A 57,671-nucleotide genomic window follows, 5' to 3' on the forward strand; every position below is an offset into this window, starting at 1 on the left:
CCGCTAGCACCGGTTTGCGGTGGCTGCCGACCTTGCCCGGCGCCACCGACCTCGTCGCCCAGTAGCGCAGCGACCACTTCACCACCGTGGACGCCGCAACACCAAACCGCGCCGCCACGGACCGGCAGCTCTCGCCACCATCAACCGCTGTTACCACACGCTCCCGCAGGTCATTCGAAAGATGGCGCATCGACACTGGCCTCCTATCCAGCCAGAATCTTGAATCACATTCTCCACCTCTCGGGAATGCCAGTTGATTCCTTCAAGGCATGGACCGCTCTAGCTGCGGATCTGGTAGAAGCAGACGAGATCGCCGAGCGGCACCATCGTCCAGCCGTCGATCGAATAGTCGACGAACGACCGGAGTATCGCGTCGGCCTTGCCGCTGGACAGCAGCCGCTTCTGGAGGAAGACGTAGAGGCGATCGACGCGGCCCCGATAGACTTGGGACCTCAGGGTCTCGAGCGAATCGAAGTCGGCGTGGTTGGACCAACTCCGGGCGTTGCGGACTTCCAGCGCGATCTCGGGCGACGGCAGGAAGATCAGGGTCTTCTTCGCATCCGGACCAGCGAGGTCGATGGTGCGGATGAAGGCAACCGCCTCCGCCGAGGCATTGATCTGCCGGAAGCCACGGTCGCCCATCGGATAGTGGGAATTTGCTACAGTCCGCGTCGCGAAGGACGTGATGCCATAGATGCACGCCAGCCCCGCCACGGCGACGAAGGAAATCCGCATCAGCCAGGACCGGCTGGCGGTGAAAGCCTGCACGACACCGACGAAAAGCAGAAGCGACGGGATCCGGAAGTGGCGTTCCTCGAAGCTGATCGATGCGCCCGTCAGCCACATGAGCAGGAAGAAAACGAGGATTGCGGCCGAGATCGAATAGATGAAGCGCAGATATTCGCCATAGCCGAGACGCAGCCGCATCCAGGTGATCGCGTAGGTTGTCACGGCGAGCGGGAAGAAGGCATAGGCCACCGCGTCGCCCGACTGCAGTATCTGCCGGCCTGGATTGAGGAACAGGTAGTTGGAGAGGTCGAACAGCGAGAGAGCAGAACTCCACAGGCTGCCAACGCCGAAAGATATGTAGAAAAGCAGCCCGTCACGATGGACTTCCGCCGGAATGGAGGCCGCGGTGGCGCCCCGCGTGTACCACGTGAAGTAGAAGATCGCGCCCATCAGGGCGATGGTGACGCCAGCCACGACCAGCTTCCGGACCGTGTCCCATCTGCGCCACGCTTCGTCACCGCAGATCGCCGCGCCGCCCACGACGGCGGCGCCGACGATGAGGCCGGTCAGCTTGGCAAACACCAGCACCGCCGTGCCCGCGACCAGCGGCGGTACGGCGGACCACCTGAGCTCGCGCAACCGCCACGCCATTAGGATGAACCAGGGCGCCACACCGAACAGCAGCACTTCTCCACCGGAATAGTTCGTGAAGGACAGGTTGAAGAACCTGGTGCTGGCGACGATCGCCAGTGCAACCGACGTCGTCTGCACGGAAAAGCCGAATGCCCGGTAGAGGGCGAACCAGCCGACCAGACCGAGCACGCTAAAGACGGCTACGACGACGATGATCGCCAGGCCGAGGCTCATGCCGAGATCCTCGACCAGGCCGGGCAGCATGTGCTGTCCCGGCGTCCAGGTACTCATGAAGGATTCGACTTCACGCGAGATATCGGAGTGGTCGGGCCCGAGCGAATGGTTGAAGGACGAGGCGCGGTCGTGCGTGTACCAGCCGACGAACCCCCAGCCGCTGTCGGAATACATGTTGGGCCGGACGATCGCACCGGCGATCGTGTAACCAACTGTCAGGACGACGACGAAAGCAATACAGAGCCTCGGCAGCAACGCCATGAGACGGTCGCCCCCGTCCGCCCCCCTGATCGATCGCCCCATCCAATACCACCGGCCGCAGCAGAACCTGACGGGAGTCTAGGGGCCCAGGCCCGGCAGACAAGACCGATCTGTCTCGCAAATCGCGTTAGGAGTGGGCCTGTCGCCGCAATATACTGACGGCGGATGCAATCATTCTCTCCGACGGTTTCGGTCGTCGTTCCGACGTTCAACGAATCGCAGAACCTGCCGCACCTCGTGGGCCTGCTCGACAAGGCGCTGGGCGAGATCCCGTGGGAGGTCGTGTTCGTCGACGACGACAGCCCGGACGGCACCTGGAAGGTCGCCAAGCAACTGGCCAAGGACGATGGCCGGGTACGTTGCATCCGGCGCGTCGGACGGCGCGGCCTGGCCGGCGCCTGCATCGAGGGAGCCCTCAGCTCGGCCGCTCCTTACGTCGCGATCATGGATGCGGACCTCCAGCATGACGAGACCATCCTTCCCGCCATGCTGGCGAAGCTGCAAAACGACGACGCCGACATCGTGATCGGCAGCCGCTTCGCGGGCGACGGCAGCAGCGAAGGCGGGTTCTCGGCCCGGCGGGCCTTTGCGAGCCGCGTCGCCACCCGCCTCGCCGCGTTCATCATCCGCCGGCAGGTCTCCGATCCGATGAGCGGCTTCTTCGCTCTGAAGCGGGAGGTATTCGAGGCCGTTGCCCCCAGCCTGGTTCCTTCAGGCTTCAAGATCCTGCTCGATATCCTGGCCAGCACTCGCGGCCAGATGCGTGTCGCCGAAGTCGGTTATCGATTCCGCTCCCGCCAGGAAGGCCTTTCCAAGTTCGACATGCGCGCCATCCTGGACTTTTTCGGGCTTCTGCTGCATCGCACGACAGGCGGCACCGTCTCGGTCCGCTTCCTGTTCTTCATGATCGTCGGCGCCATCGGCCTCGCGATCCACCTCATCGTCCTCCGGATCGGCCTGCTGGCCGGCTTCGGTTTCGAGGCTGCGCAGTCGGTGGCGACCGTCGTCGCCATGACCTCGAATTTCCTGGTGAACAATCTCCTCACCTACAGTGACATGAAGCTGCGCGGCACCGCCGCACTGGTCGGACTGGTGAAGTTCTATGCCGTCTGTGGCGTTGGCGCCCTGGCCAATATCGGCGTAGCGTCGTGGCTATTCGTCTCGAACGAGAGCTGGTGGATCGCCGGCATCGCAGGAGTCATCGTGGGTGCGACGTTCAACTACACGATGAGCTCGATCTTCGTCTGGCGGCAGCAGCAGAACTGAGGCAGCGCGGTAGGCGCCGCCCCGTCTTCCCGTTCAGCGGGCGTTCTCCTTCTCGAAGTCCGGCACCGCGGCCGAAGCGGCCGCGAAGCGCGGTGCCTTGGTGACCTTGAGGGCTTCCGCGCCGCCCTCGGTCTGCATGATCTTCGCCATGATCGCCTGCTGCGCCCGCTCGAAGACACCACGGTTCTCGATCAGGAACTTCTGCGACTCGCGCAGCTTGGTGACGTAGCTGTTGATCTCCGGAACGACGTAGCGCGCCACCATGTCCCAGCTGCGGCGTGTGTTCTCCGGATTGGCCCAGTCGTGTATGAAACCGACGACCGTGCCGAATCCACCGCTCTTCGCATAGACGTCCTTGATGACTTTCACGAGGTCGTCGGGCGTGCCGATCGTCGCCGCCGAACCCGGCGTGAAGGCCGTCTTGTCCACAGCCTCGTCCGGATCGGCGAAGGCCGTCGCACCGGGCCGCTGCAGAGTGCCGACAATATATTCGTTGTGCCAGCGGTGCAGGCCCACTCGCGCTTCCTCACGGGCCTTTTCGCGCGTCTCCGCGACATGCCAGCTCAGTAGCACGCGCCAGTTCCGGCGATCGACCGTCTGGCCGTGCTTCTTCGCAGCGTCCTCGGCAAACTTCCACTGCGTCGGCAGCGCCAGGAGCCCCTCGTTCGACATCGAGCCGATCGAGATGATGCCAATCCCGTGCTTGCCCGCCAGGGTCATGCCCGAGGGACTCACCTGCGAGGCGACGACGAACGGCATGTCCTCCTGCAGCGGCAGGAGCTGCAGGGCGGCGTCCTGCATGGTGTACCAGTCGGTCCTGTCGGTCACCCTCTCGCCCCTGAAGAGGCGGCGGATGATGCCGATCGCGTGGTCCTGACGGTCGCGCTGGACCATAGGGTCGATACCGAGCGTGTGCGCGTCGGATGCCAGCGCGCCGGGACCGGAGCCGAAGATCGCGCGGCCGCCGGTCATGTGATCGAGCTGCACCATGCGCTGGGCGACATTGTAGGGATGATGGTAGGGTAGCGAGATGACGCCCGTGCCCAGTTTGATGCGCTTGCTGCGCTCGCCGGCGGCCGCCAGGAACATCTCAGGCGAGGCGATCATCTCCCAGCCACTCGAATGGTGCTCGCCGCACCAGAACTCGTCATAGCCAAGTCCATCCAGCTGCTCGACCAGGTCGAGATCCCGCCGGAACTGCAGCATCGGATTCTCGCCGATTGGATGGTGGGGCGCGAGGAAGGCGCCGAACTTGAGCCGCTGCATGGTCGCCCCCCCGATTTCTATGATGTCCTGATATCGAGTCTTATCATGCCGCGTTCCGCTCCCTGCAGGAAGGCCCTCGACGGGCTGATTTCGGACAGCGGACAAAGGTATGTCCACTTGCGCGCGCGGAAATCGACTGACGCCACGCTGGATAACATCGGAATATCCAATTATTTCCAAGTTTTAGACCATCTCCCGTGAGCCCTGACCCGCCGCAATCCTCGCCGCCCCCGCGGCTCATCCTCGACATTTTGAGGCCGCTCTATGCCGCGACGTCGCAGACGCCCAAGGGCATTCCACAGGTCGAACTCGCCTATGCCGAGCACTTCAGGGCGAACAAACTGACCGGCTGCATTTCGCGGTGCTCGATGCCTTCGGTCGATCCCGGATCGTAGGCGACCGACCAGCCGCGGCGGTCCCTTGAACAATCGCCCACCATTGGGACGGCGACTCTGGCTCGACTACTGCGTATTGGCGGGTCGGCCTGCGCGCCTTCTGGATCCACTTCGTGCTGATGATGAGGCTGTGGGGCAGTCTCGAGTAGTTCGTCGCGACGCCCGCGGGACGCTTCCACTACATCATTCCATCCCAGCTTCATCGAGCGTTTCTCGCTCATCGAAAGGCTGAAGAATGCCGGCGACCTGAAGCTCGTCGTCTTCGTCCATGACATCCACTCAAGCCTCCTTCCGGACTATTTCACCGAAGAAGACACCGAGCTCTATCATCGACAGATTGAGAATGTGCCGCATCTGGCCGACGCCATCATCGTGAACTCGTAGGCGACGTCGAACTCCTTCAGGCCCAGCTTCGGTGACGAGTTGGAGTCGCGTTCGCCAATTCTCGCACCGCTCGGCGTAGCACTGCCGTGCCGAGCCTGCAGCAGCCGTACTTCCACAGCAACCCTACTTCGTCATGCTAGGTACGATCGAGCCGCGCAAAAACCACAAGCTGATCTTCAAGATGTGGCTCGACCTGCATCGTGAACTGGGACCTTTAACGCCCCGCCTCCTCGTCTGCGGCGAGCGCGGCTGGAGCCTAGCGATCTGCTTGAGCGCAGGGACGCTCTGCACGGCTTCGTGGAGGAGTGCGGCCGGCTGCCGAATGCCCCCTCGTCGCCGCCTTGCTGAAGAACGCCTGCGCCTTGCTGCCTCCATCCTTCGCGGAGGTTTATGGCCTCCCGCTCGCCGAAGCTCTCACGCAGGGGGCTCTCGTCCTCTACAGCGACATCCCCGTCCTCCGGGAGGTCGGCGGCGATATCCCGGATTATCTCGATCCGACAGAAGGTCCGGCCTGGCATGCCGCGGTGATCGAGTATGCCCGGTCACGGTCGCGAAAGCGCGAAGCGCAGAACCACAGGCTCGCCTCCTGGCCCCCACCAACCTGGGAGGAGCATTTCACCGTGATCAACTCCGTGCTGCGCAAGCTTTGAGCAAAGAAAAAAGCGGCCCGTGAGGGCCGCCTCTTCCTTGTCTCGGGTGTTCCGGTGAGCCGGCAGCTTACTGGATGACGATTTCGACGCGGCGGTTCTGCGGCTCGCGGACGTTCGGGCCGGTCTGCACCAGCAGGCCCTGCTCGCCACGGCCCACCACCGCGATCGCGGTCGCCGGCACGCCTTCGCGCACCAGCGCGTCCTTGACGGCGTTCGCACGACGCAGCGACAGCGCCATGTTGTAGGCCGGCGCGCCCGACGTGTCGGTGTGACCGGTCGCCGTGATGCGGGCGTTACCCTTCGACTTGTAGGCGCCGGCAGCCTGCTTGATCGTGTTCAGAGCCTGAGCCGACAGGTTCGAGCGATCCCAGTCGAAGAACACCATGAACGACGGCGGCGCAACCATCGGCGGAGCCGGCGGCGGCGGCGGCGGCGGCGCGTTGAACTTGTAGGTCACGCCAGCCAGCGCCAGGATGTTGTTGTTCTGGAAGCTCACATTGCCGAACGGCGTGTTGACGCTGGGGTTGGTCGTGCCGACGTAACGGCCTTCGACCATGAACCGCAGCTGCTCGCTCACGTTGTAAGCGACGCCGATCATGCCTTGGTAGGCGAACTGCGTGCTGCCCAGCGAGGCGTTGCTGTCGACGAACGCGATACCCGCACCGGCGCCGATGTACGGCGTGATCACCGATGTCGGCATGAAGTCGTACAGCAGGTTCGCCATCACGTTGAGCTGGCCGACCTTGCCATTGATTGCTGTACCGGGAATGTTGGCCGAGGTTGGGATCTGACCGTAGCCGACCTCGAGTTCGAGGCGCGGGCCGACGAAGTCGTAACCGGCCTTGCCGCCGACGGACCAGCCTGTCCAGGTGCTGGCGTTCGAATTCGACCCGATGAACCACGCGGCACCGCCGCCTGCACCGATGTAGAAACCCTCTTGGGCATTGATCGCCTGGGCACCAGCAACATTCGGCAGCAGCAGCCCCAGACCCAGCAGAGCCAAACCAGCTTTCTTCATAATTCTCCCCACGCTCAAGTTAAAATCAGCGGGCTATCCATAAAAGTATAGCACAAGCGCGACGCCCAGCTCACGGAACACTTTTGTTATCACACAAGCATTGTATCACTGTGTCCTCCAGGCAACACCCTGAAAGTCGGATGCCGCATTTCTCCACAACGAGGCAAAACCTGCCCGAGCACAGTCCGCGACCTCTCCTCTGCCTCCACACGGCATTCCATGAAGCCGAGATCGTTCACCAAGGCGGCCAGGCTGTCCAACGTTGTTGCCGGGCAGCAATGCGGCAGATTGGGAAATGCGCCGAGGCCCTTGGGTACCAGACGACACTGCCCGGCGTAGGAGGGAAGATCCGGAACGACCACAACTTCGAGGACGTCGCCTTCATCGACAGGGCTGGCGCCGGCGCGGCCCAATCCTTCGAGATTCAGTCTCGTGCGAGGCGGATCGGCGCAGATTCTCGCAACTTCGAGCGCCCTCCTCGCGGGCTCAAGCGGATCGTCATGGATGAATCGCCCCACCGCGGCAGCATAGCCGGGGTGGAGCGTCGCGAGCGTGGCTTACGCCGCCTCCACGAGCGCGTCCCGCTCCTCTCCGAATGAAGTGCCGCCACGATGCCAGACGAAGAGGCTGGTCGCCGCCACATTCAGCCAGCCCGCCGCCGCTGCCCGGAGGCAGAAATCATTCTCCTCGCCGTAGCCACGACCGAACCGCTCCTGGTCGAAGGCCCCGACCTGGTCGAGGCAGGCGCGCCTCACAGCCATGCAAAAGCCAACGCCCGTCGGGATTTCCACAGGCGGACAGTCGGTCGCCGCACACAGTCGGTCCCATTGCGCAATGTCCAGGTCCCCCGGCAGGCGATTCTCGCAGAGCGTGGCCGGATAGCTCAGCATCTTCGCCGCATTGGAGAGAGGCGTTGCCGTCGCCGTCCGCAACGCCGCCAGCAGCCGATCGAGCCAGTCGCCAAACACCCGGACATCGGAATTCAACAGGACGACATCGCGCCCCGGATGAAGCGCAACGCCGCGATTGACGGCCCCCACGAAGCCGACATTGCGCTCGTTCTCCATCAAGGTGATCAAGCCGGCTTCGGCCAATGCCTGCAATTCACTGCACAGCAGCGGATCCGGCGAGGCGTCGTCCACGACCACTAACTCGAAGGCCTGCCTCGTCGCTGCACCGAGGACGCTGTCGATCGCCTGGAGCGCCATCGCCCGGCCGCCATAGACGGGCATAACGACGTCGACGGTGGCATACGCCACGCCGCGACGCCGGTGGCCCAGCAGACGCGGGATGTCGAGGGGCGGAGGATCTGCCGGGGCAGCCGCGTCCCGCCCTTCTTCGCGGCCAAATCTCAGCCAGTGAGCAAAACGGCTCGTACCCCGCCCAGACGACATCCGGATTGTGGCGGCAATAGTCGGCGGGCGAGAAGCCTCCCCGGGGTGACCAGCCGCGCCCCGATCCAACCGCCAGGCAGTGGAATGCCACGGCATCCGCCGACATCCCCCTCGCAGCACATGGCCGCGACCGAGCCAGCGCAGGCGTGCCGCCGGCGCGCCGATGTTGAACACGATCACAGGCAGCCCCTGCTTCAGTGCAGCCGTCAGCACGAACGACCAGGTTTCCTGCCAGATGGCCAGCAGGAGGACCGCATGAGCGGCCGATTCGCGCAGCAGACTTTCCAAGTCATCCGGCAAAAAGGAGCCGCTGACCGTTACACTCAGAGGTAGCGCTTCCGACGCCGGGCCCAGGACCGACAGCAGCAAAGGCGAGCCGGCCTGCCCTGCCGAATCGGCGAGCGCCTGCACGCCACGGAGCCCCATGCTTACATTCAAGGAGCCCAATGTGACGATGCGCAAGGGCTCTGTCGCAAGAACCCGTGGCGTTTGCTCTGGTAGCAAATCCACGTCGCTTTCCGGCTGCCATGCCGTGATCGCCTTTTCCAGCGAGCGCCCCATCCGGGCGGCGAGCTCCTCGCTCGGCACTTTCAAGGAAGGCCAGGTGGTCGTGCCGCCAGGAGAGCGGATCGAATTCCTGCATCTCGGCACCGTAATCCGCGATGCAGCGGATGCGAGATTCGGCTGGCGCCATATCGCAGAACGCACCTGCTCTGGTAATCAGGTCGATCAGCGGAGACAGCATGAAGTAGTCATGCAGGACGACGTCATAGGGGACGCCCAGTCGCGCGCTGAGATCGTGCACCCGCGTCATCATCTCCAGCAGACGATCGATGAGGTGGTTTGCCACGAGCCGCGTCACCCGGCGCTGGCGGACAGAATCGATCAGCAAGTCGCGGCCGGACGAGAGATCGAACGTTCGATCGTCGATGACCGCGAGCGTCGGCGCTTTCAGGATCGTTCTGGCACGGATGACATTACGCCCCGTGCTCTCGATATCCCGCTCCTGGAGATCGAGGAAATGGCTACTACCGCCGCCGCGACCCTGATGGAATTCCAGCACGGACACGGCGCCCTCTCGCCACGGCGGAAGGTCGGCCCGGGCCTCCACTTCGTTGCGTGGAGATTTTTGCGCGTGCGACTTCTCCAGATGATGGAACAGAGGATCCATTCCAGGCGGCCGCGGCAGGTTCTGCCGCCGGTAGAACGCATGTTGAATCCGGGTGCCACGCGCGACGCGTCCGCCAGCCAACAAGCCCATAGTGCAGCAAGGGAGCCCGCGCGACGCGCCGCCACTGCGCCTCGTCATCGAACTAACGGAGGTAGAACTCCCGGTCGCCCCCTAACCCCCGCGTTCGAGCACGGCTAGCCGCGGCGCCATGACATGAACCACGACAAGCCTGAGCGCCCCCCCCCGAGAACGCGCCCGACCACCATGCCCTCTACGCACAGCGTGGCGAGACCCGCGAAAACCGATTCGATGGCGACACCAGCCACGAGTCGAATCCGTCCGTTCCTCCGTGGGTACGGCTTGTTTCGCGAGGGCGTGCGGACGCGCATCGCGCTAGTGATCGAGGCTAGTCCGCCGCGCCGTGAGCGACAGCGCCGGATGGAAGCAGCGATCGTCGAGGGCGGCACCCTTCCAGTTCGCGGGAAAGTGCCGTCTCTGCCTCGCATAGCGCTTCACTATATTCGATCTGCCTCGTGTCGCGGATTCGTGATGCGTCAATACCGCGTAGGGCGTGAAGACCGTCTTCCATCCGGACTGCCTCAACCGCAGACAAAGATCGACGTCGCCGAGCTCGATCGGATATCTCTTCGCGTCGAAGCCGCCGATCGCATCGAATTTGCTCTTCTTGACAGCCAAGCTGGCACCCGTAACGGTCGAGACCTCATGCGGGACCGTGAAACGGTCAAGATCCCACGGTGCTCCGACCGTGCGCCGCTGCAGTTATGAGCGGCATAGCCACCGAGGCCAAGCACCCGCCCGGCATGCTGCAGGCGCCCGGCGGCGAAAATAGACGGCGCGGCCTACATAAGACCGTGCCTTGTGGAAAATTGGACTCCAGTCAGGCTTGAGTTCAGGCGCGACGGGCACTCGTCCGGCATCGATCGAGTCCTCGTTGGCATAGAACATCGAGCAGTCGAAGCGCCCTGACGCAAACTCGACGAGCGCCGCCATCGCGTAGCCCGCAACTACGTCGCCGGCACGACCGGATAAACGATGTCGGATACCTCAAGCCCTTCCCGCAGAAACCCGGCCATCGTGCTACTTCCAATGCGGAGGACCTGTCGATCCCCGCGATATGTCATCTCCGTATCGACGAGCGCTAGCGATCAATTCGGGTAGTTCTGCCGCTGGAGCGAGGCGAAGGTCGCGTCAAGCGCTTTGGCAGCTTCCTCGTCGATGGGGTGGACGATCACGCGAATGTGAGGTCTCTGATGAGAGCTGTCTCGCCGCGCATCCAGCCCCATCAGGTTCAGATTCCGACCGTTGAACGCACACCATTCGTGATAGCGCTCGAGGGTGTAGCACCGAGCATGTCTTCCAGGATCGCGTTCGCCTCGCCGCAAAGACCCACAGCACTCAACCCTGCCGCGAGCAAGGCCTTGCCTGCGCTCCTTTCCTACGAGAAGTCGATGACCTCCGGGAGCGATGCGAAGTTGAAGTCGGTTGCCGCATAGCCGCCCGACAATACGGTATGAATTCGGCGAGTTCCCTCAGGGCTCAATCCGACCCATTCTCCGGCGCCGAACAACGCGGCTGGCGTTGCGGCTTACACCTCTACCCGTGAGCATCGAAGCGAATTGCGAGGCGGCTGGCCGAGTAGTGGAGCGAGGTCTGATATCGCAGGCATATGCATTGGCTAGCCGGTACATTGCCAGTCAAAGACATGCTCGAAATGCACATTAGCCGCAATTGATGATTCGCGAGAATCGCTGCTCTTTAAGGAGATGCTGCATTCAGCCATGAACCAGGGGCGACCAAACCCCTAAATTAACGGCAGTTTCACCATTTCATCACTTCATAGCATACATATTGCGTCGCACAATTTCACTGTTTTGTTTATCATATAATTATTGTGCCCTCTCCGGAATGGAGATAGCCGTCTGTCGACAGGTTCGACGCAGGAACAACACAATTTCGAGTTTTGTTTTGGTCAGTAGTTTAGTGTTACTTGCGTTCGGCGCTGGGGGTATCGAGCTGGGGAGAAGGAATTTGATGATGTTGTGTGCAGGGTCGAAGACGACGTGTTGCTGCGTCGGCGAACGAGCCTTCTAATGAAGCGTCGGGACGAAGTAGCGATTGTCGGTTATGCCTGCCGTCTTCCCGGCGCGCGGGACAGTGACGGCTTTTGGAAACTCCTGCGCCACAATGTTTGCAGTGTCACCCAGATCACGCCCGACCGCTTCCCGCCCCAGACATTCTATCACCCTTCTCCCGACCAGATCGGGCGCAGCTATTCTTTCGCCGCCGGCGTAATCGACGATGTGTGGGGCTTCGACGCCACTGCATTCGGTATGAGCCCGCGAGAGGCCGAGCAGGTCGACCCTCAGCATCGCCATCTCCTCGAAGTGACCCATGACGCGCTGGCGCACGCGGGCATCCGCCCATCGCTTCTGGCAGGCAGTCCCGTCGGCGTCTATGTGGGCGCATCCTCGGTCGACCACGCAGCGCGCTTCTTCGCCGATCCCTCCGCCGCCGGAATGCACATGATGACGGGCAACTCGCTCAGCATCATGGCCAATCGCATTTCCTACACGTTTGACCTGAAAGGTCCGAGCCTGGCGGTCGATACTGCCTGCTCGTCCTCTCTCGTCGCGCTCAATCTCGCGGCGGAAGCCATCCGCAGCGGCGCCATCGAGACGGCGATCGTCGGCGGGGTGAACTTGCTCCTGTCGCCGTTCTCCTACATCGGCTTTTCCCGCGCTTCCATGTTGTCACCGACCGGGCTCTGCCGACCGTTCGACGCGTCCGCGGATGGCTATGTCCGCGCCGAAGGCGCGATCGTCGTGGTGCTGCGCTCGATGTCCTCGGCCCTCAAATCCCGCAGCCACATCCATGCGGTGATCGTCGGCTCCGGCGTCAACCAGGATGGTCGCACGACCGGGATGTCCCTACCTTCCGCCGAATCACAGCGGCAGCTTCTGGAGCAGGTCTACGGAGATTTCCGTGTGGACCCTGCCGACCTAGGGTTCGTCGAGGCGCACGGCACCGGCACGCGAGTCGGCGATCCCATCGAGGCCGACGCGCTCGGCAAGGGCCTCGCGCAGAAGCGTACGCAGCCCCTGCCGATTGGCTCGGTGAAATCGAATGTGGGCCACCTCGAGCCGGTGTCAGGGCTGGCCGGTCTGCTGAAATCGATCATGGCGCTCGATCGCAGTCTCGTCCCAGCGACCCTGCATCAGCGCGCGCCGAATCCCGACATTCCGTTCGACGAACTCAATCTCGAGGTGATCGCCCAAAACCGCCGATTGGCAGATCGACGGGGCCCGGAACTAGTCGGCGTCAATTCCTTCGGATTTGGCGGCACCAACTCGCACGTCATCCTGCGCAGCGAGAAAGCCGTCGCACATCTGGTTCAGGTCGGCAATGCCGCAACGCCTCCACCGCTGCTGTTGACGGCCCACAATGGCGACGCCCTGACCGCCCTTGCAAGCCGCTACGTAGAGGCTTGGCCCGCTACGACACGCGAAGCCACGGCCTTGATCTCGGCCTCAGCCTATCTGCGCGATGCGCTACCGCACCGCCTCGTCGCGAGGGGCGAGACGGCGGACGAAATCCAGCATCATCTGACTTCTTTCGTGAATGGCGAGGAGACCACCGCGGTCCTCATCGGCCAGGCGCTGGGCATTGATCAGCCTCTCACCTTCCTCTTCTCCGGCAACGGTTCGCAATGGGCAGGCATGGGGCGCGACGCGTGGCAGAGCAATCCGGTCTTCCGCGAGGCGCTCAGGGACGTAGACGGTCATTTCGCCAAGGCCCAGAAATGGTCGATCGTCGATACTCTGTTCGCCGATGATCTCGCGCCACGCCTGCGGCGGGCAACCTACTCGCAACCCCTGCTCCTCGCACTGCAAGTCGCCACTGTACGTGCGCTCGAAGAGCGAGGCATCGTGGCGAGCGCCACCCTGGGCCACAGCGTCGGCGAGATCGCCGCGGCTTGGTGTGCCGGCGCACTCAGCCTCGATCAGGCAATCGACGTCGTGGTCGCCCGCAGCCGCAATCAGGAAAGCGTACGGGGCAGCGGGGGCATGGCGGCGCTGATGCTGAGCGATCGCGAGGCCCGGCGCTTTCTCAAGACAGCCGGTGCGCACAGTGTCGAGATTGCGGCCATCAACAGCTGGCGCAGCGTCACCGTCTCGGGGACCTTTGCAGACATCGATCGCGTGCTTCAGGCCGCGGCCGACATGCGGATCAGTGCGCGGCGGCTCGACCTGGACTATCCATTCCACTGCGCCTTGATCGATCCTGTTCGTAGTCCGCTGCTGCACGAGCTGCACGGGCTGCGCCCACTGCCTCCCCACAAGAAGTTCCTATCGTCCGTCACCGGCGGCGCAGTTGCTCCAGAAATGCTCGGTGCAGAACACTGGTGGCGTAACGTCCGTGAGCCCGTCCAGTTCGAGCCGGCGCTGAACAGCCTGTTGAACGACGGCATCCGCGTATTTCTCGAAATTGGTCCGAGACCCATTCTGGCCAGCTACGTGCGCGACGTGCTCCGCGAAGCCGGAGCGCGAGGCGTCGTCATCGAAACGCTGAGCGAGAGCGATGGGCAGTCGCCGCTCGATCCGATCGAGCGGGCGGCGTCGAAGGTTGCGCTGGCCGGCGGCAAGATCGAGATGCAGCGTTTCTTCGGCCCTGCTCCGGCTTCCGCGATCGTCCTGCCGCTCTATCCATGGCAGCATACCCAATTCAAGGTGTCGACGACCGACGAAGCCAGTACCACGTTGCTGCCTCATGCCCATCCATTGCTCGGCGCCGGTCTCCGCAAGGACAGTGCCGAATGGTATTCCACGGTCGATCCCGCGCTCTACCCCTGGATTGCCGACCACAGGGTCGGCGATGTCCCGGTGCTTCCGGCGACGGCCTATGTCGAGATCATGCTGGATGCAGCGCGTGAAACCCATCCGGAAGGAGCCCTGGAGCTCCGCGACCTGGATATCCTTCGGCCGCTCGTCTTCGAGGGCAAGATCACGTTCGAGATTTGCGTCCGGCTGGCGCACGGGACGGGAATCGTCGAATTGCTGTCGCGGCAGCGCGGCGGAAGCGCCGGCGCCGACTGGACTCTCAACGCCAGGGGCAGCATCGGCCTCTCGCCGATCGCCGGCAAGGCAACCCTCCCGCCGGCGACGCCGGCACATGCTATCATCGTCCCCCAGAGCAGCGTCTATGCTTGGGCGCGCGATCTAGGCTTCGACTATGGACCGACGTTCCAGCGCGTCCGGCAGGTCGCCTTCCCCGAGCCAAAGTTCGCGGTCGCCAATCTCCATCGGCCGGAAGCACTGGTGAGCGGGACGAGCATCATTGACCTCACGGCGCTAGATGCCGCGTTCCACGCCCTGTTCGCCACAGAAGAGGCGGGCGTGGCAGACATGCCGATGAAGCGCATGCTGCCTGTCCGTTTCGGCTGCGTTCGCGTGTTCAAGCCCGGCACAATCGCTACGTGCGTCACCGCACGCACCCTCAGACAGTCGCTGAGCTCGATTGTCGTCGATATCAACCTCTGGGACGAGAGCGGAACAATCGTCGCAACCGCCCAAAACGTCCGACTCGTCGAAGCTCCCGCCGAGTTGGCCACCGATCCCAAGTCGCTCAGCTATCGCACCGCCGCCTGGTATCTGGAGCGCGCCGGCAAGCCCACGCACCTCGCCTTGCGGCATGTGGCCGCGGAGCGGCCCGCAGGCAGCGCCGCCGCCCTCTCGGAAGCTTTGCTTCTGCTGGAGGCCGGAACGCTACGCGCTACTTGGTCTGCACTCCGAAACCGGCCGTCAGGCGAATCGCAGGATCACCAGGAGCCAGCGGATGTTGGTGATGGCGCATCGTGGGCCTCGTTCCTCCGAACTGCACTGCTCTGGCAACTCGAGGCCAAGAACCTTGCCGTGGATCTCGATGGCGCTCGCGTGCTGGTTCCTTCCTGTGATCTTCCCGAGATCGACTCCATCGTCAGCACGCTGTTGCTTCGCCACCCGACGATGGGTGCGGAAGCCGCCAGCGTCTCGCGTCTCGAGAACATCATCGGTCGCCTGAGCGACGGGGATCCGACTGCCGTGAGCGAGCTCGGCTCGCCGCACTGGCGCAATCTGGGCGTGGCCTCCAATCAGATTGGATGGCTGCGCGCTGCCGTCATGCGCGACGTGGCAGCCGTGCTGGCGCATCACGACAACAAGCGTCTGTTGCGGCTGTTGATGATCGGCGCCGATCATTTTGCCACGGCCGTCGACCTCGGTACGCGCTTCGCGAACGTCGAGATCACCTTGACCGATCTGGACGATGATCGCCTCGAACAGGCCCGCGCCGCCATCGGCGATGGCGCCCCACTGGTTCGTTGCCTGGCTTGGTCACAACTGGAGACATTGCGTCCTGCTTCGCTTGACCTCGCATTCGCCGTCGATGCCCTGAGCGAGGCCGCTGCCGGCGGCGACGACGGGATCGCGATCATTACTAGGCTGCTGCGTCCCGATGGCCCCCTCATCGCGGGCGAGTTGGCGCCCAGTGCGTTCTGGGACATCGTTCGTGGCAGCCGGCGGCGCTGGTGGGCGCGCTCGGCAAATGCCGAATTCCCGGTCGGTGCCCTGCTGACCGACCAGGAATGGATCGACGAACTCGAAGCGGCGGGCTTCGGACCAATTTCGGTATCTCCCGCTCTCGGCGAGGCTCGCATCGGCGTAATCATTCATGGCCGGGCCGGCAGCGGTATCGATCGCAACGTTCCAGTAGCGTCCGAACCATCCGTTTTTTACTGGCAGGGCTCTGCGGCAGCCGACCTCCGGGCCCTCATCGGCCATCGCGGCTCCGAGGCCACGCGACTCGACGAGGCGGTGACGACCGATCTCGTGCTGTCGATCTCGGCGAACGACGACTCTGGAGACCCCGTCGAGGCCCTGACCGATCATCTCGACGCGATTGCCGACCAATGTCGACGGCTGGCGGATACGTCAGCACGCCTCTGGATAGTCGTTGATTTCGGCCATGCGGATGGACTCGTACCTCTCGAGCAGCCTCTCTGGTGTGCGCTGATGGCCGCGACGCGTGTTGCGCGCAACGAGTATCCGGGCCTGTACATTCGCTGCCTCGGCCTGGCGGGTCAGCCGCGGCTGCACGTGATCAGACGGGCTGCCGACGAGATGCTGGGTCCGGATGAGGAACGCGAGATATTCATCCTGGGCGACAACCGCACGGTCTTTCGTGTCGAGCGGTCGATCGCCGCTCCATGCCCGCTACAGCCTCCGACCAGAGACATGGCATTGCGCCTCGTGACGCGGCAGGGCTCGGGCCGGGGCGCGCTTGGCTGGGTTCCGGAGCCGCGCCGGGTGCCGGGGGCCGATGAGGTTGAAATCGAGGTCGCGACCACCGGGCTCAACTTCCGCGACGTGATGTGGAACCTGCGCCTTCTGCCGGAAGAGGCCTTGGAAGACGGCTACGCCGGTCCCGGCCTTGGAATGGAGTGCGCAGGCACGGTCGTGGCTACAGGGCCTGATGTCGAAGGTTTGGTGGTCGGTGATCGTGTCCTTGCCTTCGCGCCCGGCGCCTTCGCCACCCACCTCGTTGCGAAGACTTTCGCGGTTAGCAAGTTGCCGAGCCAGCTGTCGTTCGAGGACGCCACGACGCTGCCCGTCGCATTCCTCACAGCCTACTACTCGCTCGTCCATCTCGCGCGCCTCGAAGCCGGCGAAACCGTCCTGATCCATGGCGGCGCAGGCGCCGTGGGACTGGCCGCCATGCAGATTGCCAAACAGCGGGGCGCAATCGTCATCGCGACGGCCGGCAGCGGTGAGAAACGCGCCCTGCTGCGCAGCCTCGGTGCCGACTTCGTCTGCAACTCGCGCACCCTCGCCTTCGCCGAAGATGTGATGGGTTTCACGCACGGCAAGGGTGTCGACGTCGTCCTCAATTCGCTGGCCGGCGAGGCGATGATTCGTTCGATGGATTGCCTCAGGCCGTTCGGTCGCTTCATCGAGCTGGGCAAGCGCGACTTCTACGCCAATACCCACCTCGGACTGCGGCCATTGCGCCGTAATCTGAGCTACTTCGGTGTCGACATCGACCAGCTCATCGGCGCTCACGGGGCATTGTCCCGGCAGCTTTTCAGGGACGTGATCGGCTTCTTCGCCGAGGGCCAGTTCTCACCCCTTCCCCATCGTGTCTTCGACGGCGCCCATATCGCCGAGGCATTCCGGCTTATGCAGCGCGCCGGCCATATCGGAAAGATCGTCGTGACGCCGGCCCGGCAGGCCACCGTCTTCGAGTCGCCCGCCAATACTTTCCCGGTCGACGCCGAGGGTTGGCACGTCGTGATCGGCGGTACCAGCGGCTTTGGTTTCGCGGCCGCCGAATGGCTAGCAGACCGCAACGCCCGTCGCATCGCTCTGATCAGCCGTTCGGGCCACCTGTCCGACTCCGTCGCCAGCCGTGTCGACACGTTGCGCGAGAAGGGCGTGACCGTGGAAATGGCGGCCATCGACGTGACGGACGCCAGCGCCCTCGACCGCTTCGTCGATCAACTTGGCAGCGACCTCCCGATAAGGGGAATCATACATGCCGCGATGGTTCTCGATGACAGATTGATCCAGGGGATCGACCGCGAGTCGATCGAAACGGTCCTGCAGCCCAAGGCCCGAGGCGCCCTGAATATCGAACAGATCGCCGGAAATCTGGCGCTCGACTACTTGCTGTTCTTCTCGTCTGCCACGACGCTGTTCGGCAATCCGGGACAGTACAACTATGTTGCCGGCAATGCGTTCATCGAAGGCGTTACTCGTCGCCTGCGATCGAAGGGCCTTCCCGCGCTCGCCGTCGCCTGGGGAGCAATCGAAGATGCCGGCTATCTGGCGCGGCACATCGAGGCCAACGCGGGCCTGAAGCGGCGGTTTGGTTCGACGTTGATGCCATCCCGCATGGCGCTGAACGGGCTCGACTGGGCATTCAGCGCTGAAGGAAACCAGCTTGCCGACGTCTGTGCGATCGCCAGGATCGACTGGGCCATGGCAAAGCGGGAGCTCGCGGCGGTACGGTCTCCGACCTTCAACGCCGTCGACTCCGGCGCCGTGTCTCGGCAGGCCGGCCAAGCGGCCATCACCCTCGAGCGATTGCGCGCCATGCCGCAGGAAGAGGCGACGGAGGCCCTGCTGGAGATCGTCGTGGAGGAGATCGCACGCGTTCTCCGTCTGCCGCCGAAGGAAGTGGACCGCCATCGGCCCCTGGCCGAAATCGGCATGGATTCGCTGATGATGCTCGAGCTGCGCACGACCGTGGAGGCATCGCTCCAGATCGAATTGCCGATGATGTCCCTGGCGAGCGGCATCACGCCAGCCGATGTGGCGCGCCGCGTCACGCCACTCGTGACGGGCGAGGCGACTCGCGAGGCGGTGCCCAGCACGCTAGCGACCCTGTCTTCCAGTCACTTCGCCGACCAGGCAGCCAAGGCGGACACCTCGGAGCAGCGCGCGGCCATCAATGCCGTAATGCAGCGCGTCAAGCAGATCGACGGCCCGCTATGAGCCAGCCGCGATCGAATGCCGCCCAGGAGACGGTCGATCGGGTACGGCAGGCACTTGGTCAATCCGCTGCTCCTCAGGCTCGGTCGAGCGCCGGTCCGGCGACAGGTGGAAGACGGGATTTCGATTTCACGACGCTCGCCGAGTACGAGATCCTGAAGATCTGGAAGGCGGTGGGCGACATCACCAGGATTGGCAACCCATTCTACCGCCTGCATGATGGGCGCGCCGGCAGCACCACGTCGATCGACGGGCGAACGGTCGCGAATTTCTCCTCCTATGACTATCTCGGCCTGAACGGGCATCCCGACATTGCGGCAGCGGCGAAGGACGCAATCGATCGCTTCGGAACCTCGGTATCGGCGAGCCGGCTATCGGCCGGCGAAAGGCGGGTGCATCGCGATCTGGAGGCAGCTCTTGCGCGACTCAGCGGTACAGAGGACGCCATCGCCTTCGTCAGCGGCCATGGGACGAACGTGTCGGTGATCGGCGAATTGCTGGGGCCGGAAGATCTCATCGTGGCGGATGCCGTCATCCACAACAGCATCGTCGAGGGCGCCAAGCTTTCCGGCGCCAAGCGAGTCCTCTGCCCGCACAACGATCTCGACGCCTTCGAGCGCGCGTTGAGGCTCAACCGGGCACGCTATCGCCGGGCCCTGATCGTCGTCGAGGGACTCTATGGCATGGATGGCGACGTGCCGGACCTTCCCGGCCTGATCAAGCTCAAGCGCCGTTACAATGCGTGGCTCATGGTCGACGAGGCGCACGCGACCGGCGCACTCGGCCGTACCGGTCGCGGTGTCGCTGAGGAGCAGGATGTCGATCCGGCGGACGTCGAGATCTGGATGGGCACGCTCAGCAAGACGCTGGCGGCGGCGGGCGGCTACATCGCGGGGAGTCGCGCCCTCATCGAACTGATCAAATATACGTCGCCGGGTTTCGTCTTCAGTGTCGGCCTTTCGCCGCCGGTGGCTGCGGCGGCCACGGCCGCGGTCGACGTCATGATGCGCGAGCCCTGGCGTGCGGCCGCGCTTCGCCGCAACGGGCTAGCCCTGCTCGAGAAGGCCAGGGCGTGCGGTCTCGATACGGGGCTGAGCATTGGCGCGTCGGTCATTCCGGTTATCGTCGGCAACTCACCACAGACGGTGATGCTATCGGAGCGCCTGCTGGAACGCGGCTTCAACGTCGTGCCGGCAGTGTTCCCCGGGGTCGCAGAGAACCAGGCGCGCCTCCGGTTCTTTGTCACCTCGGAACATTCGCCCGAGCAGATCGGCGCAGTGATCGATGCCGTGGCGGAGGAATTGCCGAAGATTCGCAGCGGCTCTTCGTTCGTCAGCACCATCGCCGGCCGCTGACCGCAACATGAACTTCAGGTCGATCGTCATCACCGGCGCGTCAAGCGGCATCGGCGCGGCTCTCGCCAGGGCACTCTCCGCACCAGGCCGCACGCTCGCCCTGCTGGGCCGCGATACCGGCCGCCTCGAAGCGGTGGCAGCCGCCTGCCGGGCCAAGGGTGCGATCTGCCGGATTGCCAGCGTTGACGTATCGGACACCGAGGCGCTCCGGGCCGTCCTCGTGGAGGGCGGCCGCGAGACGGCGATCGACCTACTCATCGCCAATGCTGGAATCCTCGATGGACGATCAGCAGACGAGACCGTGGAGCGCGGCAGCGTCGCGCGCCGCGTACTCGAAACCAATCTCCTGGCGACACTCGATGTCGTCCATCTCGTGCTGCCCGCCATGCAACGGAACAGGCGCGGCAGCATCGTCCTCGTAGCCTCGCTTGCCGCCCTGGTGCCCCTGCCCGACGCACCCGCCTATTCGGCCTCCAAGGCGGGCCTGCTGTCCTACGGGCTCGCGCTGCGGGATGCCGTCGCGGCGGAAGGAATCAGGGTGGTCGTCGCTTGCCCGGGCTTCGTCGCCACCGCAATGGCGGGCCGGCATCTGGGGCCCCGCCCCGGCGAGATCTCGGCTGACGACGCGGCGGCGCGGATTCTCACCGGCCTGCGCCGCAACCGGGCCATGATTGGCTTCCCCTTCGTCCCCTTCTGGCTCTCGCGCCTCAGCTTGCTCGTGCCCGAAGCGATCCGCCGCCGCGGTATGAAGGACACCCGCTTTCACGTGGGCCCTTAGGCGAACGGCTCCCTCTTCAACACGGCTTCGTCTTCGATATCCTGCCGTATCAGTGGCAGCTCATCGACCGGGAGGTGTTACGGCGGGTCGAGGTGGCCTCGATTCCTCTTCCGCCCTGGTTCCGATCTCGACCCTGATCGTGATGGTTCCGGCGGCTCGCGAACGAAGGCTCGCAGCGTGATAACTCAGCGCCCGGCGGCCTGCCGGCGTAGCACGGCCATTGCGAAACAAAGCTCGCCAACCTGCCCTCGGCGAGAACGCTCGCTGCCCTCGACGATCAGCAGCTCGCCCACGCTGCGGCGCAAGAAGCGCGGCACGCAGGCGACGGCGCGGCTGGCGCGGGCGTTTTGCTCGCGCAGCGATCGTCTGGCACCGTCCGAGACGTCGCGAAGCGTGTCGACCGTCAATTCTCCCACTCCCGCCAGGCGCTGGAAGCGCTGCCGGACCTCTGCAAAGGTCGTCGACGATTCGGCCAGGAGAATCCGTCCTAAGGGTTTCAGGCACCGGACCGCCTCACTCATGAAACTCCGCTTCCACGAAGTAATTCAAGGTATCGACGCCGATGACGGTGCGCGGACGATGCCGTCTCGACAGGTAGAGTAACCCGCCACCGCACCCTGCCGCGACCTCGATCACGTCACTCCGCCGCCACGCGTCGGCGTCGAGCCCGGCGAGGAAGACAGCTCGGCATAGAGTTGGATCTGGATGGCGTCGCCGGCCATTGCCGGATCCGCGAGAATTTTGCCGTCGACCCGAGCCAAACCGACATTGAACGCCGTCGCGCGCCGCCCACTCGACCAAGCATAGACCAATTCGTAGGCGAGACGGCGAGCCCTGGGACTCTGCGGTATCGACGAACTCAAAAACAGGCCCCTGCCACAATACGGGGCGCATGAATTGGGTTAGTCTTTGAAGATCATGCCCGTCGACCGCGAAATTCCACTCACACGATCGAACCAAGGCTGGCTGTCGATACCGGAGCAGTGGCTTATTGCGTGGATTGCCCCCCGGTTGCCACGCTGGATGGCGCCTGACTTCCTGACCGCGGTCGGTTTTGCGGCTTCCATCGCATCCTTTGTCGCCTATCTGCTGGCAGCAGGGAATCCGGCATGGCTCTGGGTGGTGAATGCTGCCTTGATCGCCAACTGGTTCGGCGATTCCCTAGACGGTGCCGTCGCCCGGCGGCGCGGCATAGAACGGCCCCGTTACGGGTTTTTCCTCGACCAGTCGATTGACGTGCTGAGCCAGTTCCTGTTCGCCATCGGCCTCGGCCTGTCCGGGCTCGTCCGCATGGACGTTGCGGCCATGGGGCTCGTGACCTACTTGATGATGACAGCTCAGTCCCTTCTACGGGCCGAGGTCACCCGCACCTTCCATCTCGCCAGCGCCGGCTTTGGTCTGACGGAGGTGCGCTGCCTCTTCCTGGCACTCAATGTCGCGTTCTATCTAAAGCCGCCCGTTCCGCTCGACATCGCCGGAGCGAGTTTCGGCTATGGAGACCTGCTCGGCGTCGCCTGGATCGCTGTCAATCTCGGCCTCTATCTCGCGGGCATGTTCGGCCAGCTCGGACAACTCGCCCGCGACGAGCCGCCGACCGGGAAAGACCGCTAAAAGGAGATGCCAGGAGTGGCATGAGCTGTCAGAAATGGATCGAATGAAACGGCATATTTCCGTCATTGGGCTGGGCTATGTCGGCCTGCCCGTCGCCGCCGGTTTCGGCCGTGCGGGCGTCGGATGGTGGACGTCGACAGCCGGCGCGTCGCCGAGCTCTCGCGTGGTCATGACCGCACGGGAGAGGTCGAGCCGGCCCTGCTCAAGGCGCCCGGCCTGAGCTATTCCTCGGATCGCCGGACTCTTGCAGCCGGCGATTTCCACATCGTGACGGTGCCGACGCCGATCGACGCCAGCAAGCAGCCCGACCTCACCCCGTTGAAAGGCGCTTCCGAGACAATCGGTCGGGTGCTCAAGCGCGGCGACATCGTTGTCTACGAGTCGACCGTCTACCCCGGAGTCACCGAAGACGTCTGCATTCCTGTGCTGGAAAGGAGTTCCGGGCTCAAATGGAAGATCGACTTCAACGTCGGCTACTCGCCTGAGCGCATCAACCCCGGTGACAAGGAGCGCCGCTTCGACAACATCCTGAAGATCGTGTCGGCCGACACGCCCGAGACGCTCGACATCGTCGATGCAACCTATCGCGACGTCGTGACGGCCGGCACCCATCGGGCGGGGTCGATCAAAGTGGCCGAGTTCGCCAAGGTTCTGGAGAATACCCAGCGCGACATAAACATCGCGCTGATCAACGAGGTGGCACTGATTTCCGACCGGCTCGGAATCGACACGCGCGACGTACTCGACGCGGCCGGGACCAAGTGGAATTTCCCGCCCTTCAAGCCCGGCCTCGTTGGCGGCCATTGCATCGGCGTCGCCCCCTTCTACATCGCGCACAAGGCCGAGGAAGTGGGCTATCATCCTCACGTCATCCACTCCGGTCGCCGCGTCAATGACAGCATGGGCGTGCACGTGGCCAACCGGGTGGTGCGCAGCGTCATGCGGCATTCCCGCAATGGCCGCCCCATCGTCACCGTGCTGGGCGTCACTTTCAAAGAGAACGTCCCTGATATTCGCAACACCCGCGTGGTCGACATCGTCCGCGAGCTCGAGGATTTCGGGATCACGGTCCAGCTTCATGATCCGATGGCCGATGGCGGCCTGTTGCACGAGGAATACGATCTCGCTCTAACGCCGCTCGACGCGCTGCAGCCCGCCGATGCCGTCGTTCTGGCGGTCGCACACCGGCTCTATCGTGAGGGCGGCTGGCCACTCGTGAAGCCGCTGCTGAAGCCGGCCGGTGGCCGCTTCGTAGCCGACGTCACCGGCCTGCTCGACCGGGCCACCACGCCCCAAGGCGTCACCCTCTGGCGTCTCTGAGACACCAGAACCACATCTCTGCGGCGTGACTCCTCAGCCGCCGAGGAACACCAGGTGAGACGGTGTGTAGTTAGCTCTTCGACGCCAATGTCAGCGGCCGTCGGCCTCCGGCATTGGCAGCCGCGTCGATACCCGAGCCGTAATACCCCCGGTACCGCGAATAGTAGTCACCGTGATCGCCGTAGCCATAACGTGCGTGCTTGGCCAGGTTGACGCGGTTGATGACGATGCCGACATGGCTGCTCACGTTCAGCAGCGCCGAAATCGCCGTTTTGACCACCTCTCGGGGAGTCTTCGCCCACTGCACAATAAAGACCGTGTAGTCGGCAAGGCGCGAGATGATGCGTGCGTCCGAGACCGCCATCACTGGCGGCCCATCCAGGATCACGAGATCGTAACGCTCCGCGAAAACCCCAAGGGCCGCCTTCATGGCATGCGACTCCAGGATTTCCGGCGCGTTGGGTGTGTTCGGCCGGGCACAGATATAGTCCACCCCCGACAAATCGTGGCGCCGGGTGCACTCCTCCAGCGTCTTGATGCCCATCAGGTATTCGTCGATCGTCCCGCCACGATCCTTGAGTCCCAGCGCCGCCGAGAGACGAGCCTGCCGGAGGTCGAGATCGACGACAAGCACGCGGCGCGACGCGTTCATCTTCGTCAGCAACCCGCCGAGCGCGGCCACGAAGGTCGTCTTGCCCTCGCTCGGCGTCGACGAGGTGATCGCGATGATGCGCGGCGGCCGGTCGAGGCTGCCTAGACTGATGGCGGTGAACACGGCTCGTATCGACTCCGCGGCCGGAGATGTCGTGTTCTCGAGCACGTGTGCCACGACGTTGGAACGCGTGGTCGCCGGTCCCTTGACCTCCGGCACCATACCGAGGACCCCGACGCCGGTGGCTTCCTCGACCTGGGAAGCCGAGCGGAACACGCGGTCCAGCTTCTCCGCAGCAACTGCGCCGGCCATGCCGAGGAGCGAGCCGATGATGAACGCCCCCATCAGGCCGGTCTTGTAGTTCGGTGACGACGGCGCACCCGACGGATGGGCATAGGCGAGGATACGGGCATCGGCGCGCTGAATATCCTGCTGCTCGCGCAGTTCCTTGAAGCGCGTCAGGAATCCCTCGTACAGGGTACGATTGGACTGCGCCTCTCGCTCCAGCTGCTTCAGCTCGGCCTCATACTGGCTGGCAGCCCCGGAAATCACAGACGCCTTGTCGACCAGTTCCTTGAGTTCGTCCTCTTCCGACTTGGCAGCGTCGAGTTCGGCACGGACGGCGAGCGTGATGCGCTGCGTCTCGGTTATGAAGCGAGCCCGGATCGAGGCAAGTTCGTTGCGGACCTGCTGGATCTTCGGATGGTTCTCGCCGAGCTGCGACGAAAGCTCCGCGCTCTTGCGGGTGAGGTCCACGTCCTGGATGCGCAGCGCCGACAGGGTGGCGTTGCCTGACACTTCCGGGATGTTGGCGAGTTCGCCCGGGTTGAGGCTCGCCTTGCTGAGCGCGATCAGACGGCCCTCGCGCTCAATGCGGCGGCCCTTGGCGGCGGTGTAGCGGGCGTTGAGATCGGACAGAGTCTGAGTCGAGACGGCGCCCTCGGGACTGCCGGCCAGCCCCTTGTCGCGGCGATAGGCGGCGACCGCCTCCTCCGCAACCTGCAGGTTGCGGCGCAGCTCCGCCAGGCGCTGCTCCAGCCACTCCGTGGCGCGCCGGTTAGCCTCGTTCTTGGTATCGATCTGGTCGGCGAGATAGGCCTCGGCGATCGCGTTGGCGATGCGCGCCGACATGGTGCCGTCGGGGCTTTCCACGGTGATCAAGATGACGAAGGTGCGGCCGAGCAGCGTGACGCTCAGCCGGCCGGCGACGGCGCCGATCGCGGCGCGGCGCCGAGGATCGCTGTCCTCGGACGGCCGGCCAGCGCGAGCCGGCGCCGTTGCCGGCGTCGCTTGCTGCGGCTTCGGCGGAGGCGCCAAGAGGGTGGAGATACCGGTGCTCCACAAGTCCCGCAGCGGTTGCAGGGCATTGTCGATGAAGCCCGGCGGCTTGGTACCGTTGAATTCAGGATTGTTCGCGAGCCCGAGCTTGTCGACGACACGGCCGATCAGGAACTCGGACTGGATGACTTCCAGTTCGCTCTGGATCGCACCCATGTTGAGCGTATCAACGCCCGACAACGCCGCCTCGGTGCTCACCACCTTGAACGTCCGTGTATCGAGCATGATGCGCGAAGATGCCTTGTAGAGAGGCGTAGCCTGGGCGATCACCAGCGCCATGAGCGCGGTCGCGATGAGGCCGCAACCGATGATCAACGCCTTGCGGCGATTGAGCAGTCGCAACCACTCCCAAAGCTCGTTCGGCGTTTCGACGGGACGCGCCGGCGCAAGCGCCGCCACTTCCGCTGCGGGCACCATACGATTCTGGCTGGGCTCATCCACAATGTGGTCCGCCCTAGGCAACGATCCCATCCCACGACACTCCGCGAAAAAGACAACTCGCGACGACACCCGATCGAAACGACGCAACGCACCAGTCCCTTCCGGAACCGCATCTTGCACGCCACCGACCCTACCTACGGACGGCCCCACACCGTCCATCCCCAAGTCCTACGCCGAAGCTCTACTTCGTAGGCCTTACGCCAACCTTTAGAACCAACGCTCCGGCACCCGAATGATGTCGCCCGGCCCCACCGGGGAATCTTCGGTAACCGTCTCTTCCTGACCCTGCTGCGCATTGAACCGCTGGATGGTGATGCGGGTCTTGGAGGCACGCCGCGTATACCCTCCAGCGATTGCAATCGCCTGCACGACATTGATCCCTGATACGTAAGGGAACGATCCCGGACGGCTGATCTCGCCGATGATGTAGAACGGACGCCGCGACACCAGGTCGACGCTGATACGCGGATTTCGGAGATAGCCCCCGGACCGATAACGGTCTGCCAGCATCGCCTCGATTTCCGGCATCGACATGCCCAATACGACCACACGGCCCGCCATGCGCGGCGAAATCATGCCGGTCGAGTCGACCTCGTACTCTCCAGACAGTTCCGTATCCGACAGGACGGTCACGCGCAACCTGTCGCCGGGCGCGACACGGTATTCGCCAAGCCGCAGGTTCTGCGTGCCCTGCGACGGCTGCTGGATCGTCATCGTCGACATCGGCGGCTGCGGATCGCAGGCACTGACGGCCAGTACGGCAACCGTTAGGAGCGGCGCGAGGCAGCGGGAGAGGAAATTGCGCAAATTCACCGGATCACCGCGCTCCAACGACTCGAATAGAGATCACTTCCCTGGTGAACGACGGCCCCCCATTGGCAACGTCGGTCGACGATCCGCTGGTATGTTCGTACAGGGGCCCGATCTGGACCTGTGGGCGCAGGGAATACAGCAAACCCAGAGACGCGCGCCAGTAGTAATCGGTGCGCGGCCCCACACCGGAGCCGGGAACCGGGTTGTATTCCGCAATATTGATGCCCGTACCCCCCACCATTTTCCAGGCGTCGTGGATATCGTAGGTGAAGTCGATACCAAGCGACGTCGAGACGTAGTTCTGGTAGTTGCTGTACGCCGATTCGTTGATTGACCGCATGAATGCTGGCTTGATCGTCAGCGGCTCATAGCCGTTCCAGATGCCCGTCAATCCGAATGTGAAGGCCGGCGTCGACGAACCGTCCGCCAGGAAGGTCTGGTTGGTGTACCCGACGAAACCTTCCAGTTTGGTCTTTTCCGAAAGTTTGACCGTCGCACCGAAGTTCACATACCAGCCGTTCGAATCGCGCTGCTGGCCATAGACATTGATGAACTGGTCATAGATGCGCTGGTTGAGGCCGGGCGTGACCCACACGTCGATGCCATCCGCAATTTCGTAGCCGAACCGGATGCGCTCTTCATACTCCATGCGATCACGACTCGCGCCCGGCAGGCCGCTCACGGGAATGATGCTGTTGTCGAGGTATCGGTAACGCGTGGCCGAGACCTTGGCATCGTAGAAAAACCTGTTGAAGCGCTGATAGAGGCCAATCTCGATCGGGAGCGAATCGGCGACGGTAGGCGAACTTGCGACCAGAGCATTGGGCGTGCCGAGGGCTTCCGTTTGACGGCGCACGCCTATCAGGCCGGTAGCATAGAAATCCTCCTGGATGTCGAGGCGCCCGTCCGCCTGAACATAGCCGTTCCAGTAGTTCTGGGAGGTTGCATTCGAGTAGAAGCCGAAGCCGCCGCCCGCCGCAACGCGCAGCGAATGATTCAGCCAGTCGGACTTGAGTTCGACGACCGGCTTGATGAGCGTATAGGGCGATCCCACGGTCGGCGCTGCGGTGGCGTAGACGTTGCTGTCGTACCCCGCTTGCACCTCTATTGACGGGTAGAGGGTGAAAGCGCCGACGGCAATGCCGACCTCGCTCGTTCCAATGCCCGGCGCCGCCGAAGATACCGGCACATCCGCCGGAATATCCACAGCTGGCGTCTGCTCGAAGAGAATCTCTGCAGCGGGCGACGCCGATTCCATCTGCGCATGCGCAACCGATCCCACGCACGTGAGCAGGACCCAGCCGACAACAGGCGACCAAATCAGTTGCGATCGATGCGCACGAATTGCCATGGGTTCTCGAGGCCATCCGGGTAGCGGTCCGAGAGTCGGCTGGAGAAAACTTCCCCGCAGACTCCCCCGGACACTACCTTGGGCTCTGCTGCTGCGGCGTCGTCGGGTCATAGATAACCGGTGGAAGCGGTCCGGGTGGACCCGGGAACGGGGGCGACGGCGGCTGGGGATTTGAGACCGGCGTATAGGGCGACGACGGCTGCTGCGGCGGCGGCGGAAGGGTGTTCACCAGGCTCGCGAGCGTCGGACCGGTGGTCCCGCCTGGCTGGCCCAGTTGTTGCGCAATGTACTGCTGCCAGGTCGGACCACCGACAGGACCGTAGGCGGCGCCATCGTACGGCGTGTCATTCGGTGGCGGAAGCAGCGGACCGCCGGCCGTCGTCAGACCTTCAAGTCCGCCCGGAGGACCAGCACCTGGGGCGGTATCCTGCAACGGCGCAGCATTCTGAAGCGGTCCGGCATTCTGCAGCGGACCGTTGCTCTGCAACGGGCCGGCACTTTGGAGAGGGCCACCGCTCTGGAGCGGACCGGCGCTCTGGAGCGGGCCAGCCGTCTGTATTGGACCAGAGCCCTGCAAAGGACCGGCATTCTGGAGCGGACCGCCACCCTGTTGCGGCGCCTGCTGAGCCTGCTGGGGATCGCTCGTAGGCCCGCCGTTCATGGCCGCCGGCCCACCAGGGCCGGCACCCTGCATCGGACCGGCCCCTTGCATCGGCCCAGTTCCCTGCTGGCTTGGACCTGCTGCCCCCGGCTGGGAGGCCCCTGGTGGCGCCTGCGCCACTTCTGGGCCAACTTGCGCAGACGCGCCCACGGCCCAGAGGAGGACCGATACTGCCGCGAAACCCTGCGCCTTGAGTGCAATTTTCAACATGTTACCCAACCCAACCATATGTCTGTATGACGATATGGTCATTTTTACGGAGGCATCACACCCACTTGGCCCACATCGAGAAGCTCGATTTGGTCCCACCCAAGTAAGCATACAAACTAGCGAATCCCATGCAAAAAGCCAAGGGCCTTAGGTCCCCTGATGCCGCCTTTGGCGCCAGCGTTCAGGGTTCAGAACGAATAAATTCTGCAGCCTGATTGTGGCAAAACACGAGAAGAAGCTTCACCAAAAACGCAAACAGGATAACCCGCACTTCTGAATCCGCGCCCACTCAAGTCGATGGATGGCTTGGACCGGAACCTGAAGACATGGAGTCGGCCAGTGCCTCGAGCGCGGTCGCGAAGCCTTCGACGTCTCCGCACGAAACCCGCCAGTATCCTGCAGGCATCGAGCGGGCAAGCAGATCGACATCGGAATCTGCGCTTCCGACGAATAGCACGGGCCTGCCTGATTCGAGACATGCGTAAATCTTGGACGGCATGACATAGCCGACGAAGGCATCGCGCAGGGTCACGAGGTGTGCGGCGGGTGCCCGGAGCAACCCGGCCAGCCTCTCCAAGGGCACCGGGGATGACCGATGGAACGGCAAGCCTGCATTCCCAAGACGCCTGGCGACCTCCTCAGCGCCCGCCCCTGTGGCAGAAAGCCACAGTAGAACGCGCCCGCTTCCCTGTCGGTGATGGAGTTCGTACCCGCGTACTAGGGTCTCGACCTCATGGGCGACGCCGTAGTTGCCGGAATAGAGCAGCACGCACTTGCCGACGAGGTCCGCCGGCAGGGGCTCGATCTGAGCGTCGGGTGAAAACGCGACGGGAGAGCCATCCCGCACCAGGGCAATTCGCTCGGCTGGAACGCCCGTCACACTCAGGCGCCGTCGCTGATCCTCGCCGAGGACCTCGAAGCCATCGACCCGACGGCGCCAGAAGTTCGTAAGTCCCAGCAACACGCTCAGGGCACGTGAGGGCCGATCCCGCGCCGCGATCAGGCATTCCGGGTGGAAATCGGTGATCCGGTAGATGAGCCGCCCGCGCCACAGCAGCTTCAGGGGCACCAGCAGGTGAATGAGAAACGGCGGCGACCCTGTGAACAGGATGCCGTCGGCTGCCCGCAGTGAACCGAAAGCCGCTAGGATCAGGCGCACGTTCGTGGCGATCGTCCACAGCATGCGACCCGACAGCGACCCCCGCGGGACCGGACGTGCCGAGAGACGGATTTCGGTCAGGCGGCCCCTGCCTCTCTCTTCATGGACCGTCGACCCGGCACCCGTCGTCAGGCCGACCAGCGTGACCTCGTGTCCCTGCTCCGCCAGCCTCTCCGCGCGCATCTGCATGTACTGCCCGACGGCGCCGAAATCCGGCGGCAGCCAGTCGGCGATGATGACGATGCGGCGCTCCTTCACCGGATCGAACGGGCTCTGCTCGAACAGCCCGGTCACGCGGCCGCTCCCGGTCGTGCCGCATCGGCGATCGAACGATAGAGTTCGGCCATCCGCCGGGCGACAGCAGGCCATCCATAATGATCGACTACATGCGTCCGCCCCGTCTCGCCCTGCCGGCGGCAGAGGGTCGGGTCGGCGAACATCACCCGCAAGCCCGTCGCGATGGCGGAAGGAGTCGGGTCGACAACCAGCCCTGCCTGAATATCGCGCACGATCTCCGACATGCCGACATCGGGCGTGGCCAGGACGGGTACGCCCCGCCGCATGGCCTCGAAGGCGGCGATGCCGAAATTCTCCGACAGCGACGTCATCGCGAAAAGACGTGCCGCCGCGAACAACGCCTCCTTGTCGGCGCCCGAGACATGCCGTGCGATGATCGTCACCCGGTCGGCGACGCCGAGGCGAGCCGCCTCCGACGCGAGGAATTCGGCCTGCCCTCCATCGTCACCGGCCATGACCGCACGCACCGAAGGCGCCTCGGCAAGGGCTGCGATCACCCGGTCGAGCCCCTTCTCCCAACTCAACCGCCCAAATGACAGAACCATCGGACCGCCTGAAATCGCCGCGGCCACGTCGGGAGACAGCGCCGCCGTCGACGGTGGCGGTGGATCGTCAACGCCGTGCGGAATCATCACGATGGGCGGCAGGCGCCAGCCAAAGCTCGCGATGTGCTGCGCTTCGATAGCCGACGTCGCATGGACAGCCGCGGCGGCCTCCAGATTGGGACGGTCGATCAGACGGATCCAGGCTTCCTTGACCCAGCGACTCTTCCGCCGGATCAGTTCGGGCACGAGCATGCCTCTCGGCGAGATCACGTAGGGGATGCCGTGCGCGCGCGCCGCACGGGCGCCGGCGAGGATCGGCCACAGGAAGACCGAATGCAGGTGCACGGCGTCGAACCCCGCGATCGATGCCGCGAGGGCCTTCCCCATCGGCGGAGACCAGTAGAGCCGGCGCAGCACGCGGCTGGGAAAATAGGTGACCTTCACCCCGTCGACATCGACGGGAGTCATCAGGGGCACGTCGCTATCCGACGGACCGTCGACGCTGGTGGTGAAGACCTGCACGTCGTGGCCGGCCGCGGCAAGTTCCCTGCAGAGCGCGTGGACGGAACGGATCGGCCCGCCGTATCTCACCGCCGGCAGATAGGTCGGAACGACGTGAAGAAGGCGCAACGGCTCGTCCACTGATTCGCAAGGGCTTGATGTACCGGGGCAATTGATAGCATAGGTGTTGCAGGAATGGGCTCTGCGATCGAATGAAGCTCCGAATCGATTTCCGGCCGTCGATCGTCGTGGCGTTGCTGGCCGCCGCCGCCTCCCTGTTCTGGCTGGCAACGCGTATTCCGGGCGTCTTCTGGTTCGCCCAGCCCTTGGCACTCTTTTACTCCCTGCTGCTGGCCCTCGCCGCTCTCGCCCTGCTGCGGATCCGCATGATCGAGCGCTGGATGGATTGGGACGAGCCTGGCCGGCTGCTGATCCTCGCCCCCCACGAAGATGACTGCGTCATCTCCGCTGGCGGGCTTGGCCTGCGCAACAGCCGTCTGGGTGGCATTACGCGCGTGGTCTACCTGGCGCAGGATGAGACGCCCGACCTGCCCGCGCGGCGCGAGGCGGAAGCGCGCGGCGCCTGGAACGTCGCCGGCCTCGGCAAGGACGACCTGCGCTTCTTCAATCTCATGCCACCGCTCGAAAGTCGCGATCCGGAGAAACTGCGCCGGGCTGCTGCCGTCGTGCGTGACGTCATCGACGAGTTCAAGCCGACCGTGATCGTCACACCGGCCTTCGAAGGCGGGCATGTCCATCACGACATGGTTGCGGCGTTGATCGATCGGCTGCGCACGCCCGCCGACCGGTTCGCAGTGTTCGAGGCGCCGGAATACAGTCCGTACGTCTCGATCCTGAACACGCCGCACCGTGTCCTGGCCCTCACCGCGCGCTGGCTGTTCGGTCTTGTCGCCTACAACGGACCGCCCGACGGCGTCGACGGACGCACCATCCTGAAGCTCCGGATGTCGCCTCAGGAACTGGCCGACAAGCGGCGCATGCTGGCCGCCTTCGTGAGTCAGAATGCCCCCTCCCTGGTCGCGACGCGCGGCTATCCTGACCGGCTGATCGCAAGCGCGAGCCGCCTCCGCCGGCGCCGCCCCTTCGACTTCGACCGGTCCTATCTGCGCCTCGTGCTGGCCCTGCGCCGTCGCCTGCCGGTCCGCCTCGTTGACCGGATCCTCCCGGTTCAGCTCGGCACGATCGGTCGTCGGGGGACGATCACCGACTGGGATGCCGAATGGGGAAAGGCATGACCGGCCCGGCCACGGACCTCAGCCGCGCCGCCTACGAGTCGCCCGACATCGTCGCGCTCTATGGCCGGCCCGACGGACTGCAGAAGCCGGAGGAGACCCTGCTGGCGCAGCTCCGTCCCTCTCTCGGCAGGTTGGACATGCTCGACATCGGCGTCGGCGGAGGACGAACCACCCGCCACTTCGCGCCGCTCGCCAGGACTTATCTCGGTGTCGACTATTCGGCCGCTATGATCGCGCACTGCCGGCTGGCGTTCCCGTCTTTCCGGTTCGCCGTCGCCGACGCCCGCCATCTCGGCTTCGCGGCGGATGAGAGCTACGACTTCGTCCTCTTCAGCTACAACGGCATCGACCATCTCGACCGAGGCGAACGCATGAAGGCGCTGGGCGAGATGCGCCGCGTCCTGAGGCCCGGCGGCCTGATGGTCTTCTCCAGCCACAATTCGAACTATCTCCCCTCGATCGTCGATCGTTTCCGCTTCCGCATTCACACCAGTCTGCGCGAGACGTTGCGATCGTTGAAATGGTCCAGCGTATTCTGGGCGAAGAACGGCCTGCTGCAGTACCGCATGCCGCTCGCCTCGGGTCGCGTCCACGACGGCACACATTCCTTCCGGTCATCGGCCCTCTACTATGTCCGGCCCGACATCGGCGTGGCCGAGCTCCGCCAGCTGGACATGGTAGACATCGCCTGTGCCGGCAACGAGAGCTACGATTTCCTGGCGGGCGACGATCCGCGCCTGCGCCACGATCCCAATCCCTGGATCTACTACATGTCGCGCAAGCCGGGACGCGTCTGACATGTCCCTGTCGGTCGAACTCGTCACGTCGGTCGAAGCTTTCGAGCGCCTGCGCACGGAGTGGAACGAACTGGTCGACGCGATGGAGTTCCCGGAGATCTTCTATCGCTGGGAATGGAGCTTCCTCTTCTTCCGGCACTGCCGGGCCGGCGACGGGCTGTTCATCGTCGTGGCGCGCAATGCCATCAACGGCCGAATCGCGGCCCTCGCGCCGCTATGCCTTCGCCACACGCGATCGTTCGGCATCGGCGTCACGGTGGCCGAGACGATTGTCGCGGGGCTGGCCGACTATCAGAATTTCCTGGTCCGGGCGGGCGTCCACAGGGGTCGCGCCGTCAACGCGATCCTGGATTTCCTCAGGGCCCACGCCGATCGTTGGCACGTACTCGACCTCCAGCAGTTCTGCAGCCGCGATCCGACGACATTCCAGATCGTGAATGCAGCGCAGGCGCATCATGACTGGACGGTACGCACGCACGTACTGACGCCGGTGGCGGTGCGGGACCTCAGGCCTGGGCGCGCGACCGAGGACACCGGCCGGCTGCGCCGCATCCGCCGCCGGCTCGAGGCGCTGCCGGCGCGCGGCTTCGAGGTACGGGTCGCCTGCAGCGACTTCGAGACGCTCTGGCCTGCCTTTCGCGCTCTGCACATCCGGACCTGGCCCGGCAGTCCGCTGGGGCGGGAGAAGGACGCGAAATTCTTCGAGGCGCTGGTCGCCAGCGACGGCATGCGAGATCACCTCGATCTCTCCGTCGTGATGTCGGAGGGAAAGATCGCGGCGGCGCACTTCGGATTCATCGACCACCGGAAGGCCTACTACTACATGCCGGCGCGCGATCGGGCGTTCCAGCACGAGCGCGTCGGCGCGGCGCTGCTGCTGGCACTCGTCGATCACTACGCGAAAACGCGAACGATGTTCGATTTCATGCGCACCCTGGGTGCCTACAAGACCTGGTACACCGACACGATCGACGTGAACTACCGGATCGTCATCCACGCCAATGCCAGCTTCAGGGCCTTTGCCTACGGCCTGTACGACGTTACGCGCCGCTTCTTCGTGGAACTCGGACTGCCGCGCGCGTTGCTTCGTCTCCTGAAGGGAGAACGGGCCGCGCCTCCGGCCGGCTAGCAGGCTATTGAAAAAGGCATTGCGGAAGCACCAGCGAGCAACATTGTTGCGCCAACAGCCGCCACGGGTCGGGATTCAAGGGGGTGCGACATTCATTTCATTTGTTTCGTTTACTTCGTTTATTTCGTTTGCGCCGCCTTGACGAATGTCGCCAGGTCGGAATGGCCCCCAAGATGGGCCTTGATTCAAATCATGTCGTTCCGGGTCCGTATTTGTCGACCAGCGCCAGATAGGCCATTGCCTGGCCTTCGAGCGTGAAGTTCTCGGCAATCATCTCGCGCGGCGCATAGAGGCCCGCCTCGACGCCAAACCAGAACTTGTCGAAGGATGGCAGGAGGTCGCTGCCGCCCTTGAACTTCATGCCACACCGTTCATCCCAGTACGGCACCGACGTCACCGGCCCGAATCGCACGAGATGCGGCGCATACTTCGGGTCCTTCCACAGTCCGCCATGGTCCCACACCAGGAGCGGAACGTCGGATGCCATCATCTGCTGGGCGGCCAGGCCCTGGGTCTCGTGATGGCTGAGGTAGATCATGGCCCGCGTACGCCGGCTGAGATCGTGCAACCGTTCCTCGCGGTAGAATCCGTAGCGAATTGTTTCCACGGAGAGGCGGCGGCGCCGGAGCTCGTCGAGCAACGGCTCGACGATGGTGCGCATGTAACGGCTGCGGTGCCGAACGAGCTTGTCGTAGATCAGGACGTCGACGTTCTTGTTCGCACGCTTCGACGGAGACCAACGATCGGTGTCGATACCGGAGGGCCAGACACTGATGCTGCCCGGCCAGACGATCGAGAACATCCGCTCCACCCAGGGGCTCGGTACCAGGACGCGGCATATCCTGCGGCGGCGCAGCAGGCCGGGATCGTCGCTGGGATGATTGTAGATCGACGTGCCGAACAGGATGGGGGTCTCCAGCGGAAGCTTCGCCAGCACGTGCGGCTGGCCGACCACGCAAGCCAGTTCGTGCGGATTCTCGCGGATATGCCCATAGTCGTTGACCCGGTACGGCACGTTCAGACGGTCGAGGCCCGCGCACAGGTTGAGGTAGACGCGCATCGTCCCGCCGGGTTGCTTCGGACCACGCAGCGCCCAGCGCACCATGCGTCGCGGATAGCGGTCGAATGGTACCCACCGATCGGAATCAGGCTCTTCATAGAAGAGATTGAGGGGCGCGCGTGAAGGCACTAGGGCTGCGACCCGGCAGATTGCGGCCGACCGGCCATGATCTCGCGATAGAGCTTCGCCATGTCCGACGCGACATCATCGATAGACCGCGTCCGGCGCATGTTGCTCGAGAGCCGCGCGACCTCGGCACGATCCGTGGCGGCGACCCGGATCGCTTCGGCCCACGGTCCGGGATCGTCGAACGGCAACAGCCAACCGTCGACACCATGATGGACGCGCTCGGAAATACCGCCGAGATCGGCCCCCATCACCGGAATGCCGAGCGCCCGCGCCTCCTGCACGACGATCGGCCCGGTCTCCATATAGCGCGACGGCACCGCAAGCACGTCGATGTCCGCCAGGAACTCCGGCACCTTTTCGTGCTCGACCAGTCCCATCAGCTGGATGCGCGAATCCTTCCGGGCCGCCTCCTCCATGCGACGAGTAAAGCGGGCATCCTGGCCAACGCCGGCAATCCGCAGAAGGACCGGCAGGTCGGTGGGAAGCTCGGCCAGCGCGCGCACGAGCATATCGGCGCCCTTGTAGCGCTCGAGCCGGCCGAGAAAGCCGATCACGATCTGCCGGCGATCGACACCCTGCAGCGGCCGCTGCTTGCGCTCGGAGAACTCCGCACTGGCCGACTGCCCCGACACCACCACCTTCTCGGGCGCAATCGCATTCTCGGCCAGCGCGGCGCGCACCCATTCGCTGGGCGCCACGATGCGTTCGCTGAGCGTAGCCATCGAGCGCAGCTGCCGCGCTTTCGTGGCTGCGGCCGCCCGCGCCGAGAGCAGGGTCGCCGCGCGTTGGGACAGGCGCGAGATAACGCTGTCGGTGACATCCCATCGGGGCAACTGCGACACGAGATAGGCTGCCGGCGCCGGCAGGCCACGGTCGAGCGCCCAGCACTGCGCGCAACGGCGATCGTCGATGCGGCCATCGCACGGGCGCTTGTCGTTCAGCAGCATCGTGCCGCGCATGCAGATCGCCGACGGCACGTGCATCGTGACGACGCAGGGAATGTCCATCCGCGCCACTTGCCGGAGATGACGCAGGCCGGCGCCGCTCGTCCAGGAATGCAGGTGGAACAGGTCCGGCTTCGTGGCCTCCACGATCTCCTGGAACATGGTGCGCCGCTTGCGCACGTCCCTGTCGCTGACTCGCTGGATCTCGGGCGCGTCGATCGGATACCGGACGACCTCCACGCCGGTCCACGTATACCGGTCATAGGTACCGTCGGTCGCGGCGACGATGGTACCGTCGATCGAATGCTGCGACAGCGCCGACACCAGGTCGCGCACGTAGACCTCCGTGCCGCCGGTCGAATCCGGGAAATAGAAGCCGACGCAGTGCACGACGCGAAGCCGCCTGCCCTCGCCGCTCGCTACCGGTCTGCCCACAGCCGCGGGGGTCATTGCTGCAACTTCCTGAGCCGCAGCAGCCGCTCCGTGTTCGCAAAGCCCAGCATCCTGTAGGCAAGGGCCAGGGCCGGGCGCACCGGCGGCACGAAACCGGGATCGAGCCGGTAGATCCAGTCGACGACTTCCGCCGCTTCCTGCGGATAGGCTCGCGCGAACGCCCGCACATTGGGCCACAGCATCCGAATGGCGGCGCGCTTGCGGCGGAGCGTGAGTTCGCCACGCGCCTCGAGCAGGCCAAGCGTCTTGCGGTAGATCGAGATGTGGGTCCAGTAGCCGAGGTCGCGCCTGAATCCCGAAGTGCGCTGCAAGCGCTCGCCGGCATGGCGGCGGTGCACGAAGGCCGGCTCGCGATAGACGGCCAGGCACGGCCGGCGCAGTGCCACCTCGAGGATGAACAGGCGGTCGTCGCGCAGGGCAAAGTCCTGGCGGTGGGGGATGCCGCGGATCAGATCGCGGCGGAACAGGAAGGCCGAATAGTGCGACGACCAGCCTTCGCCGAGCTGCTGGGCGATGAAGTCGTCGCAGTCAGCCCAAGCGTTGACTCGCCGCTCTCCGGTTTCCTGGTCGTAGTCCTCGTAGCCCGCGACGACCAGGTCGGCGCCGGTCTCCCGGGCGAGCGCGAGCTGGCGCTCGTTGGCGTCGTTGCAAAGCCAGTCGTCGGAATCGAGGAAGCGGACATAGTCGCCGCCCGCCGCCTGGAGCGCCGTCTCGACCGCCCAGTCCTTGCCCCAGTTCTCGGTGCGGATGGCAACGACATCCCGCTGCGTCTGCAGCCAGTCCCAGGTTCCGTCGGTACTGCCGTCGTCGACGACGACGATCTCCACGTTTCCGCTGGCGGACCGACACGAGTCGACGGCCTGCGGCAAGGCCCACAGGCGGTTGAAGGTCGGAATGACGACGGAAATGCCGCTCACGCTCTCACCTTAGCCGGTTCCCGGGGGCAAGGGCATCGACGGCTTCGAGCAGGCCGTCGGCGGCCCGCGCCGGCGAATAGGTTTGCATTCGCTCGGCAAGCGCTCGCCGCGTCATGCCGATGTCAAGCGCGAGAACCGACGAGATTGCCGTCGCCAACGCCGGCACGTCGTCGAGTGGCGCCACGGCGCCGGTGACCCCAGGCTCGATCAGGTCGGGCCCGCAGCCGACGGCATCGGACACCACCGCCGGCACGCCGCAGGCCATGGCCTCGTTGACCACGAGGCCCCATGTCTCGACCGCGGTCGACGGCAGCACCACGACGTCGCCCGAAGCATAGACCGATGGCAGCCGGCTCTGGTTGACGAAACCCAGGAACCGCGCTTCGACGCCGCCGGCGCGGACGGCTTCTTCCATCCGGCCCTGGAGTTCTCCGGCACCGGCAACGACGAGCTCGGCCGGTTGGCCCGCCGCGTTGAGCCGCGCGACTGCGTGCACGACATCGAGCGGCCGCTTGCTGTCCACCAGCCGGCCAACGAACAGCACACGCCGCCGCCCGTCCGCGGCGCGCGGTATCCGGGCCCCGTCGCTCATGCGCCTGAAGGAATCGTTGTCGACGCAATGGGGCGAAAAGAACATCCGGCCGGGCGGCACTCCATAGTGTTCCAGGTATTCACGGTTTCGCCGACCGACATACAGGCAGGCGTCGAACTGCTTCAGCATGTGCGGGAAGACCACGCCCTTGACGCGGCCCACCGCCCCGCCGCGCTGCCCCGCGAGCTGCGAATCGCCCCGCACCATGACGGGCACACGCGCCCGCCTGCACGCCCGCACCGCCTGCCAATAGGATCGCAGTGCCCACCCCGGCACCACGAAAGCATCGAAGTGGCCCCGCGCAATCAGCTCGGCGATCCCGGGTGTGTTGCAGCCCGCGAAGGACTGGGTCGATGGCACGCGGGCCACGTTCTCCAGGAAGCGGTGCTCATACCCCGACAGGAGATCCACATCCCAGTCGAAGCCGACGCCATAGCCCGCCTGTCGCTGCCCCGCCGCGTCCTGCCGATGGGCGAAGTACACGGTGAGGTCGCAGCGCCGTGCAAGCTCGCGGAACAGCGGCGTGTAGTACTGGATCGGATGGCTGGCCAGGTAGCCGACGCGCCGCCTCATGGGCCGCCCCGGGCGCAGGCGCGATCCAGCGCCTCGGCGAACAGGCGCGTCGACTCGCGTGCCGAATACCCGTCGAAGACGCTGCGGTCCACGGAAGCAGCGTCATAGGCAGGCCGTTCGATGAAGGCCTGGAGCGAAGTGGCCACGACATCGGGCGACGGCATTGCATCCTCGGTCAGGGTCAAAACCTCCCCGACATGGGCCGACCGGATCATCGCGACCGCCGTGCTGTCGCGGTGGAGCAAGGCGAAGACCGGGCGTTCCGACAGCATCGCCTGGAAGACCTTCGATGGCGTGTAGTGTGGCTCGGTCGATCCCAGTACCAGCACGGCACCGCTGTGCATGAGATGGTTCAGCGTATCGACATAGCCGATGCGATGGGGATGCTCGTCCACCATTTCCTCGACCCCAGCCGCGCGCGCACGCGGCAGCACGCGATGGCCTTGCGGATCGTCCGGTGAACTGCCGGTACCGACGAAATGGACGGCAAGCCTCCCGGCGACCTGCGGCGCCCGTTCCCGCAGGATGCGTAACCCGGCGAGGAACGCGTCGAGCACGACGAAGCCGGCCGGCAGCAGAGCGCCGGCGTAGATCATGTGGAAGCGCCCGTCCGCGGGGTCGAACAGGAAAGGCGCCCGTCCGAGATTGCGCACCAGCGCATAGTCCTCCGGCGCGGTCCCCATCGGCATGTAGGCGAGCTCCGACTGCGTGGCGACCTTGGGATTGCGCTCCAGCATGCCGGCCACGTAACCCGGCGCCATGCCGGTGATCAGTGCCGCATCGCGTACCGACCAGGGTTCGAGGATCTCGGCCAGTTTGTTCGAAGCCCAGGCACGGCTGAAGGGCTTCTCGCTGCCCGTCCAGCGGTTGACCCACGGATCCTGATAATCGATCCCGAACGGCAGTCCATGCCGCAGGTGAACGAGCCGACCGACCGGTGCGAGGAAGTTGGACGGGATCGTCACCATGACGAAGTCGATCTCGCGGACCTTCGCCATCTTCGCGAGCGCGCGATAACAGCCCCAGAAGGAGCGAATGCCGATGTCGCCCACCAGCCGCACCGGGCGCGTCGACATTGTCCTGGCATGGACGACCCTGAGACCAGGGGCCACCAGTCGCTCGAGGTCCGGATCGGGCCGTTCCTCGTATTCGGCAGGGTCACCGGTGACGACGACCGGCTCCCAGCCGAACTCCGGCAGATAGCGCGACCACAGACGCGCCCTTTGCGCGCCCACGAGATTGCTGGGCGGGAAATGTCCACTGACCAGGGCCAGTCGCCGGGTCATGACCGCGCCAGACGGGCGCGCACCTTCGCATAGAGGTCGATGTAGCGCGCCACCACGGCATCGGCCGAGAAGTGATCGACGGCGCGACGGCGGCATTCCGCCCGGTCGAGCGCGCCCACGCGCTCGACGGCCTCGCGGCCTTCCTCGATCGACTGGATCAGGAACCCATCGACACCCGGCCGCACGATCTCCGGCAGCGCGCCGCGCGGGCACGAAATGACCGGGGCACCGCAGGCCAGCGATTCAGCGAACACGATGCCGAAGGGCTCGTCCCACTGGATCGGCACGACCATGGCCCGGGCGCCCCCCAGCAGGGCGTTCTTCTGCACATCGTCGACCGGCCCGACATATTCGATGCCACCCTTGCCGATCTCCGGCGCGATCTTCGCGCGCCAGAACCGGCCTTCCGGATCGTCCCGCTCCGAATGGTTGCCGGCGATGATCAGCCGGCGGCCGGTGCGCCGCGCGATCTCGATCGCCCAATGTGCGCCCTTGATCTCCTCGACCCGGCTCAGAAAGACCAGCGGCGCATCGTCGGGAACGGATGGGCCGAGCGTCAGACTCTCTGTGTCTGCGAAGTTGGGAATGCCGTGCCACTCGCCACCCGCCGGCCGGCCACGGCGCGCAATGTAGTCGCTGCACCCGGTGAAGGTGAGGCGTCCGGGCGCCGCCAGCCGGACGGCGAGGCCAACGGTGCGGTGCGTCGGCTCGCGCTGGAAGGACATGATGAGCGGAATGCGGCCCCGCAGAAGCGGCAGCAGGTAGGCAATGCGCGAGAAGCTGTGCACGACGTCCGGTCTGAACGCCCGCACCGCCCGGGCGAGGGCGAGCGTATTCAGCACGGTGTCGCGCCTCGACAGCGAACTCGCCCCCGGCCAGGGGAAGAACGCGTCGTTGGGACATTCCGAGCCAGGTCGCGCCACCAGCCCGACCGTGTGGCCCGCGGCCCGCAGCCGGCGGACCAGCACGTCCACGATGCGCTCGATCCCGCCATAGAGAAGCGGCGGAACCTCGATCTCCGGATCGGCTGTCAGCAGGAGGCGCATCAGCGTAGAGTCTCCCGTCGCGCGAAAGCGGCGGCCACCGATTGCAGCAGCACGTCCTGCTCCCTCTCCCAGTTGTAGCGTTCACGGCCGAGACGCCACGCAGCTGCCGAAGCCTCGGCGAGGACGGGCGGCGACGCAAGCGCGTCGAGCGTGGCGGCCAGGCCTGCCGGATCGGCCAGCGCACAGAGCCTGGCGGCCTGGCCGAGATCGGTCGCCAGCAGCTTCTGGCCCGGCGTATCGCTCATGATCACCGGCACACCGGCCAGCAGGTAGGTGAAAATCTTGTTGGTGAGACAGATCCGGCGATTCTCGCTGACCTCGGTCTCCAGCGACAGGCCGATATCGTAGTCGGCGGCCAGCCGGACCATCTCGCCCGGTGGAGCCATCGGCAGCAGTCTCACCCTGTCGGCCAGGCCGAGCGAGGCGGCCAACGCCAGCAATGAATCGCCGTGGCCCCAGCGGTTGCTGCCCCTTATGTCGAGAGTCACGCGCGTCCTTGCGCGGGCCATCGTCTGGATGAACGCCTGCAGGCCGCGGTCGAGGCCGATCGTCTGGGAGAACCAGTAGGCCCGCAGCGTCGGCGTCCCCTTCTCGGACCGAACGGATCTCGGCTGGAGCGGCGCCATGGACAACGGAAAGACATTCAGCACCGTGACCGGCTCGGCCAGCCCGTAACGCGCCGCATAGGCCTTGCCGATCAGGGGAGCGGCGGCGGTCATGTGCGAGCACGACGGCAGGACGGCCTGCTCCACGACCCCAATCATCTTCATCCGAAACGCGTCGCCTGGCGTCGCGGTGCCTTCGCCGGAATGGAAGTCCTCGGCGTCGAATCCGAGGAGTGCGCGATGGCGTCGCGCCGCCGCGGCCACGGCCGGCAAGGCCGCGACATAGTGGGCGATGTAGAGGTCGGCCGGCACTTCGGCGGTGCGTCGCATGAGTGCCGCAACCGGCGCGCGGGCACTGCGTGCGGCCACGCCGACTGGGACCGCCAGGCCGAGGGACAAGAGCAGCCGGGCCAGCGCTGCGGCCGCGCGTGCCACGATCCCTTCGTCGCGTGCGCGCGCCACCCGGATCACCTTCCAGGGCGCCGTCGCCTCGATCTCGTCGTCGGCCTCGCGCAGCGCTTCGTTGTAGTTGCAGACGATCGCGGTGACTTCGTAGCCGGCGCCGTGCAACGCGTCCGCTTCCTTCAACAGCCGCGGATTGGACGCGAGATTACCAGGACTGACGATGCAAACCGTGCGTCCCATGGCCCGTCGGTCAGGCCGCCTCTGTCGATTTGGACTCGATGCGCAATGGCGACGCGAGTTGCATGGCAAGGACGCCGTTGCCCAGGCTCTGCTTGAAATCGTAGGCGATGCCGCCCGGGCTCGAGGCGGCGACCCGGAACGGGATCGCGTTGGCGACGCCGTGATCGACGACGATGGTGAGCGAGTTCGTGGAGATGTCGAAGCTGTAGTCGCCCGACGCCAGGAAAAGCGGCTGGAGGCTCAGCGTGCAGACATGGCGCCCCTGGCTCGGCAGCGGGGTCTGCGAGAAGATACTGGACGAATAGAAGCCCACCGGCAGATTGTTGGCGTCGCGGAGCTGTAGCTCGAGCCCCAGGCCGGGCATGTTCACCGTCTCGACCTCGATCCGGAGATTGAACGGTGTTCCCGGCTCGTAGGTATCCGTCGGCATCCCTTGCGCATCGAGCAGGTCGGCAGAGATGATCGCGGAGTGATGGCCACGTCCCCAGTCCCGCGCCACCTTGCCCTTGCTGAGCGACGCCGAATAGTGGGCGATCGCGTTTTCGATCGGACCGTCGAAGATGAGCCGGCCGCCCTTCAGCACGATGCCACGCCGCGTGAGCGCCGCCACCGCCGCGAGATTGTGGCTGACGAACAAGACGGTCCGTCCTGCACTCGCGACCGCCGACATACGGTCGAGGCAGCGCTTCTGGAATTCCGCATCGCCGACCGCCAGCACCTCGTCGACGAACAGGATCTCGGTCTCGAGGTGGGCCGCCACCGAGAAGGCCAACCGTGCATACATCCCGACCGAGTAGCGCTTGACCGGCGTATCGATGAACTTCTCGACGCCGGAAAAATCGACGATCTCGTCGAACCGCGCCAACACCTCCTGGCGCGTCATGCCGAGAATGGCGCCGTTCAGGAAGATGTTCTCTCGACCCGTGAGTTCCTGATGGAAGCCGGTACCCACTTCGAGCAGGCTGGCGACGCGGCCATTCAGTTCGACCCTGCCCAGCGTCGGCTCGAGGATGCGCGACAGGATCTTGAGCAGGGTCGTCTTGCCCGCGCCATTGTGGCCGATGATGCTGACCACCTCGCCGCGCCTGATCTCGAAATCGACGTCGCGCAGCGCCCAGAATTCCTCGACCTCGTCGCCCTCGACGACGGCACGGCCGCGCAGCATGTCGACCGCGCGGCGCGCCATGCCGCGGGCGCTGCGCACCAGCGCCTCGCCAAGGATGGCCGAATACTCGACCTGGTGCCCGATGACGAACTTCTTGCCGAGCTTCTCGGCGCGGATGACGACGTCGGACATGCTCAGATCAGGTCGGCGAAGCCGCGCTCGGTGCGGCGGAACGTGTGGATGCCGAGCCAAAGCATGCCGGCGGCAACGAGCATGCTGACGGCGAATCCCGGCAGGTAGAGCGGACTGTCGCCGCCCAGGATGGCCCAGCGAAAGCCATCGATCACGCCCACGACCGGGTTCACGCTGTACAGGAGCTGCCATTCCGGCGGCACGACCTTGGTGGAAAAGCCGACCGGCGAAACGTACAGACCGACCTGGATGACGAACGGGATGATGAAGCGGAAGTCACGGTACTTCACGATCATCGCCGCCGCCCACAAGGCCGGTCCGATGGCCACCAGCACCGCCAGCACCACGAAGACCGGCAGCAGCAGGATGTGCCAGTCCGGCACGACACCATACCACGCCATGACGCCGACCAGGATGAGCAGGCTCACGCCGAAGTCGATCAGGGCCACCATCACGGTCGCGAAGGGAATGATGATTCGCGGGAAATAGACCTTGCTGACGAGTTGCGAGTTCGTGATCACGCTGTTCGACGCGTCGCTCAGGATCGACGAGGCAAGCGTCCAGGGCAGCAGGCCGGCGAAAACCAGCACCGCATAGGGTGCATCGCCTTCAGTCGGCAGCCTCGCGAGTTTGCCGAACACGACCGTGAAAACGATCATGGTCACGAACGGCCGGACGAAGGCCCATGCCAGGCCGATCACCGTCTGCTTGTAGCGCACGGCGACGTCGCGCCAGGCCAGGATGAAGAAGAGCTCCCGGTATCGCCAGATGTCGATCCAGTACTGGCGGTCCGCACGTCCGGCCTCGAGGATGAGCCGCTGCGATGGGCGATCACTGGCTATCATGGGCTGGAAGTCATACGACGCGGCTGGGCCGCTAGGCGAGCGTAGAGTGCGCGTGCGGCGGCGACAAAATGCGAACGCCGATAAGGTTCGACGGCTGCCGGGTCGGCCTTGCCTCGCGCCAGCTGCTGCTCGATCGCGGCGGCCAACGCCGCACGGTCGGCCGGATCGACGATCACGCCGACACGCTCGTCGGGAATCGCATCGGCCGTGCCGCCGCCCTTGCCGCCGACGACCCGCAAGCCGCAGGCCGCCGCCTCGAGATAGACGATGCCGAACCCCTCCTCCGTGCTCGGCATCACAAACAGGTCGGCCAGCCGGTAGAGATCCGGCAGTTCCGCATCGGGCACGAAGCCCAGGAAGCGCACGGCACCCGGCGCCAGTTCGGCGGCGACCGCTTCGAGACGCTGCCGGTCATCGCCGTCCCCCGCCACGACATGGACGAGATCGGGGTACTTTTCGCGCAATCCGGCGAGGACGGAGAAGACCGGCTCGTGGCCCTTGTAGCGCTCGTTCGAGGCGAGCCGGCCGACCGTGAGGAGGACAGGTCCTGCGCCGAGCTTCAGACGGTCGCGCAGCCCTGCAGGCGCCGGCCCCAGTGTGAAAACATCTTGCACCGTGTCGGGCAGAACGCGCACGCGCTCCGGCGGCAGGTCGACCCAGGCGAGCAGGATGCGACGCGTCTCGCGACTGACCGTCGTGACCAGATCGGCATTTTCGATCAGCCAACGTACGAGGCCACGGCGGTCCTGCCAGACGTCGGTGCCATGCGCCTGCACCCAGTAACGCGCGCTGAACAACCGCGCGAGCAGGAAGCCCAGCGGCGCCATGAAGACGTGACCGCAGAACACGGTGTCGATCGGCCGGAAGCGCCAGGCGGCGACGATGGCCGCCAGTGAATAGGCGAGCCGGCCGAAGATCGACGGATTCTGACGCACGCCGACGGGGAGCGCCGTCCCACGGGCGTCGCCGTGGCGCGGCAGGACCAGGATCTCCGCATCACCGTCGGCGAGTGCGTCGAACAGATCCTGATTGTAGCGTGCGATGCCACCGCGCGCGCCGTAGCAGTCGCTTACGAGAGCGAGGATGCGGGTCCCCATCGCGTCGCTCAGGCCGCCGCCGGACCGGTCCAGCCGGCGCGCCAGACGTTGAGCGCCCAGGCCCGCGAGGCTGCGGAGAGGTCGATCCCCGGCTGCCGGGGTGCGCCTGCTGCATCCTGCAGCCAGCGCCCGTGCGGCGTCGAGAAGCCGGTCTTGCGCCGCCGGCGGATGCTGTCCGGCAGCGGCGGCGTCGGCACCTCGGCAATCGCATCCTTGGCATTCATGCGAGCCAGCACCGGGCCGGGCGGCAGCGCCGCGAGGAAGAATGGGTCGACGAACGGAACGCGGATCTCCACGCCGTGCGACATGCCCGCCCAGTCGGCATCCCGCAGAAGCTGGTTGCGCATGTAGAGCGATGTCTCCAGTGCCGCCACGCGGTCGAAGTCGCCCAGACGATGGCCGGCCTGGAGGGTGGCGGCGATCCGGCTGAACGGCGCGAGGCGATGCAGCCCTTCCCGGACCAGCGCCGGATCGAGCACGTCATCGAGTTCCCACGGCATGTAGACGCCGCGCCGCAGCAGATAGGCTCCGGCCCAGGTACCGCCATACTGCAGCACCCCCGCCGCCTTGGGATGCAGGCGAAGCCCGGCGGCGATGGCGCCTGACAGGCCCCAGCGAACCAATGCCCCCAGGCCTGGCAGCCAGGAGACCGGCCACAGCCAATGCACGCTGCGCGGCACGTCGGTGAAGGACGGGTACCCGCCGAAGCATTCGTCGGCGCCGAGCCCACTCAACGCCACCTTGATGCCCGCCTCGCGCGCGGCCTTGGCGACGAACCATGTGTTGATGCCGTCGATCGTCGGCAGGTCCATCGCGTCCATCATCGCCGGCAGGTCGCGCTCGAACTCGGCACGATCGACGGTGCGGACGACATGGTGCGCGCCGTAACGTGCCGCGACCTCCGCCGCCAGCGGCGCCTCGTCGTGAGCCAACCCCTCGAACTCCCGGAAGCCCAGCGTCAAGGCCGTGATGTCGCGCACGCCCAGCCCGGCCATCGTTCCCAGCAACGCCCCCGAATCGATGCCGGAGGAGAGGAACACCGCGACCGGTACGTCGGCGACGAGATGGTGGCGAACGGAATCGCGAACGGCTTCCGCGACCTGTGCGCGGGAGTCGACCGGCGCCACGGCCGATGCGGCCCGCTCGGCCAGCGCCGCCGCCACATCGTAGTAGCGCTGCGGAATACCGGGTCCTGTGGCATCGACGGTGAGCATCGTCCCGGCCGGCAGCGACTGGATGCTGCGCCAGACCGTGAAAGGTTCGGGCACGCTGCCGAAGAGATGGAACCCGACGATCCCGGCGGGATCGGGGTCGCGCGATACTGCCGCACCCGCCAGCAGCGCCTTGGCCTGCGAGGCAAAGCGCAAGGTCCAGCCGTCATCGGCCCAGTAGAGCGGCTTGATGCCGAGCGGATCGCGCGCCAGCAGCAGCGTCCGCCTTTCGGCGTCCCACAGGCCGAACGCGAACATGCCGCGCAGCCGGCTGACCATGGCGGAGCCGTACTCTGCATAGAGCTGCAACAGGACCTCGGTATCCGATCCGCTGCGGAAGGTGCGTCCCCTCGCCTGCAGGTCGGCCCGCAGTTCGCGATAATTGTAGATCTCGCCATTGAACGTGATCGTAAGGCGTCCATCGCAGGCATGCATGGGCTGCGCGCCGCCTTCGGACAGGTCGATGATGGCGAGCCGGACATGGCCGAAGCCCGTACGTTGATCCGCGCTCACCCACAGGCCATTGCCATCGGGTCCCCGCGCGACCATGCGCTCGTTCATGCGAACCAGTTCGCCGCGGTCGACCCGGGGCGCAACGTCGAGATAGGCGTGGATGCCTGCTATGCCGCACATGATCCGGGCCGGGCTCTATCGCGCGCCGGTGCCGCGGAACACTACCGCGAAGGTCCTGAGGACGATCACCATGTCGAGCCACAGCGAGCAATGCTTCAGGTAGTAGAGATCGTATTCGAGCTTCGCGCGCATCGCGTCGGCTTCGTGGGCATAACCCTGGTTGATCTGCGCCCAGCCGGTGACGCCCGGGCGCACGATGCCGCGCAGCGCGAAGTGTTCGATGTCGCGGACATAGCCCTCTTCCAACGAGGCGGCCTCGGGCCGCGGCCCGACCCAGCTCATGTCACCCTTCAGGATGTTGAAGAGCTGCGGCAACTCGTCGAGCCGACAGCGCCTGAGATAGTGGCCACTTCTCGTGATGCGGGGATCGGACGAGGTCGTGAAGCTCGGGCCCGGCACCCCGACGAACATCGTGCGAAACTTGATCATCCGGAAGGCACGACCGCGCCGGCCGATGCGGGTCTGCAGGAAGAACACCGGGCCGGGACTGTCGAGCCGGACGATCAGCGCAACGACCGCGAGGATCGGAAGCAGCAAGGGCAGGAAGAGAACGGTCAGAGTCCATTCGAGGGCGCGACGGACGACAAGATACTGGCGCGACGGCAGCAGCGCTCCAAACTCGTTGGGCGACAGGCCGCTGAGCGGTGTGCGGCCGGTCATGCTCTCCACCACGTATCGCCGGTCGAGCACCGGCACGCCTGCGATGGCCGCATCGGCGAGGGCCGCGAGCTGGCCCTCTCCAAGGTCGCCGCTGAGATCGGCCACGATCGCATCGACCCTCAGGCGCCGCTGGCGCACATCGTCGAAATCTAGCCAACGGCAGGTCGAAAGCCGCGGCAGCGTGGCAATCGCCGAATGAGGCGTCACGGCGTAGTTGCGCACGAGGTAACGCCCGCGGAGCTGTGCGATCACCGCCATCCAGAGCATGGTGAGGAACCCGCTGCCGAACAGCTGGACGCGCGAATAGTCCAGACGCAACAGCAGGAGAACGGCCGCGATCAGGGCGTAGGTGATCACCGCCACCGGAGCGACCTGCGCCGCGTTGAGGCCGGCGCCCGGAAACGCGTCCAGTCGACGGCCGCAGTACCAGACGATCGCGTAGGCGATGGCAGTGGTGACGATGGTGAGTTCGGAAGCGTCGAACGGGCCGACGAACGGCTCGTCGGTCGCATAGATCGGGATCGGCAGCACAACGCAGAACAGGAAGCCGAGTACGGCATCGACCCAGGTTTCGATGAAACGCTGGGGCGCCGACCGCATGCGCGGCATACCGGTCGCCCGCTGCTCCGCGGACGACTCCCCCGCCTCAACGGTCATGGCTCTCGGCACGCCGTCTCCCATGTGCCACTACCGGCCATTCCCTCAGGACCCGGCCGAACGACTCCCCGCTCATACGCTGCGCTTCCTTGCCCGGACTTCCCGCTCCGGGCCCGCCGTTCCGGCATACTTGCACCCGCGATGATTATATCGCGATCATTCCTACGGCGTAAAGCGTTGCTCGGAATGTTCCCTGCGGCCGAACGCCTGCGCCCATCCCATGCCGAGCAGGGCTGCCGTCACGAAGCCGATGGCCGGCATCTGCAGGCTGAAATCGATGAGCGAATGGAGGATCGGAACGCTGGCGACCGCGAATGCCGCTGCCGGCAGGTAGCGATAGGCGATGCGGCGCGTCAGGGCGCCGCGCAGACAGATCGCCCAGGGCAATACCACCACGACCATCGCCGGGATTGCCACGATCAGGCCGAGTTCGACCACCGTCTCGAGCGGTGTCGAGTGGGCGATGTCGTTGGGCTGCAGGCTGTTGGAGGGCTGCAGAAGCGCGAAGACGTCGCCGAAGCCGCCCAGACCCCAGCCCAGCCAGGGCGACATGGCAATCGCCTCGAAGGCGGCCGACCAGATCCGAAGACGCGATGAATCGTCGGCCGAGGCGGCAAACTTGTAGAGCATCCCACTACCGGCAATGCTGCCGACAACGAGGAAGACCGCGAGCCCGACGAAGAAGATGCGACCGAGTTCCGGGCGCGATCGCCAGCGGCCTCGCATGAGAAGCAGGCCCAGGAAGAGCATTCCAGCCACCGACGCACCGAAGCCCGCGCGGGATGCCGACATCAGCATGCCCCCCAGCATCAGCAGCGAGAGGGCAAGCAGGACGACACGCGGGCCGGTGAACCACTCCACGAGGCGGACGTCGTCTCCTTCGTCGTAGCCGTACGGGACGTTGACCTTCCTGCGGTGACCGCTGAAGACCAGCGCGAGGGCCGCGACGACGCACATGCCCATGTAGCAGGCGAACGAATTGCTGTTCACGAAGGTGCCGCCCATCAAACAGCGATCGCCCGGAGTGAGTTCGAACTGCTTGCGCAGGTAGCCGCCGAGGTAGCAGGAGTTCGTCGACATCTGCATCGCAATGCCGTAGCTCACGACCAGGACCCCGCTGGCCACGAGCGCAACGAGCAACCATCGCGCATTGTCGCGGTCGCGGCACAGGGCGCGCGCCATCATGAAGATGAGCGCGCAGGCCAGGCATTTCAGGAGCGAGTTGCGAGCGGCGTCGGCGGCAATCGCCGGGATGGGCGCATGGGCAGTGCCCAGGATCTCGGCGGCACGGGTGAACAGCCAGGCGTCGGCTGTGAGCGGCGTCCATATCGTCGTCTGCCACAGTGCGAATGCTGCAAAGGCAAGCCAGCAGCCGACCAGCACCAGCAACGGCAGACGTTCGAGCACGCCCACGGCATGCCCGCCGCGGCCGCCGAGCCCCAGCGAAACCGGAACCGCGATGATGCCGAGCATCACGCAGAGCGGAGCCCATGCCCAGTCCCGATTTGCCCCCATCGGCAAGGCGGCCAGCACGACCACGGCGAAGAAGATGAAGACCACGGTCTTGTCGATGGCGCGCCGGACGAACCACTGCCAGTCGCGAAGCACGACCACACCCGGCTCGTGGCCCTTTTCAGTCCATTCCGTCATGACTTCTTTTTCCGGCGCTCCGTCAACAGACGCGTCAGCTCATCCTGGGCGCCCGCTTCGTTGCGCATGAAATAGCGGACGAACAACTCGTCGACCGGGCTGCGGATGGCGTCGGCGAACCACCCGCGATCAGGCGAAAGCTGCCAGGTCCGAGCGACATAGAGGGCGACAGCCTCGCGCTGCGGAACCGTGAGCGCCTGCCAATTGTCGAGAATCAACCTCAACCGTGCCGGCCACAGGGGCAGCAGCATGGGTGCGGTGTCGATCGACATCAGGAGCGGCGCGATTGAGCTCTGCGAGGGTCCATCAAGCGCCAGCCGGACGGACGCGAGACGCAGCCACTGTATGCCCTTGGCGGGATCGTGCCCCAAGCCCACCCGGAGGTCATGATCGGCGCGCCTCAGCCATTCGGCACGTTGCTGGGCAGTGGGCGCGAAATTGGGCGACAGCGCCGCGCCGGCCAGCAGTTCGGACCGCTGGAAGTAGCGGCCAGCCGTCGGGTCCAGATCGACGGCACGGTCGAGCTTGTCGATGGCGTTCAGCAAGGCGTCGAGGGACAGCCTGTAGTTGAGGCGGAGCGCCGTTGCCGCGCCGTCGGCCTGCTGCGCCTGCCACGCACTCTTCATCACCGGCCACGCGAACCAGACGAGGAGAAGCCCGCCAAGGCCCAGCAAGCCGCGCAACAGCCCATTGATCGAGACGCCCAGAAACCACCTCCCAATATCGTCAGGACGCGTCATGGCCCTTTTTGCACTCAACAGCTGTATTTCCGCATTGTCAAAGGGCTTGGGCGGGCGGCGCCTGGACGGCCGGAACGGCCGGCTCGGGGGGCAGAGCAGGCGGCGTCACTGGCGGGATCGTCGGAGCCTGCGAAGAGGCTGGTTCAGGCGCAACCGCCGGGTCGGCAACGGGCCGGGGGTCAAGTGTATGAACCTGCACGTCGACCGAGGCCTTGACGGTGACCTCGGACGACCCGGTGAAGGTGCCCTTGATCGGCATGGCCTGCTCGGGGTCCCGGCCGACCGCCACGCGGATCAGTCGCTCGCTGCCGACGATCCCGTTGGTCGGATCGAATTCCACCCAGCCGGCCCCTGGCAGGTAGACCTCCATCCAGGCATGCGGATAGGCATGCGTCGTCGCCTCGCCCGGCGCGGTGTCGAGCGCGGGATCGTAGAGGTAGCCCGTGATGAACCGCGCCGCGAGGCCGAGCGAGCGGCAGCATTCGATCATCAGGAGCGCATAGTCGCGGCAGGTGCCGCCACCGCTCTCGAGCGTGACGGCAGGCACCTGCGTGCCGATCTCGAACCGCATCGCGTATTTCAGCTTCTGCTGAATACCCGTGCACAGGCGCTTCAGCAGCTCGAACGTATCGTTCCCCGCCTCGCCTTCCATGAACTGCTTGGTCCAGGGCCCGACGATCGCGTTGGGGTCCGGATAGGCGCGCTCGATGTAGCGCGCGAGATCGGGCGCCTCTTCCGCCGCATAACTGAAGGGCAAGGTGCGGGCGAACTCCTCGATCGGCGGCAACTCCGGGGGCACCCCGAAATGCTCGAGCTGGATCGTGCTGACCAGTTCGAGCACCTGCGTGGTGCCCTCGAACGAGGCGATGGCGATCGAATTGCCGAACGGATCGTGGATCCATCGCACCTGCGCGATGGGCTCGATCACCAATCCCGTGCGGAGAAGCCTCAGGTCGTGGCTGTCGCGCGGACGGAACATCAGCCGGTGGTCCCCCAGGGAGACCGGCTCGGAATACTCGTAACGAGTGCGGTGGACGATCTCGAGGGTGCGCATGCGGGCCGGATAATGCCTCAAGGTTCCCGCGGATGCATCTGTGCTGAAGCCAATCGCTCCGCCTCACGATGAAGGGCCGCCACGACTGCCGGGAGGCGCGTCACGCTTGTGCCGCACCTCTTTGCTAAGCGAATGGGTACGGGCCCGGAAACACCCCTATCGGGATGAAATGCGTGACCAGTCCCGTGCCTTCCCGCCAGTGATGCAGCAGCATGGCCGGCGGCTCGATGTGCGAGGCCGGCTTGGCATCGGGCTGGAGCCGGAGCGCGATGGTCGTCGTCGTCGACGGCGCGGTGCACAGCATCGTGCCGCCGAACCGCAGCTGCATGACGCGGTGGACGTGGCCGCACAGGATGCGCTCGACCTGGCGGTGGCGCGCGATCACTTCGGCAAGCCGCTGTCCTTGGCGACAGGAATAGGGATCCATGTAGGGAATGCCAGTGTCGAATGGCGGCTGGTGCATCATCACGATCGTCGGTCGCGACGGTTCCGCCGCGAGCACGCGATCGAGCCACGCCGCCCCCTCCTCGCTCACCGCACCGTGGTGCAAACCGGGCAGGGTGACGTCGAGGGCCACGATGCGCACGGGACCTCGATCGCCGACCACGTAATCGATGGGACCGCTCGCCGGCAGCCAGCATTGGCCGGCGAAAGCCGCCCTGAAGGCCTCGCGCTCATCGTGATTGCCCGGGATGGCCAGAACCGGGATTTGCAGCCCCGCCAGCAGCCGGGCCAGCATGGCGTATTCGTCGGCCCGGCCGTGATCCACCAGGTCGCCGCTCAGCAGCACGAGGGCGGGCCGGGGATCGAGTGCGTTCACGTGCGCGATGGCCGCCGCGAATTGCGCATTCGAATCGACCACGCCCTGATAGAGCTCTCCGTCCGGCCGGACGTGCGGATCGGAGAGGTGCGCGATCAGCATTCAGGCCAGCTTGCGGTCGAACCGCTCCAGACCCTCGCGCCCCTTCGGCGTGATCGCATAGACACCGCGCTCTACCCGCTCGAACCAGCCATAGACATCCTGTTGCAGGATCTGGGCCGCTTTGGGCGCGTCGCACGCCGCGCGCAGCGCCGCCACTTTCATCGGCCCGTTCGTCGCCAGCAACTCGGCGCAGCGCAGGGCCTCCTGGCGATAGGCCGTCATCAGCGGCGCCCGCATCGCTTGGCCGCCGACATTGGGATCGCCCACCCGGCGCGCATGTTCGCCCAGCATGCGGCCCGCCTTTCGCCTGTTCTGGCGCGGCACATACGGAACCGGATCGAGCACCACGTCGGCCCTGTCCTTCGCGACCACGATGAAGCCCAGCCCAAGCCGCCGGCAAAGCTTCTTCACGTTTTTCATCTGCTTGGGCCACTGGCCCACCGCGAGATAGACGAGATCGGTCAGCGCCAGCCGGTCGACGCCCTGCAGGACGAGTCCCAGTCCAAATGTGCGCTTCAGCTCGACCACGACCGGCGGCTCCTGGCCGCGCACCGCTACCACGTCACAGCCGCGCACCTCGCCCTTGACGACATAGCCCTGTCCTTCGAGCAGCGCCTTCACCGGCGCGTATAGGTCGCTCTCCAACGTCATGGCGGCGCACGCTATCATGCTAAGGAAGTGGGCAGATGAGGAAAAACAGATGACCGAGTTGCTGGATCAGGGCGCCGCCGCCATTGCCGCCGCCGTGCGCACAGGCAAGGTGAAGGCACGCGACGTGGCCGAGATGGCGATCGCCCGCGTCGAGGCGCGGAACGGGCAGCTCACCGCCATCGTCGACTTCGACCCCGCCGAGGCACGCGCCTCGGCCGACGCCGTCGATGCTAGACGCAGGCAGGGCTTCGACGGCGCCATCCTGGGGGTGCCTTACACGGTCAAGGACACGACATGGGTGCAGGGCCGCACCGTCACCAACGGTTCGCTCCTCTACAAGGACTTCAAGCCGCCCCGCGATGCCGTCGCCGTCGAGCGCCTGAAGGCCGCCGGCGGCATCTTCCTCGGCATGACCAACACGCCGGAGATGGCGGCCAAGGGCCACACGGAGAACAAGGTCTACGGACCCTCGCGCCATCCGATGAACCCTGCTCTGACGCCGGGAGGTTCTTCCGGCGGTGCGGCGTCGGCCCTTGCCGCCGGCTTCTCGCCGATCGCCCTCGGCACCGACGGCGGCGGCTCGGGCCGGCGGCCGGCATCGCATTGCGGCGTCGTCGGCCTCAAGACCTCGGCCGGCGCTATCCCCTCGCCGTTCGGCTTCGGCGGGGCCTACGGTCCGCTCTACGGGGTGACGGCGCCCATGGGCCGAACGGTTGCCGACGCGAAGGTCGCCTTCGAGGTGATGGCCGGTCCCGACCGGCGCGACCCGCATTCGGTGGCGCTGCTCGACGTACCGCCGCCCAGCAGCCCGCGCATCGCCGTGAGTCCGCGGCTCGGCCTCGGCGTCGCCGTCGATCCCGATGTCATGGCGGCTTTCGAGTCTGCCGTTGCGAAGCTGCGCGCCGCCGGCTGGCGCATCGAGGAGGCCGACGTCACCTGGCCCGAGGAGACGTCCGAAAGCGCTTTCGCAGCGGTGAACAGCTCGGCCTCCGCCCTTCTCTACGGCAAGCAGCAGGCAGCCGACCACAACCTGTTTGGCGACAATGTCTCGGGCCTGATCGAGCGCGGCCGGTCCGTGCCAGGCACCGACGTCGTCGCCTCCTTCCGCTTCGCCGACGCCTGTGCTCGCGCGGTGGCGCAATTCTTCACCGAGTACGACTACCTGCTGACGCCGACCACCGCCTGCGTCTCATGGCCGGTCGAGCAGGTCTATCCGAAGATCATCGAGAACAGGGAGGTGGGCCCGCGCGGCCACGCCGCCTTCACGCCACTGTTCAACCTGGCGCTCGTACCGGGCATCTCGGTCCCCTGCGGCACCGGTCGTGACGGGTTGCCGGTTGGCCTGCAGATCGTCGCGCCGCGCCTGCACGACCGGCCGTTGCTGGCGATGGCACAGCGGGCCGAAATGGCGCTCGGCGTCGGCTGACCGACCAGCAGCAACGTCTCCCACAAATCATGCAGCTGACTGAGATCCTGATCGTCGCGGGCGCGGCCCTTGTCGTCGCCATTGCCATAAAGGTCTTTCGTGCACGCCAGGCGGCGCGCAACCGCGGGCCGGCCCACATCCACGAGGCGCTGATGAAGCGCGCCGAACTTCACACCGACCGCAGTCCGTTCCTGCGAAAGGTCGTGAGCGAATTCAAGGCCAACGGCCATATCTCCAATCGGCAAGCCGAAGCGGTAGAAAAGGCTCTGAAACGGCTCGAGGCCTCGTGAGCGGGCCATTCGCATTGAACGCAACCGTCACCTGACCGATAGTCGCCGCGCATTGGGGAGCGCGGGACAGAACGCATGACGCAACCGGGGAAGACGACGGCAGCCAACCTTCCGATCTGGAAGAAGGTTCTCTTCAGCCTGATCCTCCTGGTGGGTTTCCCCGTCGCCGCCATCCTGGCGATCGAGGGCGTGGGCTATGCGGTCATGCACTTCAAGTACGGCGTTCCCGGCAAGAGCTACGGCCTGTGGACCTACGACCCCGAACTCGGCGCGATCCATTCCCGCAACGGCTACAATTCGAACTCGCAGACCAACAATTACGGCTTCCGCAACAAGGAGGACGTCTTCGAGCCCAAACCGCCGGGCTCGATCCGCGTCATCGCCTACGGGGGCTCGACCACCTTCTGCTACAATCTCGAAACCGACCAGGCCTGGCCGATCCAACTGCAGGAGGAACTGCGCAAATACGCCGGACCGAAGTCCCAGGTCCTCAATGCCGGCGCCATCGTCTGGTCGATCGGGCAGGAAGTGGCCCGGGCGAAGCGCGACCTTCCGAAGCTCAAGCCCGACGTGGTCATCATCTATTCCGGCCTGAACGAGGAGGCCAATGCGGGCCACCTCCAGCAAGAGGGTATCAGCCTCAAGGAGGCGGTCGCCCAGGGCAAACACGGCCTGTTCGCGACGAACCTCGACCAGTCGCGCTGGTTGAAGCGCAATTCATTGATCGTGCGCTACATCGAGTATCTGAACCTTTTTGCGCCCACTCCAAATCCCTCGCCGGTCCCGGAGTACCCGATCGTCCCGGAAATCCGGGAGAACTTCAACCGCACGCTTCGCGAATTCATCGAGCTGATCCGGCAGAACAATGCCAAGCCGCTGTACGTCATCATGGGTGGCCTGCACGAAATCGGCCAGAACCGATTGCTCCTGCGCTATTCGCGCGAGGGCGCCGCCGTTGCGCGCGAGATGGGTGTGCCTGTGATCGATTCCAACGACGTCGTGAGGGACTACAAAGGCAACAAGGCCGATCTGTTCGCTCCGACCGGCGCCCACTGGTCGGCGCTGGGCGCCGAATTGCTCGCCAAGTTCATCGATGAGCAGGCACTGAAAGCCATGGTCAAGCCGAAC

42 protein-coding genes and 2 pseudogenes (2 of these 44 cut by a window edge) are annotated in these 57,671 nt (G+C 65.3%); 14 read left to right on the plus strand and 30 right to left on the minus strand.

All coding sequences use genetic code 11. The annotated features are described in order from the left end of the window. Both Q0Q48_RS11755 and Q0Q48_RS11760 read right to left on the minus strand, forming a co-directional pair. Positions 1 to 190, minus strand: a pseudogene (locus tag Q0Q48_RS11755) (IS630 family transposase) (its annotated part extends 75 nt beyond the left edge of the window); the annotation flags it as partial. Positions 191 to 279: 89 nt separating this feature from the next. Then, positions 280 to 1,857 (minus strand): hypothetical protein, encoded by a 1,578-nt coding sequence (locus tag Q0Q48_RS11760; protein WP_295137716.1) that lies wholly within the window; start codon positions 1,855 to 1,857, stop codon positions 280 to 282. 165 nt (positions 1,858 to 2,022) lie between these two features. On the opposite strand from Q0Q48_RS11760, the gene Q0Q48_RS11765 reads away from it, so the two are divergent. Next, positions 2,023 to 3,123, plus strand: a complete 1,101-nt coding sequence (locus tag Q0Q48_RS11765) for a glycosyltransferase family 2 protein (RefSeq protein ID WP_295137718.1) — start codon at positions 2,023 to 2,025, stop codon at positions 3,121 to 3,123. 33 nt (positions 3,124 to 3,156) lie between these two features. Here Q0Q48_RS11765 and Q0Q48_RS11770 read toward each other — a convergent pair whose 3' ends face one another. Next, on the minus strand, positions 3,157 to 4,389 hold the full coding sequence (locus Q0Q48_RS11770) for an LLM class flavin-dependent oxidoreductase (RefSeq protein WP_295137720.1): 1,233 nt from the start codon (positions 4,387 to 4,389) through the stop codon (positions 3,157 to 3,159). Positions 4,390 to 4,586: 197 nt separating this feature from the next. Here Q0Q48_RS11770 and Q0Q48_RS11775 point away from each other — a divergent pair, with 197 nt between their 5' ends. Together Q0Q48_RS11775 and Q0Q48_RS11780 are read left to right on the plus strand one after the other, a co-directional pair. Then, positions 4,587 to 4,784, plus strand: coding sequence for a hypothetical protein (locus Q0Q48_RS11775; RefSeq protein WP_295137722.1), 198 nt, complete (start codon positions 4,587 to 4,589; stop codon positions 4,782 to 4,784). Positions 4,785 to 5,509: 725 nt separating this feature from the next. After that, positions 5,510 to 5,818, plus strand: a complete 309-nt coding sequence (locus Q0Q48_RS11780) for a hypothetical protein (protein WP_295137724.1) — start codon at positions 5,510 to 5,512, stop codon at positions 5,816 to 5,818. Between the two features lie 67 nt (positions 5,819 to 5,885). Here the strand turns inward: Q0Q48_RS11780 and Q0Q48_RS11785 are convergent, their stop codons facing one another. From Q0Q48_RS11785 to Q0Q48_RS11800, 4 genes are all read right to left on the minus strand, one after another. Next, positions 5,886 to 6,836 carry an OmpA family protein gene (locus tag Q0Q48_RS11785; RefSeq protein WP_295137725.1) on the minus strand — a complete coding sequence of 317 codons (951 nt, stop codon included), beginning with the start codon at positions 6,834 to 6,836 and terminating at the stop codon, positions 5,886 to 5,888. Between the two features lie 557 nt (positions 6,837 to 7,393). Next, positions 7,394 to 8,326, minus strand: a complete 933-nt coding sequence (locus Q0Q48_RS11790) for a glycosyltransferase family 2 protein (protein ID WP_366915285.1) — start codon at positions 8,324 to 8,326, stop codon at positions 7,394 to 7,396. A 193-nt stretch (positions 8,327 to 8,519) separates the two neighbouring features. Then, the gene (locus tag Q0Q48_RS11795) at positions 8,520 to 9,491 is read right to left on the minus strand and encodes a hypothetical protein (RefSeq protein ID WP_295137727.1); all 972 of its coding nucleotides are present in this window, start codon (positions 9,489 to 9,491) and stop codon (positions 8,520 to 8,522) included. Between the two features lie 303 nt (positions 9,492 to 9,794). After that, positions 9,795 to 10,181, minus strand: coding sequence for a glycosyltransferase (locus Q0Q48_RS11800; protein WP_295138270.1), 387 nt, complete (start codon positions 10,179 to 10,181; stop codon positions 9,795 to 9,797). 1,331 nt (positions 10,182 to 11,512) lie between these two features. On the opposite strand from Q0Q48_RS11800, the gene Q0Q48_RS11805 reads away from it, so the two are divergent. From Q0Q48_RS11805 to Q0Q48_RS11815, 3 genes are read left to right on the plus strand one after another with little or no spacing between them, the layout of a single operon-like run. Further along, complete coding sequence (locus tag Q0Q48_RS11805; RefSeq protein WP_295137729.1) at positions 11,513 to 18,949, plus strand: type I polyketide synthase; 7,437 nt, start codon at positions 11,513 to 11,515, stop codon at positions 18,947 to 18,949. Beyond that, a complete protein-coding gene (locus tag Q0Q48_RS11810; RefSeq protein WP_295137731.1) occupies positions 18,946 to 20,301 on the plus strand; it encodes an aminotransferase class I/II-fold pyridoxal phosphate-dependent enzyme in 1,356 nt (451 codons plus the stop codon). Before Q0Q48_RS11805 ends, Q0Q48_RS11810 begins: the two co-directional genes overlap by 4 nt. Positions 20,302 to 20,308: 7 nt before the next feature. Next, complete coding sequence (locus tag Q0Q48_RS11815; protein WP_295137733.1) at positions 20,309 to 21,079, plus strand: SDR family NAD(P)-dependent oxidoreductase; 771 nt, start codon at positions 20,309 to 20,311, stop codon at positions 21,077 to 21,079. Between the two features lie 185 nt (positions 21,080 to 21,264). Here the strand turns inward: Q0Q48_RS11815 and Q0Q48_RS11820 are convergent, their stop codons facing one another. Then, positions 21,265 to 21,600, minus strand: coding sequence for a hypothetical protein (locus Q0Q48_RS11820; protein ID WP_295137735.1), 336 nt, complete (start codon positions 21,598 to 21,600; stop codon positions 21,265 to 21,267). A gap of 397 nt (positions 21,601 to 21,997) precedes the next feature. Between Q0Q48_RS11820 and Q0Q48_RS11825 the strand changes: the two genes are divergently transcribed. Together Q0Q48_RS11825 and Q0Q48_RS11830 are read left to right on the plus strand one after the other, a co-directional pair. Continuing rightward, positions 21,998 to 22,690, plus strand: a complete 693-nt coding sequence (locus Q0Q48_RS11825; RefSeq protein ID WP_295137736.1) for a CDP-alcohol phosphatidyltransferase family protein — start codon at positions 21,998 to 22,000, stop codon at positions 22,688 to 22,690. 43 nt (positions 22,691 to 22,733) lie between these two features. Further along, positions 22,734 to 24,010 (plus strand): annotated as a pseudogene (locus Q0Q48_RS11830) (nucleotide sugar dehydrogenase). A gap of 70 nt (positions 24,011 to 24,080) precedes the next feature. On the opposite strand, the gene Q0Q48_RS11835 reads toward Q0Q48_RS11830, so the two are convergent. The 5 genes from Q0Q48_RS11835 to Q0Q48_RS11855 all read right to left on the minus strand — a co-directional run bounded on the left by Q0Q48_RS11835 (position 24,081) and on the right by Q0Q48_RS11855 (position 32,107). Continuing rightward, positions 24,081 to 26,414, minus strand: a complete 2,334-nt coding sequence (locus tag Q0Q48_RS11835) for a polysaccharide biosynthesis tyrosine autokinase (RefSeq protein ID WP_295137738.1) — start codon at positions 26,412 to 26,414, stop codon at positions 24,081 to 24,083. 234 nt (positions 26,415 to 26,648) lie between these two features. Continuing rightward, a complete protein-coding gene (locus Q0Q48_RS11840) occupies positions 26,649 to 27,272 on the minus strand; it encodes a polysaccharide biosynthesis/export family protein (RefSeq protein WP_295137740.1) in 624 nt (207 codons plus the stop codon). Beyond that, positions 27,259 to 28,605: an outer membrane beta-barrel protein gene (locus tag Q0Q48_RS11845; RefSeq protein WP_295137742.1), complete on the minus strand. Its 1,347-nt coding sequence runs from the start codon at positions 28,603 to 28,605 to the stop codon at positions 27,259 to 27,261. Before Q0Q48_RS11845 ends, Q0Q48_RS11840 begins: the two co-directional genes overlap by 14 nt. A gap of 1,160 nt (positions 28,606 to 29,765) precedes the next feature. Continuing rightward, complete coding sequence (locus Q0Q48_RS11850) at positions 29,766 to 30,929, minus strand: glycosyltransferase (protein ID WP_295137744.1); 1,164 nt, start codon at positions 30,927 to 30,929, stop codon at positions 29,766 to 29,768. Continuing rightward, entirely contained in the window at positions 30,926 to 32,107 is a 1,182-nt protein-coding gene (locus Q0Q48_RS11855) for a glycosyltransferase (protein ID WP_295137746.1), read from the minus strand. Before Q0Q48_RS11855 ends, Q0Q48_RS11850 begins: the two co-directional genes overlap by 4 nt. A gap of 83 nt (positions 32,108 to 32,190) precedes the next feature. On the opposite strand from Q0Q48_RS11855, the gene Q0Q48_RS11860 reads away from it, so the two are divergent. From Q0Q48_RS11860 to Q0Q48_RS11870, 3 genes are read left to right on the plus strand one after another with little or no spacing between them, the layout of a single operon-like run. Beyond that, complete coding sequence (locus Q0Q48_RS11860) at positions 32,191 to 33,234, plus strand: PIG-L family deacetylase (protein WP_295137748.1); 1,044 nt, start codon at positions 32,191 to 32,193, stop codon at positions 33,232 to 33,234. Further along, a complete protein-coding gene (locus Q0Q48_RS11865; protein ID WP_295137751.1) occupies positions 33,231 to 34,031 on the plus strand; it encodes a class I SAM-dependent methyltransferase in 801 nt (266 codons plus the stop codon). The genes Q0Q48_RS11860 and Q0Q48_RS11865 overlap by 4 nt, the downstream gene beginning before the upstream one ends. 1 nt (position 34,032) lies before the next feature. Then, positions 34,033 to 35,160 carry a GNAT family N-acetyltransferase gene (locus tag Q0Q48_RS11870; RefSeq protein ID WP_295137753.1) on the plus strand — a complete coding sequence of 376 codons (1,128 nt, stop codon included), beginning with the start codon at positions 34,033 to 34,035 and terminating at the stop codon, positions 35,158 to 35,160. Between the two features lie 190 nt (positions 35,161 to 35,350). On the opposite strand, the gene Q0Q48_RS11875 is transcribed toward Q0Q48_RS11870, so the two are convergent. The 17 genes from Q0Q48_RS11875 to Q0Q48_RS11955 form a co-directional block, all read right to left on the minus strand. Then, the gene (locus Q0Q48_RS11875) at positions 35,351 to 36,265 is read right to left on the minus strand and encodes a glycosyltransferase family 1 protein (protein WP_295137755.1); all 915 of its coding nucleotides are present in this window, start codon (positions 36,263 to 36,265) and stop codon (positions 35,351 to 35,353) included. Between the two features lie 83 nt (positions 36,266 to 36,348). Continuing rightward, complete coding sequence (locus tag Q0Q48_RS11880; protein WP_295137757.1) at positions 36,349 to 37,743, minus strand: glycosyltransferase; 1,395 nt, start codon at positions 37,741 to 37,743, stop codon at positions 36,349 to 36,351. Beyond that, positions 37,740 to 38,663 (minus strand): glycosyltransferase family 2 protein, encoded by a 924-nt coding sequence (locus tag Q0Q48_RS11885; RefSeq protein WP_295137759.1) that lies wholly within the window; start codon positions 38,661 to 38,663, stop codon positions 37,740 to 37,742. The genes Q0Q48_RS11880 and Q0Q48_RS11885 overlap by 4 nt, the downstream gene beginning before the upstream one ends. A gap of 4 nt (positions 38,664 to 38,667) precedes the next feature. Then, the gene (locus Q0Q48_RS11890; protein ID WP_295137761.1) at positions 38,668 to 39,828 is read right to left on the minus strand and encodes a glycosyltransferase family 4 protein; all 1,161 of its coding nucleotides are present in this window, start codon (positions 39,826 to 39,828) and stop codon (positions 38,668 to 38,670) included. After that, positions 39,825 to 41,114 (minus strand): glycosyltransferase, encoded by a 1,290-nt coding sequence (locus Q0Q48_RS11895; RefSeq protein ID WP_295137763.1) that lies wholly within the window; start codon positions 41,112 to 41,114, stop codon positions 39,825 to 39,827. The genes Q0Q48_RS11890 and Q0Q48_RS11895 overlap by 4 nt, the downstream gene beginning before the upstream one ends. Then, positions 41,111 to 42,160 (minus strand): glycosyltransferase, encoded by a 1,050-nt coding sequence (locus tag Q0Q48_RS11900; protein WP_295137765.1) that lies wholly within the window; start codon positions 42,158 to 42,160, stop codon positions 41,111 to 41,113. The genes Q0Q48_RS11895 and Q0Q48_RS11900 overlap by 4 nt, the downstream gene beginning before the upstream one ends. After that, complete coding sequence (locus tag Q0Q48_RS11905) at positions 42,160 to 43,410, minus strand: glycosyltransferase (protein ID WP_295137767.1); 1,251 nt, start codon at positions 43,408 to 43,410, stop codon at positions 42,160 to 42,162. Before Q0Q48_RS11905 ends, Q0Q48_RS11900 begins: the two co-directional genes overlap by 1 nt. Positions 43,411 to 43,420: 10 nt before the next feature. Continuing rightward, a complete protein-coding gene (locus Q0Q48_RS11910; protein ID WP_295137769.1) occupies positions 43,421 to 44,707 on the minus strand; it encodes an ABC transporter ATP-binding protein in 1,287 nt (428 codons plus the stop codon). 2 nt (positions 44,708 to 44,709) lie between these two features. Continuing rightward, positions 44,710 to 45,552: an ABC transporter permease gene (locus tag Q0Q48_RS11915; RefSeq protein ID WP_295137771.1), complete on the minus strand. Its 843-nt coding sequence runs from the start codon at positions 45,550 to 45,552 to the stop codon at positions 44,710 to 44,712. Further along, positions 45,549 to 46,649 (minus strand): glycosyltransferase family 4 protein, encoded by a 1,101-nt coding sequence (locus tag Q0Q48_RS11920; RefSeq protein ID WP_295137773.1) that lies wholly within the window; start codon positions 46,647 to 46,649, stop codon positions 45,549 to 45,551. The genes Q0Q48_RS11915 and Q0Q48_RS11920 overlap by 4 nt, the downstream gene beginning before the upstream one ends. An 8-nt stretch (positions 46,650 to 46,657) precedes the next feature. Further along, a complete protein-coding gene (gene asnB / locus Q0Q48_RS11925; RefSeq protein WP_295137775.1) occupies positions 46,658 to 48,493 on the minus strand; it encodes an asparagine synthase (glutamine-hydrolyzing) in 1,836 nt (611 codons plus the stop codon). 15 nt (positions 48,494 to 48,508) lie between these two features. After that, positions 48,509 to 49,762, minus strand: a complete 1,254-nt coding sequence (locus Q0Q48_RS11930; protein WP_295137777.1) for a sugar transferase — start codon at positions 49,760 to 49,762, stop codon at positions 48,509 to 48,511. Positions 49,763 to 49,972: 210 nt separating this feature from the next. Continuing rightward, positions 49,973 to 51,460: an O-antigen ligase family protein gene (locus tag Q0Q48_RS11935; protein WP_295137779.1), complete on the minus strand. Its 1,488-nt coding sequence runs from the start codon at positions 51,458 to 51,460 to the stop codon at positions 49,973 to 49,975. Beyond that, complete coding sequence (locus Q0Q48_RS11940; RefSeq protein ID WP_295137781.1) at positions 51,457 to 52,200, minus strand: hypothetical protein; 744 nt, start codon at positions 52,198 to 52,200, stop codon at positions 51,457 to 51,459. Before Q0Q48_RS11940 ends, Q0Q48_RS11935 begins: the two co-directional genes overlap by 4 nt. A gap of 37 nt (positions 52,201 to 52,237) precedes the next feature. After that, positions 52,238 to 53,254: a transglutaminase family protein gene (locus tag Q0Q48_RS11945; protein ID WP_295137783.1), complete on the minus strand. Its 1,017-nt coding sequence runs from the start codon at positions 53,252 to 53,254 to the stop codon at positions 52,238 to 52,240. 124 nt (positions 53,255 to 53,378) lie between these two features. After that, a complete protein-coding gene (locus Q0Q48_RS11950; RefSeq protein WP_295137785.1) occupies positions 53,379 to 54,176 on the minus strand; it encodes a phosphodiesterase in 798 nt (265 codons plus the stop codon). Next, entirely contained in the window at positions 54,177 to 54,827 is a 651-nt protein-coding gene (locus tag Q0Q48_RS11955; RefSeq protein WP_295137787.1) for a DUF2161 family putative PD-(D/E)XK-type phosphodiesterase, read from the minus strand. A 49-nt stretch (positions 54,828 to 54,876) separates the two neighbouring features. Here Q0Q48_RS11955 and Q0Q48_RS11960 point away from each other — a divergent pair, with 49 nt between their 5' ends. The 3 genes from Q0Q48_RS11960 to Q0Q48_RS11970 all read left to right on the plus strand — a co-directional run. After that, positions 54,877 to 56,253: an amidase gene (locus Q0Q48_RS11960; protein WP_295137789.1), complete on the plus strand. Its 1,377-nt coding sequence runs from the start codon at positions 54,877 to 54,879 to the stop codon at positions 56,251 to 56,253. Between the two features lie 29 nt (positions 56,254 to 56,282). Beyond that, entirely contained in the window at positions 56,283 to 56,543 is a 261-nt protein-coding gene (locus Q0Q48_RS11965) for a hypothetical protein (RefSeq protein ID WP_295137791.1), read from the plus strand. 75 nt (positions 56,544 to 56,618) lie between these two features. Further along, on the plus strand, positions 56,619 to 57,671 hold the 5' portion of the coding sequence (locus Q0Q48_RS11970; RefSeq protein WP_295137793.1) for an SGNH/GDSL hydrolase family protein. 3 nt of this gene lie beyond the right edge of the window; only the first 1,053 of its 1,056 coding nucleotides appear in the window; it begins with the start codon at positions 56,619 to 56,621; the stop codon falls past the right edge of the window.

The organism is uncultured Reyranella sp. (assembly GCF_945957355.1).
Taxonomy (GTDB): Bacteria; Pseudomonadota; Alphaproteobacteria; order Reyranellales; family Reyranellaceae; genus Reyranella.

Bases quoted from the DNA above. Each gene is read 5' to 3' on its own strand.
- Q0Q48_RS11965 (WP_295137791.1), top strand. From the start codon at position 56,283: ATGCAGCTGACTGAGATCCTGATCGTCGCGGGCGCGGCCCTTGTCGTC.
- Q0Q48_RS11765 (WP_295137718.1), top strand. From the start codon at position 2,023: ATGCAATCATTCTCTCCGACGGTTTCGGTCGTCGTTCCGACGTTCAAC.
- Q0Q48_RS11795 (WP_295137727.1), bottom strand. From the start codon at position 9,491: ATGGGCTTGTTGGCTGGCGGACGCGTCGCGCGTGGCACCCGGATTCAA.
- Q0Q48_RS11805 (WP_295137729.1), top strand. From the start codon at position 11,513: ATGAAGCGTCGGGACGAAGTAGCGATTGTCGGTTATGCCTGCCGTCTT.
- Q0Q48_RS11900 (WP_295137765.1), bottom strand. From the start codon at position 42,160: ATGCGCCTCCTGCTGACAGCCGATCCGGAGATCGAGGTTCCGCCGCTT.
- Q0Q48_RS11815 (WP_295137733.1), top strand. From the start codon at position 20,309: ATGAACTTCAGGTCGATCGTCATCACCGGCGCGTCAAGCGGCATCGGC.
- Q0Q48_RS11910 (WP_295137769.1), bottom strand. From the start codon at position 44,707: ATGTCCGACGTCGTCATCCGCGCCGAGAAGCTCGGCAAGAAGTTCGTC.
- Q0Q48_RS11905 (WP_295137767.1), bottom strand. From the start codon at position 43,410: ATGGGACGCACGGTTTGCATCGTCAGTCCTGGTAATCTCGCGTCCAAT.
- Q0Q48_RS11825 (WP_295137736.1), top strand. From the start codon at position 21,998: ATGCCCGTCGACCGCGAAATTCCACTCACACGATCGAACCAAGGCTGG.
- Q0Q48_RS11865 (WP_295137751.1), top strand. From the start codon at position 33,231: ATGACCGGCCCGGCCACGGACCTCAGCCGCGCCGCCTACGAGTCGCCC.
- Q0Q48_RS11785 (WP_295137725.1), bottom strand. From the start codon at position 6,836: ATGAAGAAAGCTGGTTTGGCTCTGCTGGGTCTGGGGCTGCTGCTGCCG.
- Q0Q48_RS11875 (WP_295137755.1), bottom strand. From the start codon at position 36,265: ATGGTGCGCTGGGCGCTGCGTGGTCCGAAGCAACCCGGCGGGACGATG.
- Q0Q48_RS11960 (WP_295137789.1), top strand. From the start codon at position 54,877: ATGACCGAGTTGCTGGATCAGGGCGCCGCCGCCATTGCCGCCGCCGTG.
- asnB (WP_295137775.1), bottom strand. From the start codon at position 48,493: ATGTGCGGCATAGCAGGCATCCACGCCTATCTCGACGTTGCGCCCCGG.
- Q0Q48_RS11895 (WP_295137763.1), bottom strand. From the start codon at position 41,114: ATGACCCGGCGACTGGCCCTGGTCAGTGGACATTTCCCGCCCAGCAAT.
- Q0Q48_RS11790 (WP_366915285.1), bottom strand. From the start codon at position 8,326: ATGCCGTGGCATTCCACTGCCTGGCGGTTGGATCGGGGCGCGGCTGGT.
- Q0Q48_RS11915 (WP_295137771.1), bottom strand. From the start codon at position 45,552: ATGATAGCCAGTGATCGCCCATCGCAGCGGCTCATCCTCGAGGCCGGA.
- Q0Q48_RS11945 (WP_295137783.1), bottom strand. From the start codon at position 53,254: ATGCGCACCCTCGAGATCGTCCACCGCACTCGTTACGAGTATTCCGAG.
- Q0Q48_RS11860 (WP_295137748.1), top strand. From the start codon at position 32,191: ATGAAGCTCCGAATCGATTTCCGGCCGTCGATCGTCGTGGCGTTGCTG.
- Q0Q48_RS11920 (WP_295137773.1), bottom strand. From the start codon at position 46,649: ATGGGGACCCGCATCCTCGCTCTCGTAAGCGACTGCTACGGCGCGCGC.
- Q0Q48_RS11955 (WP_295137787.1), bottom strand. From the start codon at position 54,827: ATGACGTTGGAGAGCGACCTATACGCGCCGGTGAAGGCGCTGCTCGAA.
- Q0Q48_RS11760 (WP_295137716.1), bottom strand. From the start codon at position 1,857: ATGGCGTTGCTGCCGAGGCTCTGTATTGCTTTCGTCGTCGTCCTGACA.
- Q0Q48_RS11845 (WP_295137742.1), bottom strand. From the start codon at position 28,605: ATGGCAATTCGTGCGCATCGATCGCAACTGATTTGGTCGCCTGTTGTC.
- Q0Q48_RS11770 (WP_295137720.1), bottom strand. From the start codon at position 4,389: ATGCAGCGGCTCAAGTTCGGCGCCTTCCTCGCGCCCCACCATCCAATC.
- Q0Q48_RS11940 (WP_295137781.1), bottom strand. From the start codon at position 52,200: ATGACGCGTCCTGACGATATTGGGAGGTGGTTTCTGGGCGTCTCGATC.
- Q0Q48_RS11880 (WP_295137757.1), bottom strand. From the start codon at position 37,743: ATGACCCCCGCGGCTGTGGGCAGACCGGTAGCGAGCGGCGAGGGCAGG.
- Q0Q48_RS11950 (WP_295137785.1), bottom strand. From the start codon at position 54,176: ATGCTGATCGCGCACCTCTCCGATCCGCACGTCCGGCCGGACGGAGAG.
- Q0Q48_RS11810 (WP_295137731.1), top strand. From the start codon at position 18,946: ATGAGCCAGCCGCGATCGAATGCCGCCCAGGAGACGGTCGATCGGGTA.
- Q0Q48_RS11935 (WP_295137779.1), bottom strand. From the start codon at position 51,460: ATGACGGAATGGACTGAAAAGGGCCACGAGCCGGGTGTGGTCGTGCTT.
- Q0Q48_RS11890 (WP_295137761.1), bottom strand. From the start codon at position 39,828: ATGAGGCGGCGCGTCGGCTACCTGGCCAGCCATCCGATCCAGTACTAC.
- Q0Q48_RS11930 (WP_295137777.1), bottom strand. From the start codon at position 49,762: ATGCCGCGCATGCGGTCGGCGCCCCAGCGTTTCATCGAAACCTGGGTC.
- Q0Q48_RS11870 (WP_295137753.1), top strand. From the start codon at position 34,033: ATGTCCCTGTCGGTCGAACTCGTCACGTCGGTCGAAGCTTTCGAGCGC.
- Q0Q48_RS11820 (WP_295137735.1), bottom strand. From the start codon at position 21,600: ATGAGTGAGGCGGTCCGGTGCCTGAAACCCTTAGGACGGATTCTCCTG.